Here is a 57671-nt window from a genome sequence, read left to right as displayed (position 1 = left end):
TACCATCCTTATACAAAATTTGTTCGTGGAAAACACCTAAATTCATATTAGATGCACCATTAGTTCTAAACTTTCCTAGTCCATTTAATGGTCGCATACACATTTTCTCTAAACAAATTGGGGCAGACTGAATATAGCGTCCTAATTCAGGAGCGTAATCCCTAAATTAGTTTAGATTTATCAAGTTGAACTTAGATAGCTATAGACTAGCTTCATCCTATTTCCATTTGTATAATTCTAATCAAAAGCCTCGGTTAGAGAGGCTTTAAATTAATAGCTAATTCCAATATTTATTAATAATTTTCGGTAAAATTATAAACCACTGAAAATATCCACCGATAAAGCAACAGATACTAATAACAAACACTTCTAAACCAAAACTGCTTTGATAATCTATAGTTGGTAAAGCTGTAACTAGATACAAAAAAAACGGACCTAATGAAAACTTAAAAGTCCAAGTAAAACTAGTATGAACACTCCTAACTCGTGAGTTTGGCTTACATATTGAACAGATTCTAAAACAGAAAGAATGACTAAAGTAAAACAGGTTATCCATACTAGTTTAAATATCTGGATCTTTTTTAGATTCATACTATTTCACCTGACATAATCTTAAACATTTATCCGCTAAACTATAACTGTAGTCGTGACAATCGGTACCATTTGGACATATCGATTTAAACTAAGCGTTAATGCAACTTTCGACACAACTATCATCTTTTCTAATTTCATCACATTTTTTTGAGTCATGGTTCTCAGCTTCCGTTGTTGCGCAACCTAAACTACCTTTACCAAAAGGCTAAGTGTTATCAAGAGCACTTGTAGGCGTATTACTTGAACAAAGCTAATTTTTACATAAGCCAATATGGATTTACTAAAGGTAAAGTTTTATTGGCATATCACTAAACTTATTCCATTCAAAGGGCGCGTGCAATTTTATGTTGTCATACGGTCGCTGTAACTCATTTTGCTATTAAATTAACATAACTAGCTGGTTTCATAATATTGCTAGGTCTATGAACAGTAATACTAAGGGTTACAAGTAATTGAATTGCTCACTTAGAACGGGGCTCAATGCAAGACAACGATAATGAATATCTTGTGAACAATCATAAGCGATATTCGATGAACGACACAAAGCAGCCTAATTTAGTGAGTGGTGGATTTCGGGATTTTATTAGCGATAAACATTAAGATATTTTTTATGGCAAAAACAAGTTAAGTATTTATATCTAATGGTAAATATCAATTGGTATCTAAAACAAAAAAAAGCAGCCCTGAATATCAAGACTGCTGATTGGTTAGTTCTAAATTGTTATAAAAGTTAAAGCGTTTCTTTAAATAGCTTATGAATACGGCGATATTCATCTAACCAGCTTGATGGTTGTACAAAACCATGCGGCTCAACTGGGAAGATAGCTGTTTCAAAGTTTTCTTTTTCTAGCTCAATTAAGCGCTGTACTAAGCGAACTGAATCTTGGAAGAATACGTTGTCATCAACCATAGGCGCGTTAATTAATAAACGACTCTTAAGGCGTTTTCAGCAAAGTAAATTGGTGAGCTCTTTTCATAGGCAATCGGGTCAACATCTGGGTGATTTAAGATGTTCGACGTATAAGGGCCATTGTAGTGAGCCCAATCAGTTACCGGACGAAGTGCAGCACCTGCTTTGAATAAGTCAGGTTGTGTGAATAGCGCCATAAACGTCATGAAACCACCGTAAGAGCCACCATAGGTGCCTACAGCTTGGGTATCAACGTTTGCGTTATCTGCCATCCAGCTTACGCCGTCTGCTAAATCTTGGATTTCAGGTGTACCCATTTGACGATAAATGGCTGTACGCCAATCACGGCCGTAACCTTTTGATGCACGGTAGTCCATGTCCATTACCACGAAGCCTTCTGAAGCCAGTAGTGAGTGGAACATAAACTCGCGGAAGTAACCAGACCAACCCATGTGTGAGTTTTGTAGGTAACCAGCACCGTGGTTAAAGATAACCGCTTTACGGTTTTTACCTGTTTCGCCTTCTTTATAATCAGCTGGGTAATATACTTTTGCGTAAATTGGCTGATCAGTGTGGCTTGAAGGCACAGCAACAATCTTAGGAGCGATTAGCTTTTTCGCTAAGAACTCATCAGATACTGTATGCGTTAACTGAGTTGCTTTGGTATTTGCTTTTGCATCAGCAACATAAAGCTCAGGCGGCGACATAATTTTTGAGTGAGTTAGCAATAGTTTGCTTTCATCTGGGCTTAACTGGTAATCAGTCATACCATCAAGGTTGGTTACTTGCTCAGATTCACCGTTTGCAGGGTTTACACGATAGATTTCGTAAAGACCTGGGTGCTCAACGTTCGCTTTGTAGTAAATCGCTGAGTTATCAGCTGTTAACGTTAAGTTAGAAACAACAAATTGGCCTTTAGTTAGCTGCGTTGCTTTACCGTTTAAAGGCTTTTTGTAAATGTGGCTGTAACCAGACTCTTCAGATAAATAGTAAAGTGTGTCTGAGTTGTTCAACCAACCAAAATCGTTGTATGCATAGTTAACCCATGCATCGTCATGCAGACGGTGCTGCGAAACAAGTTTATTGTTTTGTGTATCAACAGTGGCTAACCAACGGTCTTTGTTATCCCATGCTTCAAGCATAAGAGCCACTTGTGAACCATCTGTGTTCCATTGGATTGCACTTTGGTCCCAACCCCAATCCATCATTAAGTTGATGGCACGTGGTGCTTTTTCAGACTTGTAAGTTTTGCCATCACGAGCGTAGTTTTCTTTCTTAACTGCTGCAAGAACGTCTTCATCAAAACCAGGTAAGGTATCGAATGCAAGGGTTGTTTGCTCGCCTGATTTAAGGTCGATGTAAACAACATCTGAGCTGATTGGTTTTTCATCAGCAACACGACGGCGTACTTTTTCTGCTTTTACGCGTGCATCATCGGCAATGTAATTAGGCATGATATCGCCTTCATCGCGCCATGAACGGCTTTCTGTGGTTACTGCAACAAGTGCTTGGCCATTTGGTGAAAGCTGTACATCTGCTAAACGCTTACCTTTACCTAAATAAAATTGTGCATTAGCAATGCTGTCGTTTTGCTCGTTGATTTGTGCTTTACGCTCTTCACGATCTTTTTTGTTTTTGTGAGTCAGCGCAATGTAATCAATTAGTTTGTGCTGCTCTTTTGCGATGTAAGTGTCTGGCTCTTGTACACCTTTAGGTGCATCGTCTAGGTGTAAGTTAACTAATTCAACTTGACGACCCGTTGCTAAATCAACTTTATAAAATGCATTACCTTGGCGATATGCAAGGCTACCATCAGTTAAAAACTGTGGTTTTGATTGCTGTGCGCTATCGTGAGTGATTTGTGTAATTTGCCCAGTGCTTAGGTTTTTAACGAAGATATTACCTTCAAATGCATAAGCCTGTTGCTTCTTATCTGCAGAATAAACGGCATTTTTAGCGCCTACAGTGTGTAGTTTATTTAACGCTAATTGTGATGCAGATTGGCTATTTACCGCTTGAACGTATAAATCGCGTAACTCATTGCCTTGTTGCTTTTGTGCATAAACGATGCTGTTAGAATCACCATTCCAGAAAGCACGCTCAGGTTGACGGCCTAACCAATCAGGGTGAGCCATTGCTTGCTCTAACGTGATTTCAGCTGAACCTGTATCAGCAGGAGTAGCAACTACTGGTGCTACATTGGTAACTTGTTCTTCAGAAGGCGTTGAGGCGGTTGATTGACAACCTGCTAGCATGAAGCTAGATGCGACTGCGAGAGCCACTAACGTTTTATTAGCAGTGGTTTTGAATTTCATAGTGCTTCTTACGGGTTATTATAATTCGCCCTATTTAAGCAGAAGCACTGATGAAATAGCAATTTTTATAGGATAAACAGTCAAACTTTTCCGTTTAATAACAGCTTATTTTAAGCTGATATCAAGCCATACCATACGGTGATCAGATGATGCGTTACGATCTTTAATTAAACGGAACAGTTCAGAGTTTTTCTGTGGCCAAAAAACGCCACCACCGTTTATTTCAATACCATAATTTGAAGGTAAAACGTAATCAGCACGAGCCTGCCAATAAGCGGTATAGTTTTTAGCGTAATCTTCTTTATACGATTCTTTTGCACCTTTGCTTGTTGGCGTAAAAGAGGTATTCACTAATGGATTTTTTAAAATTTGGTCTGTGGTATTCGGGCGTGCCTTACCCCCTTCTGGCGCAGCATTTAAGTCACCAACAATAACAAAACGGCTTTTCGCTTTTAAGCCACCTTTTTGACCTTTATCATCGTAAATGTAGTTAGCATTGTTGATGTAATCTGCAACTAGGCGTACTTCATCGTGGTTACGCTTACCGTTACGGTCTTCGTCACCATCAAAAACAGGCGGCGTTGGGTGCGATGCAAGCAAATGAAACGTTTTGCCTTTTACATCTATTGGTAAATCCCAAAATGATTTAGAACTTAGGTGAATTGCTTGCCATTCCTCAGCAGAATACCAATCTTTACCTGTTTTAGGGTCGGTAGGCATTTGTGCATTTGGCATATCTTTGTATTTGAATGTTTGTAATGTACGCGCTTTATCTAAATCGATTGGGTAGCGCGACAATACTGCCATTGCATAATGCCCCTCAAAGAAGCCAAAGCCGTGTGCGTCGCCTTTGTAATGCCCCTTTACACCATCGTTATCTAGGTCGAACTCAGTAGGTAAACCAGTGTTAACAGGTGCAATAAAGTAATACGGGTAATCGATGGCAACTTGCTTATTTTGCGATACTTGCAGGTAGTTTTTACGAAATACGTTAATGCCTTTGTCGGCATCAATATAATCAAACTCATTGAGTAAAATTACATCAGGTCTTACGCGCTGAATAATTTCGGCAATGTTACGAATTTGCTGGTGGTTGCTGGCTAATGCTTTACTAAGAGCATCTTTATCTATTGCTTCGCCTTTTTTAGCATAGTTAGTGGCATCCATACTCACATTAAAGGTAGCAACACGTAAATCAGCAGCCGATACATTGTTAGCAAAAAGGCCTACAGCCATTGCTATTGAAGAAGTTAATATAGCGTTTTTCATGAAATAAATCCGTCTACTATAAGTAGTAAAATAATACTGCTGACAATGATCCATAAGATCATCGCCATGATAAAAGGTTTAATGCCTGCTTGTTTTAAGACTGAAATAGATAAACCACTACCAATCAAAAATAAGGTCATTACTAACACTTGTTTAGCACCCACATTGAGTGCATGCCACAGTGTTTGGTACTCAGGAAAGCTTGAATTAATCAGTGCCGCCGCTAAAAAGCCAAATATAAACAATGGGATACTGGCTTTTTCATCCGATTTCCAAAACACACCCGCAATGCTTGTATAAGGGATTATCCACATCGCTCTAGTTAGTTTAATGGTTGTGGCAATAGCAAGTGCTGATGCGCCATAAGCAGCAGAAGCCCCCACTACACTACTGGTGTCGTGAATAGCAAGTGCAGCCCATACACCGAATTGTTGCTCAGTCAAATTAAAGTAATGACCAATCATTGGGAATAACACTAAGCCAAGGGCGTTTAATAAAAACACCACAGCGAGTGATATAGCTACTTCGTGATCTTTGGCCTTTATAACCGGCGCCATTGCTGCAATGGCGCTACCACCACAAATGGCTGTACCAAAAGAAATAAGCACACCGGTGTTTTTATTTAACTTAAATAACTGAGATAAAATTTCACCAAGGCCAATAATAGCGGTAATACTAACAATAGTAAGCACAATAGAGCTGCGACCTACTTCTATTACTTGATTAAAATCAACAGCAAAGCCTAAGCCAATCACCGCCAACTTTAGCATCCATTTACTTATTTTTTGTGACTGCACTGCAAATGGGTTGCCTAAGATCATGGCAAATAAAGCACCGACGACAAGTGCCGTAGCAGAGCCAACAAATGGTAATGCTGATACTAAAAATAGTGCAATAAATAGAAACTGCTTTGGGCGTTCGGCTATCACAACGGTGCTCTGATAAGTTTATTGGTTAGCTTATGCACCACAGGTGCAACAAATATAACAGTAGGAAATGCCACGCAAAATGCAAAAGCCCATGCTTTAAGCCAAATGGTTGTAATGTTATCGATTAAACCAACGTTAAAAATGCTGATCACTAAAGACATAAATCCAGACATAAACAGCGCCATAAAGAACGCAAATACGACTGTTCTTAATCGAGGGTGTAACATAACGAACTAATATTAATATAAAAATATTAGTCTATAGCAAGATGACCCTGACGCAAGTGCTTTGAGACAAGAGGTACAAAATTAGCGAAGTTTGCGGGTAATTAAAAAGCCGAGATAAACTCGGCTTTTAAGAATTTAAACTGATTAGTTTAAAATAAGTTGAGTGCTGGTATCAGCTACTCCTGGGTAGTCTTGCTCTGGTAGAATTTCAGCCAGTGCCGCTAAACGTTCACCTAATTGGTGAAGGTTATCAGCCGATACATTGATATGACCCATCTTACGACCTGGTTTAGCCGTTTTACCATACCAGTGACTTGTAACGTCTTGCGTTGCCAGTACTGAGTGTGGGATTGAAGGCTGACCAAGTACGTTGATCATAGCAGTAGGACGAAGACACGCTGTACTACCTAATGGTAAACCTGCAACAGCGCGCATGTGGTTTTCGAACTGTGAGCAATGTGTACCCTGCTGTGTCCAGTGACCAGAGTTATGAACGCGTGGCGCAATTTCGTTAACTAATAACGTACCTTGTACGTCAAAAAACTCAATTGCTAATACACCCACATAGTCAAGCTCTTGCGCAAGCTTGTTAAAAGCAAGCTCTGCTTGTTCTTGAATTGCTGCTTTTTCTTTACCGGCAACTGAAAGCGTAAGTACACCATTGGTGTGTTGGTTTTCAGTCAATGGATAAATAACGGTGTTACCCGCTTTGTCGCGTGCACCAATGATAGATACTTCACGGTCAAATGGGATCATCTTTTCAGCGATAATAGAATGCGGCGCACTTTCAGTGCCTGATGCAATGAAATCTGCCATTTCTGACCAGATTTGGTCAATTTGATCATCAGACTTTAAGCGCCATTACTTTTTACCATCGTAACCCGCTTGGCAAGTTTTGATCACAAGCGGCTTGCCTAAACGCTCTACGGCAGCAACAAGGTGCTCTTTTTCTGTAATTAGCTGGTAAGGCGCGCATTCAACATCTGTTTTATCAAGTAATGCTTTTTCAAGTGCGCGATCGCCACCTGTTTTAATTGCCGCTTTACCCGGATAAAACTTATTGCTTTGACAACATAATGTAAGTACATCATCAGGAATGTGTTCAAACTCTGCTGTAATCGCGTCTGCGTTATCAATAGCTTGTTGTAATGTGCTGTTATGAACTTCACCAGTTAATGGATGAATGATTTTTTCACTACCCACATCGTAGGCAACAACATTTAAATCAAGCGGTGCACCCGCTAAGCTCATCATGCGAGCTAACTGACCTGCACCTAAAATTAGAATATTCATATTACTCTGCAGGATTAGGATTAGCTAAGATAGTGTCTGTTTGTTCTTTACGGAAAGCTTCAACTTTTGCGAAGATTTCAGGCTGTTGGCAACCTAAAATTTGTGCCGCTAAAAGGCCAGCATTTGCAGCGCCTGCTTCACCAATAGCAAGAGTACCTACCGCAACACCTTTAGGCATTTGGCAGATAGATAATAACGAATCTACACCATTAAGTGTTTTAGACTTAACTGGCACACCTAAAACTGGCAGTGATGTAAACGCCGCAGCCATACCTGGTAAGTGCGCAGCACCACCGGCACCAGCAATAATAATTTTAATGCCGCGATCTGCAGCCGAGCTTGCATAGTCAGCAAGTAATTGAGGGGTACGGTGAGCAGAAACAACTTTAGTTTCGTATTCAATGCCGAATTTTTCTAGCATTAACGCCGCATGTTCCATCGTTGGCCAGTCTGATTTGGAACCCATAATAATGCCAACAGTCATAAATACACCTCAGTTAAATAGTTTTCTAAAAAGCGGACTTTTGTCCTTATTTTGTGGCGGGTATTATATACCTAACTCACATCAAGATGCGAGTTTCAGTTGGAATTAAAAGCGATTTAGGCAAGGCATTGATTGCAAATAATAGTGGTTCTATTGTTAAAATCGATAACGCAGTATAAATCGCTTTTAAACCAACCCGTTGGGCGCTTCACAGGCACTCACTCTCATCGTTGTTACTTCTTAAAAGGGACTGCCATTTCTACAAAGTAACGCCTTGATATTAAGCACCTGTGAAACGCTGAATTCTGTATCTTGATGTGGTTTGGGTATATCCCTTAACTCACATCAAGATGCGACTCTAGAAGCACAAAAAAGCCATGACATGCATGGCTTTTAATCACTCATCAGCTAATTAAGCTTCTTTGCTTGCTAGGTACTCAGTGTATGTACCTTTAAAGTCGATAACTTTGCCGTCTTTGATTTCCCAAATACGGTTAGCTAGTGATGATACAAATTGTCTATCGTGAGATACGAACAATAATGTCCCTTCGTATGCTTCAAGTGCTAAGTTAAGCGCTTCGATAGATTCCATATCCATGTGGTTGGTTGGCTCATCCATTAATAAGATGTTTGGTTTATGCATCATAATTTTGCCAAACAGCATACGGCCTTGCTCACCGCCTGAAATCACTTTTACTGACTTTTTGATATCGTTTTGTGAAAACAGCATACGACCTAAGAAACTACGAACAACTTGCTCGTCGTCACCTTCTTGTTGCCATTGTTCCATCCACTGGAATAAGTTCATATCTTGTTCGAACTCGTCAGCATGGTCTTGCGCGTAGTAACCGATATTAGCGTTATCAGACCATTTAAATTCACCTTGCTTCGGTGCTAAACGACCAGCAAGGGTATTTAATAGTGTGGTTTTACCAACACCGTTCTCACCGATAATTGCAATGCGCTCGCCTACTTCAACTAGGCCTTCAAGGCTACTGAATAATGTTTCTTCAAAGCCTTGTGTTAAATTTGTTAGCTCTAAGGCATTACGGAATAATTGCTTTTCTTGCTCAAAACGAATAAACGGGCTTTGACGCGAAGATGCTTTAACTTCTTCAAGCTGAATTTTGTCAATTTGTTTAGCACGTGATGTGGCTTGTTTTGCTTTTGAAGCGTTCGCAGAGAAGCGCGATACGAACTGTTGAAGTTCGGCAATTTGGCTTTTCTTCTTGGCATTTTCGCTTAGTAGACGCTCACGAGCTTGCGTTGCAGCAAACATGTACTCATCGTAATTACCTGGGTAAATACGAAGCTCACCGTAATCGATGTCAGCCATGTGTGTACAAACTGAGTTTAAGAAGTGACGGTCATGCGAAATGATGATCATGGTACAGTCGCGTTGATTTAGTACGTCTTCTAACCACTTGATGGTGTAAATGTCCAAGTTATTGGTAGGCTCATCGAGTAGCATGATATCTGGATCAGAAAACAGCACTTGCGCAAGTAACACACGCAGTTTAAAGCCCGGTGCAATTTCTGACATAGGGCCGTAGTGTTGCTCTGTGCCAATACCTACACCAATTAATAACTCACCTGCTTTAGCTTCTGCTGAGTAACCATCCATTTCGGCAAACTCAGTTTCTAGGTCTGCTACACGCATACCGTCTTCTTCGCTCATCTCAGGTAAGCTGTAAATACGGTCACGCTCTTTTTTTACTTCCCACAGCTCTTTATGACCCATGATTACTGTGTCGATTACAGAAAACTCTTCGTAAGCAAACTGGTCTTGGTTTAGTTTAGCAATACGCTCGTTTGGATCTGTGCTGACATTGCCTGAAGATGGCTCTAGTTCACCACTTAGGATTTTCATGAAGGTTGATTTACCACAGCCATTCGCACCGATTAAACCGTAACGGTTACCATCGCCAAATTTTGCTGAAATATTTTCGAATAAAGGTTTAGCACCAAATTGCATGGTGATATTAGCTGTACTAATGATAGCGGTACCCTCCAGCGGGTAAAAAGTAAAACGAAACTGCGGGCAATTTTAAACTAAAGCCGCTTGGCACGCCATGAAAGATTAGTTAAATCAATTCCTCAATTTACAACTGAAATTGTTAGGTATACATTTAGTGAACACGCTCACTTTTATTAGTGAACGCGCTCACTTTTAAATTTAACTTTAAAAATTAAGATATTAGCTATGGGTAATTACGATAAGACACATCAGCATATTTTAAATGTTGCTTGGCAACTTTTTTCTAAACATGGATTCAATGAAACCTCTACACGGCAAATATCTTCTACTTGTGGTATTGCAATCGGTACTTTGTTTAAACATTTTGATAGTAAAATTGCGATTTTAGAAGCATGTCTTGATCTAAGGTTTCATGACGTATTAGAACTTGCCAAAGAAACCGACATTCACCGCCCTCCTCGTCTTAAAATCAATCATTATGCTCAATACTTTTATCAATTTTACTGTTTACATCACCGCTTTTATAAAGTGCTTTTTAGCCAACGCTTGTTCTGCAAAACCTTTCAACAACAACACATGGAACTAATTCAATCATTAGTATTTGCCGATCAACCCCAATTTAATAAAGTTAAAGCTGCTATATTACTCGACTGCTATTTTATGACCTTATTGTATGGATTGGGCGCTGAAACTCCGAATACAAAATTGATGCTGAGAACGCTGAGTCAGAAAGTGTCTATATTTTAAGCTCACTAACTCATTGATAATTCGATATTGTGAACCTAAAGTGAATAATTTTTCCTCAAACAAGGTTTGTTGCATGATAATTTTTCACTTTTGACCCAATTTTAGCTTTGATAATCTCCGACTCTTAACTAAATTATACCTATTAGGGACAATATTTAATCAAGGTACATTATGAAAAGAACACACGCTGCCTTTTTTGTTGCGGGCATGATAAGCATGCCTACAGCGAATGCCATCGAGATCTACAACGATCAAACCAATAGTGTCACTATAGGTGGCTTTATAGATGCAAGGGTTATTAATACACAAGGTGAAACAGAGGTAGTTAATGGTGCATCACGAATCAATTTAGATTTTAAGCGTCAATTAAAAAATGGCTGGCAAGCCTTGGCATTATTAGAATGGGGTGTAAACCCTGTTGGTAGTAGTGACATTATTTATAATAATCGCTTTGAATCGATTCAAGATGAGTTTTTATATAACCGACTTGGCTATGTTGGCCTTAAACATGAAGACTATGGTCAAATTACATTAGGCAAACAATGGGGTGCATGGTATGACGTTGTTTATAACACCAACTACAGTTTAGTGTGGGATGGTAACGCCGCGGGTGTTTATACCTACAATAAAGATGACGGTGCAGTAAATGGTACTGGTCGCGGTGATAAAGTACTACAGTATCGTAATACGTGGGGAAAATTTCATCTTGCCCTACAAGCGCAACTAAAATCAGATGACTTTTATACCTGCGACATTGCAGACATATCACGAAGTTCATGTGAACTGTTATTTAATCAAGGTAATGCCGCAGCTCAAAGAGTAGAGTTTAATTCAACCTATGGTGCGGCTATCACCTACAATGCAACAAATAATTTAAAATTTACTGCAGGGGTTAACCGAGGTGAATTTGATATTGTTTATGCAAACGGTCGCGATCAACTCGTTACAGATCTTATCTATGGTGTTGGTGTTACTTATGGTGATTTTTATAAACCAGGCTGGTATGCATCAGCAAATATAAATAAAAACGAAAACCACGACACCGACAACTTAGGACGCTTAATCAAAGATGCCGTTGGTTTAGAGTCAATTCTAAGTTATCGCTTTGATAGTGACATTCGTACTTTTGTTGCCTATAACGTATTTGATGCAGGTAGTGACTATGTTATTCAGCCTAATTTTAATGCCGACCCTGAAGATGTGTTTAAACGCCAATTTGCAGTTTTAGGTGTGCACTACTTTATGGCTGAGGATACCATTTTATATATCGAAGCTCGTAAGGATTTTAGTGACTTTTCAAGTAATGACGCAGAGCAAGAAGCACAGATGTCTCAAACCGAAGATGACGGTATAGCTATTGGATTTAATTATACTTTGTAGTTACCATAAACACTAAGCCCACTATTGTGGGCTTTAAACTCGCGATAAATCACTTACGTACATATTCAATACATTGAGTTACCATTCAAAGTCTCTTGTGGGATCTGTTGTATTGAATCCCAGTGCTCGACAATCTTGCCATTTTCATCAAACCGAAAGAAATCCATGGTGACATATTGATCATTACCAGGTCATATTTGGTGAGTATGAAGCGCAACAAGATTACCTTCTGCTATAGCACGAACAAAATCAATTTTCTTATCTGGATATTCATTATGCATTTTTTCAAAATAGGTAATGAATGAGGCTGTTCCATCACCAACTAAAGGATTATGTTGTATGTATATTTCGCCTACATACTTTTCAACCGCTAGAGATGGATTTCCTAGATAAGCGGTTTTGTAAAACTCAATAGCATTTCTCTTATTTAATTCTAAATCAACCGACATTTAGCACCTCTTCACAAATTTGTTGATTATGCTTGTATTTAAGAAATGTAAGACAAGCTAATTACACAGTGTACTAAAGGAAAAAAGCTCGCTTTTCTAAACAAGATATTTCTATCAGAGCTATTAAATATTTGCTAGACGAAAGAAAGTACGACTATCAAGCACTTAACATGAGAAAAAATGCATAGGTAGGACTGAAATAGCAGCATCATAGTGAGCGATCTATACTCTGCTATTAGATGTTTTCAGCATATTTCACCTTAAAAAAGATGCATAGCAAGCTTGATTCCAATTAGTACCCCAGCGCCTATAACGAGCGGGAGTAGGCTTTCTAAATAAAATGGAATATTTTCGAAATAAAACAACAGCGCCTTGAACAAGCATTATATACGCAGCAAGATTGAAAGAGCTGTATTGGGTCTTACAAGCTGAATGGATTGCGTTTCCAATCTGGCTTGTGCCATACCTTTGCTGATAGTGGATTAACAACTTGCATGCCAACAACAAATAAAAGAGCCAAAATGGTAAATACAAAAATAACACCTAAAGCACTCAAATTGATAGCCGGGTTAGCTTTCGGCTCAAGCGCTGTAAATAGACATGAGACTGCTACACAGGTTATTAAAGCAATACGAAGGAATTTCTATTTATTCATAAAATTGAAACTTAATGCTCAAATAACAAGCTATAAATAATAGACTAAACAAAGTGAAGAATGAACACAATGCATACTAAAATACGCCCTAGAGCACGGTCTATTTAGAGTTTTACTGCTAGCTTTTTATGAATATTTTTATAAGATTTGGTAAGTCTCTTAATATGATAATTTACTTTTTTCCAATCCCAAGAACTAGGATTGCCAAATTCAGGTAATGTATCTTCCCACTCCTTAGCTTCTTTTTCACAACGACAGTTTAAGCAAAACAAACAAAAATAGTCGCCTTCAATAAATACGTTAAAGTTAATAATGCCCCACCCATCGCTGGTATATCGGTATTTAGCACCATTACAATTATCTGCGTTGAGGTCGTGCTTTTCAATAAATACTTGGCCGCAAGAATCTCTATAATGTAATGATAAATTTATATCTTTGTGATGGTCTTCAGTTTTCTGAAGTCTATAAGTGACGTAATCTTTTATTTCATTTAAAGAGGAAAAATGTTTCAGGTCACTATCAAAATCTGAATACGCTTCATAAACTGAAACATCATATTCGAAGATATGATTAAAAAAATTATGAAGTTCTCTAATATGGATTCCTTTTTCCAGACTCATAGTAACTCCTGTAAAGCTTAAGAAGCGAAAATCTATTCTAAGGCATGTAACAGCCTAACTGACATCTACTTTAACTACTTTTCAACAGCATTTAATTATCAAATATATTTCTAGTTTCTTGCAAAGGATACATAGTAAAAAAGCTGATAACCAATATTTGTCTACATTAATTAGCTTGTTAGCATATCGTACACTAATCACTTTCAATACAGATATAGTTTGGCACTAATTTATCAGCAAGCCGATGCCAGCTAAATTCAATATTAAAGTTTTCAACTTTAAATTGATAATTCACTTCAACCCCATCGTCCCAATATTCAGTTTGGTTAGAGAACTTATGCGTAATATTTTCAGGTTTAAATTGTCGGTTCATAGCAACAACTTCTTAATTAACTAACAAATCGCCAGTATAAATTTCACCTCTAGAGTAAAATTCACTTAAACGTACAGATATACATTTGATAATTGAACCTTGAATATGATAACTAACACTTCCTTTTTCATGATTTTCAGCAGGTAAACTTGAACGGCTACCCAACACAAGATTAAAAACTTCAAATGAATCTAGGTTGATACACATAATACTATGTCCAAAAATATGCTTATAGCTAACTTATAGCGTGTTTATTTAAACATGACAGTTCACTTTTTGAATATTTCTTCCTACCAGAGTAATTAGCTAATTGCTAGGCAAATGAAAGATTTACAATAGAGGGTTCTAATTTCAGATAAAACCAAGTGTTGGATCATACTTTACTTTAGAACTTAGCCTATACGTTACATATGTTGTGATAAATAGGAGTTAGAAATAAAGTCAGCAGTTAAACTTTTAGCGAATCTAAAATGTATTAAGTATCAGTAATCAATTTAGCGTTTTAAGCACCTTCAAACTTTACTACACGCGAACGGCCATTCTCTTTGGCAATATAAAGTGCTTTATCAGCATTATTCAAAAGTTCATCAAGTGAAATGCCGTCTTTACCATACACAGCAACACCTGCGCTAAACGACATACCTATATTTGAGTTATCAGGTGTCATTAGCTTTATGGTCTTAGTTGTTTGAAGTAGTGTTTCTGTATTGGCAAAACAAACCGTGTCTTTATTGTTTATTTGGATAAGGCAAAACTCTTCACCGCCAAGTCTTGCAAAGTAACACGTATCATCAATGCTATGTTTTACATGCTTTGCAAAGGTGACTAATACTTGGTCGCCAAAATCATGGCCAAATGAATCATTAAAATGCTTAAAGTGATCAAGATCGATAATTGAAACAGTACAACTAAATTCTTTATGATTTGATTGTAACTGACTGAATTTTGCAAATAAGGCTCGCCTATTTGGCACATTTGTTAATTGGTCAGTATGAGCAAGTTCAAACATTTGCTTACTGTAGTCTTCTAAGAGAGTGTTTGTTCGGTTAAACAAAAACTGGTTTCTCTTAAGTTCGGTTATATCCTCACCTTCAACAATGACGTGCTCACCCACTACATTGGCAGTAAATCTAAAAATATGACGATATGAAGCATCATTAATTTCCACTTCAAGCTTATCTGTATCGTTTTTTAATAATTTTGAGCTAATTAATTGCGCTAAGTGTCTATTGACTGGGTTATTAGATGCATTTAGGTAATGCTGTGCAACAAGTTGAAATGAGTTGTTTTGAAATACTTCCTTGTGTTCATTAGCCGAAAAAACAACGACAGGTAACTGCAAATAATTTAAAACAGAATAATTTTTGTCGTTTTGTTCTGACCCTAATGACATACGATAAAGTCTCGTTTTGTTTCAAGCTTAGCTATGACTTGCTTCGCGTCGTCTTCTGATATTCCTTGTTCAGAAAATGTAAGCGACAAGATATTTATCATTTCTTGCCAATCTTTAAGATTAATACCTAAATTTTTATGGGCTTGTGCTAGCTGTTCATCACTGATGTAATCAGGTCCACCCATTAAAGATGAGATAAAACTTGTTTGATGATGAATTAACCTTTCCATGTTGGTATGTTTAAAATGAGCATTAAGGGTTTCTGACTTCAAAATATTGTCATAAAACTTTTCTATGACTTTATAAATTCGAGAAAAACCACCGTATTTGATAAACAAAGAAGATTCCACATCGAGTCCTGTATTATCGATAAATATTTAAGTAGCTAATAAGGCACCACAAAAGATGACAAGAAAGTCTGCAAGCTATTGATATTTAAATTATAGAAAGGAAAAGAGATTTTGCATTTTTGAATAAGCAAATAATGGGATTATTCTCATTTGTTGCACGTGAATATTAATACCCCCTCTTACACACCATATCTGTTGATTTAAAAATCTAAAATTCAAAGATATTTGCCGAAATTGAAATAAACCTCAAAACAGTATGATGTGTTCTTTTTATAGTTGATGGCTATTACAATGAATAATCACGTTCTACCTTATACCATTCCGCATAAGGATTAAATCAATTTAATCCATTCCCGATTGCACATTTTCTTCACTCGATCCGGGATTGAAATAAAGTGATTCCATGCCTTTGAAACTTCATCGACAATTTCGTCATAGCCCGAAAACACTCTATTGGATAAACAATGCTGTCGTATCCAGCTCCATACTTGCTCTATTGGATTTAGCTCTGGTGAATAAGGTGGGAGCTTTATCAGGGTTAGGTTTTTAAATTCTGCAGCTGTATCGTATGTGTGCCAGCCTGCGCCATCTATTATCACGACAGCGTGTCTTCCAACAGGTGTCGCGTGTGATATCTGGCGCATATGCTGCGTCATTGCTTCTTTATTTACGAATGGGCTAACTAACGCTTCTGTATGGCTTGTGGCTGGACATACCGCGCCAAATAAGTATCCATAGTCAAATTGCTGTTGTTTTACAATCCGTGGCCGAGTGCCTGTTTCAGCCCAAATGCGCGTAGTCGGATTTTGCTGGCCAAATCGTGCTTCGTCCTGAAACCATACGTCGATCCGATCAAGAGGAAGGTGTCCTGGTGTGTGAAGGATCGTTTCCAGCTGGAAGTTTTTTAAAAGCCTCTTGGCTCTGTAATGATTGTTTTGGGTGTTTAGAGCGGCTTGTGATCCAACTAAAGCCAAGTTGCTTTAGAATTTTATAGACATGATTTAAGTGGTAATGAACACCAAATTCAGTGTGAATGTAATGCACAATGTCTTCACCGGTAAGGCGGCCACCACGTAGTTCTGTGTTCGTGCGCTTTATAAATTCAGACAGTTGTTCAAGTTGCCGCTGTTGCAGCCTTGATGGACGTCCTTGAATAGGCTTATTGTCTAAACCATCAAGCCCATACTCTAGGTAACTAGAAACCCATTTATTCACACTACTTCTTGCAGTGTTTAGACGTTTTGCAATATCGGTTCGGCTATTACCCTCATAAAATAAAGACACTGCGAGCAATCGCATGCGTTTTCGTGCGTTTGGTTCTTTTCGAGAAAGCGCTAAAAGCTGTTCAGATATGTTTGAATTCAATGTTATTAGCCGGTGATTTTATATAGCCTATATTAGATCAGATATTTAAGCGGAATGGTATTAGCAATACGCGTTGTAAAGGCGCTGTACCATTTGTCTCTACCGAGCTGTTGGGCGTTTAAGTGCTCAACGTTTTGTTTCCAGGCTTTTATTGCATCTAAGCTTTGCCAATACGACACTGTAATTCCCAAACTATCACGAACAGACTCTATACCTAAATACCCAGGTTGTTGCTCTGCAAGTTCAACCATTCTATTTGCCACTTCTTCATAACCGGCGGTATCATCCGATAAGGTATTCGTAAAAATCACGGCGTAATAAGGGGGTTTTGGTGTATTCGCTATCATGGCTGTTACTTCCCCCTACTTGGTTCAAAACCATCATAACATGGAATTTTTTCGTCAAATGTATCCCAATTTGCTTTAGAGCTTACAAAGTTATGACTGATTGGGCGCTCGTTTATATCGCTATCTAATAAACCTAAGCGAATACGTAAGCGGCTTGGGTCATCTTTATTCTCGCTATAGATAGGCGAGCCACAACAGCTACAAAAATAACGAATTCTACCGGGTTTAAATTCAAACGCGCTTAGATGCTGCTTTCCTTCTGTGAGGTTAAAACCATCTCGTTGAATAAAGCCATTGGTTGCGTAGGCTGTGCCTGAGTTTTTTCGACATAAGGAGCAATGACAATGAATAATTGAGTCTATACCACCAGCAATAGTTACTTTTACTTCGCCGCATAAACAACTTCCTTGATACATAGTCCCTCTCAGGTTTAAAGATTAATAACCGCGATGCTTCCAAAATTCAGTGGCAGTGCCTTCGGCTTCCTTTAATAAGTTAAAGGATTTATCAGCAATTATATGGCCATTTAACTCAATAGTCATGCGCCAAATACCTACTTTATTGTCAACAGGTGCCCATATCGTATCACCTAAATAAAACTGCCAATCGTTTGTTTTAACGTACTGTTCGCCCTCAAACGGTGGCATGATCTCGCCATCTTCATCCGGAATATCTGGGTGGTAAACGCAAAATTTAATTTTTTGTCCTTTGGCCTTTTTAATGTTAACTATAAAGCCAAATTCAATATCTAACTGTGCAGGAACGTCTGTTGTAAACTCGGTGATTTGAGGCAGGTCTTTCTCTTTTGCATCCCAATGACTGTAAATGCCGTAACTTTCAATACTGGTAATTGGCTTTGCTTTTGCCATAGCTGCAAGCGCTCCTTTTTAAAAATGAGGCGCTATTTTATAGTAGCAACCCTAGCAGAACAAGATTGTACTATTATAGTAATTAGCTAACGTATTTTACCCAGTGAGTGTCATGTTGTTGAAAGCCACATTTAGTTAAAAGTTTAATACTTGCGCTATTATTAGGGTTAACTAAAGCTAACACACTGTTTAACGGAGCAGGTACAAAGGTCGTCAGTTTTTCAAATAGCATATCTAGTACCTTTTGCATTATTCCTTTGCCAAAGTATTGTGACGACAACTCAAACCCCAACATGCCCTGCCCGTCAATTATGTTAAATATGCCTACGCTGCCAATAACCTGCCCACTACTTCGTAAAACAATAACTAAACGAATGCCTTGTTGATTATAAAAACGTTCTATGTCGCCTTGAATAAAGTCGTACACGTCACCTTTCGTTATATCAGCGCCGTAATCATTAAACGATTGTACTTGCGGATCTTTTAAAATATCCCAAATTGCTTGGCAATCTTTATGACGAATGGGGCGTAAGTCAAAGGCTAAGTCATCGTGGCTAGACACGTTAATTTCTTCTTTTTGCTTTATGGGCTGGCATTATTGTCTTACTATAAACGCAATTTCAAGCAATTAGATTAAGTTCGATGAGTGAAGAATTTAAAGTAATTCAACCTACCACTACAGTTTACTGTAAAGAGCGCGGTGAAGGCTGGACCTTAACAGGGATCACAAGTATTGATGAACATACTTCTGTGATGTTTGATGGCGTAAGGTATACCTTACCGGACCGTGAAATTGTTGAGGTATTATTGCCACAACAACTCGAGCGAGAGAAAAACCAATAATAAAAAAAGCCAGCATCAAGCTGGCTTTTTCGTCTTTAAATTAACGTAATGCGTTAATACGCTCATCAAGTGGTGGGTGTGATGAGAATAACTCAGCAACACCTTTACCGCTTGCAATACCAAACGCCATCATTGAACCTTCTAGTTGTGATGGGTGGTTTTGTTTTAAACGCTCAAGGGCGCTACGCATTTTGTCTGCACCTACTAGTTTTGCTGCACCGGCATCCGCAGAGAATTCGCGTTTACGGCTATAGTAAGCAACAATCACACTTGCTAGAACACCAAATAACATTTGGAAAATCATATCGAACAAGAAGTAAGTCCAGCTACTACCACCCTCTTCTTCATCACTATTAAGGAAGTTATCAACAATACCTGCCAATACTTTCGCCATAAAGATAACAAAGGTATTCACTACACCTTGGATAAGTGTCAGCGTTACCATGTCACCATTTGCAATGTGTGACACCTCATGAGCCAATACCGCCTCAGCTTGATCTTGATTCATGTTATGTAATAAACCTGTGCTCACAGCCACCAGCGAGTTGTTCTTGCTTGGACGGTCGCAAATGCGTTCATTTCAGGGCTATCGTAAATAGCCACTTCTGGCATCGCGATACCTGCTTTTTTAGCTTGCGCTGCTACCGTCGAAACTAACCATTGTTCTGTTTCAGAACGAGGTTGTTCAATAACATGTGCACCGGTTGATTTTTTTGCCATCCATTTCGACATAAATAACGAAATAAACGAGCCACCAAAACCAAATACGGTCGAAATAACTAAAATGCCGCCTAGACTGCGATGGCTAATACCCAGTACGCTCATCACAATAGACAACACAATACCTAACACTAGCATTACCGCTAAGTTAGTCAGTAGAAACAAAAATACACGCTTCATAAAAACCTCAGAATAAACATACCAATTGTATTAACTAACGACATGGTTAAAAATCGTTAGTTAATAAAATTATCTGGGTGTTCTACCAACTCAGTTTAGGGCTTATGCAATTGGTTGCAAGGAACTAATTGCAACCAATTGTGACAGAGTATGTCAAAAGTAACAACTCAATTATTATGGGTTAATAGATAAAATTTCAAGTAAGGTTTTGTAAATTTTTAATTTAGGGGTGCCGTCTGTATACGGACTAATCGCTAAAAGCGGGAAAGGCAATGCTGATTTTAGTGTTTCTAAATTGGCCTCTTGTTCACGCATGTTTGGGTCTACATGATTTGCAATCCAACCCACACAATTTACACCGAGCGCTTTAAAGTGAGCAGCTGTCAATAGTGCGTGATTAAGGCAACCAAGCTTCATGCCTACTACTAGAACAACATCAAGGTTTTGTGATTTAACCCAATCGCAGAGTAAATCGGTTTCGTTGATAGGTAAACACCAACCGCCTGCACCTTCTGTAAGAATATAATCGGTATTGAGTGCTTTTACATTCGCATAAGCAGCATCGAGCTTGTCAAAGGTCAGTCTGTCACCTACTTGGGCAGCTGCAATATGCGGTGCAATGGGTGGCTCATAGGTAAAGGGGTTAACTATGTTATATTTAACCCCAATTGATGAGCTTTCCATTAAGGTTAATGCATCATCATTGACTAGCTGACCAAATGCTTCTTCGGCACCTGCTGCAATAGGTTTAAAACCAACCGCACGCTGTTTATGTTGCGCTAGTAAATTTAATAATAAACTGGTGACATGGGTTTTTCCGGCATCGGTGTCTGTACCCGTGATAAAAAATTCTTTCATTTTTGAGTTAATTCTATTTTTCTAGTTCTAAAAGGACAACTTGATAGCTCACTCTAGCATGCCCATCAACCAGAGGGTATGCCCTACAAACACTATTAAGTGCCTGCCTTGTTAATAACCCTTGGCGCTTTTGCCTAGTTTGCAATGATGTAGCACCAATCGCTTTTATCGAGCGCAGTGCTTCTAAGGGAGAGTTATAGGCATCTATGTAACATCTATCGGCTGCAAAATTCAGTTTAAACCCCGCCAATTTTGCATACTCAATAATGTGTCTAGCACTATGAAACTGATTAATATGGTTTTGCTCGTCTAAACAAGCAAAAGCCTGTTTGATCTCTTTGAGCGATCCATCTACCACGCAGCTTAAATAAACCTTACCGCCCGCTTTTAATGCAGAAAAAAGATTTTTAAATAGTGCCTCTAAGTCAGCAGACCATTGCATTGCAAAATTACTAAACACACAATCAAGGGCGTTTTGCTGTAATGGTAGGTTATCCATATCAGCACACACTTTTAAACAACGCGGGTTTTGCTCTGTGCTTAGCATGGAATGACTTAAATCCATTGCCAATACAGTATCAAAATGTGTTTTAAGCATTGCTGTGTTAACTAATGTCCAGCCCCTAAATCAAGGCAAGTACCCTGCTGATGTTTACTTGCCATCATTTTGAATAAATGCGCAGCCGCTTGTTTTTGTACATTAGCATGGCTCGCGTAATTTGCAGCCGCTTTAGAGAACTTAGTTTGCGTTGTTAGCTTATTACTGCGTTGAAAGCTTAAAGGCGCTTGAAGTTGAACACTCATAAACACTCCACTAGCGAATCAACCAGCTGTTTTATATCGTCAGCTTTATGTGCGCTACTTAGGGTTACCCTAAGTCGTGCCGTATTAAAAGGCACCGTGGGCGGTCTAATAGCGGTTAACCACACGCCTTTACCTTTAAGCTTATTAGCAACGGCAAGCGTGTGTTCTGCATCGCCCAATACCAAAGGCTGAATTGCCGTTGTTGATTCCATTAATGCCAAGTTATGCTCTTTGGCAAGCGCTCTAAAGTAGGCAATATTATCTGAAAGCTGAGCGCGTCTCTTATCCGCCTTTAATAACTTTTCGAGTCGCTCTAGAGTACAACTTGCCATCAGTGGTGACATTGCCGTTGAATAAATGTATTCGCGATTAAACTGCAGCATGTAATCAATTATTTGTTTTGATGCAAGCAGGCAAGCACCACTACTTGCTAGTGCCTTGCCAAAGGTGATGATCAGTAAATCAGGCTTGATTGCCTCACAACTTCCTAAACCTTGCTCGCCCAATACGCCAAAGCCATGGGCATCGTCAATCATCAGCCACGCGTTGTATTGTTTAGCGAGTTTACAGAGTGCTTCAATGGGGGCTTGATCGCCATCCATCGAAAATACCCCTTCGCTCACTATGAGCTTATGCTTGGCTTTTGACTTTTGTAACCGAGATTCTAAATGCTTAAGGTCGTTATGATTAAAGCGCACCATGGCAGCGGCAGAATGAAGTCCGCCATCAATTAAGCTGGCATGATTGAGCTTATCTTGAAATATTGCCGATGATTGCGCCACGGTTTTATCTTGAAACAATGCTTTTAATACGCTGCTATTAGCACTAAATCCGCTATTAAATAACATGGCGCTTTCATAGCCTAATAACTCGCATAAACGCTGCTCAAGCGTTTGCTGCGCTTGATTATAACCATTTACTAGCGCTGAACTGTGGCTACCTAGTTGCTGCGCTTGTATTTCAATAAAATCATCCGCAAAGCCAAGGTAGTCATTACTGGCAAAATTTAAATACTGTTTGCCTGCAACCTGTATAAAGCGCCCGCTTGATTGCTCAACAAGTTGACGCTTTCTCAGTAATGCATCAGCTTCTCGCTCAACAAGATGCTCGGCAATAAAATCAAAAGCCATTTAATTGCTACGCTTCGTAAAATAATTCAGATGTTGCTTTATCGGCAACCTTTGATGAAAGCGATGCTTCTACTGCTTCATCTGAGTAATCTTCACGTGTTTCTGGATTCATGCCTAATTTTTTAATCAGCATCATGTCAGCGTCTGCTTCAGGGTTTTCTGTAGTCAGTAGTTTATCACCGTAGAAAATTGAATTAGCACCAGCAAAGAAACACATAGATTGCATCTGTTCGTTCATCGCCGTACGACCCGCTGATAAACGAACATAGCTTTTCGGCATCATAATACGTGCAACTGCGATAGTACGAATAAACTCAAAATGATCTAAGTCTTCGACATCTTCAAGTGGCGTACCTTTCACTTTAACCAACATATTAATTGGTACACTTTCTGGCTGCTGCGGTAAATTTGCTAATTGCATTAATAAACCAAAACGGTCAGCAGCCTGCTCGCCCATACCCACAATACCGCCAGAGCACACTTTCATGCCGGCATCGCGCACATTATCAATGGTATTTAAACGGTCTTGGTAAGTACGTGTTGTAATGATCTGTTGGTAATACTCAGGTGATGTATCTAGGTTATGGTTGTAGTAATCAAGACCCGCGTTTTTTAATGCATGAGCTTTGTCATTATCTAACATGCCAAGGGTCATACAGGTCTCAAGCCCAAGCTCTTTCACTTCTTTGACCATTTTTTCGATGTATGGCATGTCACGTTCTTTCGGATCAGACCACGCAGCGCCCATACAAAAACGAGTTGCGCCTTTTTCTTTGGCAACACGCGCTTGCTCGACCACTTTTTCGACTTCCATTAAACGTTCACGCTCTAGATCAGTTTTATAATGACCTGACTGAGGGCAATATTTGCAATCTTCTGGGCAAGCACCAGTTTTAATCGATAATAAAGTAGAAATTTGTACTTCATTTGGATTGAAGTTTTCACGATGTACGCTAGCCGCTTTAAATAACAAATCATTGAACGGCATTTCAAATAATGCTTTTACTTCTTGGTGAGTCCAATCGTGACGGACAACTGCGTGCTCCATAATAGTCTCTTTTTTTAAATTATTGGGACGGTTAGATTGGCTTAGTCTACGACTTGACGTAACATTGTCAACGAATCGAAGTGATATAAAGTTTACATATGATTAATAAACAACCAATAGATTTAGATTTTGATCGTGAGCATATTTGGCACCCTTATACTTCTATGACTCGGCCCCTTCCCGTTTACCCAGTCAGTCATGCCAATGCAAATCGTATTTTCTTAGAAACAGGCGAAAGCCTAATAGATGGTATGGCCTCTTGGTGGAGTGCCATCCATGGTTACTGCCATCCTGTTTTAAATGAAGCAATCACCCAGCAAGTTAGCAAAATGAGTCATGTCATGTTTGGTGGCCTAACTCATGAGCCCGCTGTTGAGCTGTGTAAAAAGCTAGTCAGTATCACGCCTGAATCACTCGATAAGGTGTTCTTAGCCGACAGTGGTTCTGTGAGTGTTGAAGTTGCCATAAAAATGGCCTTGCAGTACTGGCTTAGCCAAGGTTACACCAGTAAACAAAAGTTAATGACGCCGCTTAAGGGCTACCATGGCGATACCTTTGCAGCGATGAGCGTTTGCGATCCGGTTAATTCAATGCACAGTATGTACTCAGGATTTTTACCTGAACATGTTTTTGTACCTGCGCCGAGTGCTAAATTTAATGGCGAGTTTAGCCCTGCTGAAGCTGATACGCTTGAAAGCTACTTTGCAGCTCACCACCACGATGTTGCGGCATTTATCATTGAACCCATAGTTCAAAATGCTGGGGGCATGAATTTTTACCACCCTGATTACTTAAAGCACCTACGCATTCTGTGTGATAAGTATGATGTTTTACTTATTTGTGATGAAATCGCCACAGGCTTTGGCCGCACCGGCACCTTGTTTGCTGTTGAGCACGCCAACATAGAGCCTGATATTTTATGTATTGGCAAAGCATTAACGGGCGGCATGATGACCCTATCAGCAACATTAACCACCAGCAACGTCGCTGTTGGCATTAGTGAAGGTGAAGCCGGCGTATTAATGCATGACCAACTTTTATGGGTAACCCGCTTGCCTGTGCTACAGCCTGTGCGAGTATTGATTTACTGCTCGAGCAACCTTGGCAAGAGCAAATTGAACACATAAATGATGTACTGACAGCGCAACTTGCAAAGTGTAAGCAGCTCGATGCAGTCACTGATGTGCGAACATTGGGGGCAATTGGTGTTGTAGAGCTTAATAGAAGTGTAGATGTAGCAAAGATTCAACGCTTTTTTATCGAGCAAGGTGTGTGGATACGCCCGTTTGGTAAGTTAATTTATTTGATGCCGCCTTACATAAGCGACGAACAAAGCTTAACTAAGTTATGCAATGCTATTTATGCAGCCATAGAACAGCAGGCGTATTGCTAAAAAGGAAGCTGATGCTTCCTTTTCTTTAAACTTTACCATTCAAACATATAAGCCATTTTACTTATCATGCGAAGCGGTACTTTATGTTCACAGCGCTTAGCGTAAAGATGCTGTAATGATTTATCTTTAATTTCACCAACGATCACTTCTTTTACTTGATAACCCAGTGCAGTAGCCGCTTGTGCGTAGGCGATAAATTCCCATTTTTTAATATTAGTGTTATCAACAATTACTAACGGAATTTCTTCTGCTAAGGCATTAATAAAGCGTGCAAGGTTTAGATTGTGATACTCAGGTAACTTGTACTTATCAAATTGATACTCACCTTCGCTATTGTAAAAATAATCATCTGTTGCGCACACGACATAATCACTTTCATTACCAGCTACCAACTCATCAGCAAGGCTTTGTGCGTAATATGATTTACCTGAGCCTGGTAAGCCGCGAAGAATAAAAACTTGTTTCATAGCACCTGTTATACAATTTAATTAAAGACTAAAGGACAGTAATTGTTAATAATGCCACAAAATAACCAATTAGCGCAGCGAGAATTTAAATAAACGCAAATTTTACGCAAAATATTGCTGCTATTTTACTCAATTGAAGAAAAACTACTAAAGAGTACGCCTCAATAGTTTTTTTATTTGATTTACGAGGGTAAGATAGTCGATTCAAGTGCAATGCACAGCATTATTATATTAGGCAACTTATATCATTGGAGTGAAGATGAGCCATTTAGCGATTTCAGAGCTATTAAAAGGCAAGGTTGCGGTAGACAGCCAAGTAACAGTAAAAGGCTGGATCCGTACACGCCGCGATTCAAAAGCAGGAATTTCATTTTTAGCCGTTCATGACGGTTCGTGTTTTGATCCTATTCAAGCGGTGGTACCTAATTCACTCAATAATTATGATGAAGTAACACGTTTAACTGCAGGTTGTTCTGTATCTGTAACCGGCGTTCTTGTGCCATCTGCAGGTCAAGGTCAGTCTTTCGAAATCCAAGCTAACTCTGTAGAAGTATTAGGTTGGGTTGAGAATCCAGACACCTACCCTATGTCTGCGAAGCGTCATAGCATTGAATATTTACGTGAGCACGCACACCTTCGCCCTCGTACTAACATCATGGGTGCAGTGACACGTGTACGTAACTGTTTAGCACAAGCGATTCACCGTTTTTATCACGAGCAAGGCTACTATTGGATCAGCACACCGATCATCACTGCTAGTGACTGTGAAGGCGCCGGTGAAATGTTCCGTGTGTCTACTTTAGATATGCAAAACTTACCACGTACTGATAAAGGCGACATTGATTACAGTGAAGATTTCTTCGGTAAAGAAGCATTCTTAACAGTATCTGGTCAATTAAATGGTGAGACATATGCCTCAGCAATGTCAAAAATCTATACCTTTGGCCCTACTTTCCGTGCTGAGAACTCAAACACATCTCGTCACTTAGCAGAGTTTTGGATGGTTGAACCTGAAGTTGCATTCGCAGATTTAGAAGATATCGCAAAACTTGCTGAAGACATGCTGAAATATGTTTTCAATGCAGTATTAACTGAGCGTCGTGACGATATGGAATTCTTTGAACAACGTGTTGAGAAAACAGCTATCTCACGCTTAGAAGAGTTCGTAACTAAAGATTTCGCACAAGTTGATTACACAGATGCTATCGAAATCTTAAAAGCGTGTGGCAAGAAATTCGAATACCCTGTTGAATGGGGTGTAGATTTACAATCTGAGCACGAACGTTACCTTGCTGAAGAGCACTTTAATGCGCCAGTAGTTATTAAAAACTACCCGCGTGATATTAAAGCCTTCTACATGCGTCAAAACGAAGACGGTAAAACAGTCGCTGCAATGGACGTAGTTGCACCAGGTATTGGTGAAATCATCGGTGGTTCTCAACGTGAAGAGCGTCTAGATGTATTAGATAAGCGTCTAGAAGAAATGGGCTTAAACAAAGAAGATTACAGCTGGTACCGCGACCTACGTAAATACGGCACTGTACCGCACTCAGGTTTTGGTCTAGGTTTTGAGCGTTTAGTTGCATATGTAACCGGTATGGGTAACGTACGTGACGTTATCGCCTTCCCTCGTACAAAAGGCAGCGCGACTTACTAATAAGCAACGCTATAAATTTAAAAGCCGCTTTCGAGCGGCTTTTTTAATGCTAACACACTATAATATATAAAAAATCTGGTAGAGATTTAGCAAACATATATAAATAGCCTATATTGAAAGTAGTCTAATAATTAAGAGCTCATTTTATTATGCACTTTCGCGCTATTCAGACCATTTTACTAGTAACCTCATCATTAATCGCATGCAAAGTCACGGCACTAGAAGAAGACTTAAACGCAAAGCCTATTTTTATTGCTGGTTCCACTTCTGTTTCTGCATTATTAATAGATCTTAAGAGCGAATTAAGTCAAGAATTTGGTAATAGCATACAAATAAGACCTATGGGTAGCGATAAAGGAATTATCGCAATTGCAGATAATGTCATCGATATTGGCACAAGCTCCCGATACCTCACCAAAGATGAACAGCAAAGATGGTCCTTTTTTACGGCAAATTGTTTTAGCACAAGATGCGATCACTTTTTTTGTAAATAAAAACCTCAATATCGATGAGTTATCAACTAGTACACTCAGTGCTATATATCAGGGTAAGCTCACTAAGTGGTCAGATGTTTCTCCGCATACTCCGAAACTTAGTAGTAAAAATGATGAGATTTTGCTTTTCAGCAAAGGCACAACGCACGGCAGTTTTGATGTGTTTTTAGAGTATTTACAGCTTGATTACATCAAAGAACCAGACAGTAATTTTATTCGCCTAAAAAATGCTGGAAATAGAGGCCTATTTTCTGAACAAAAAGTTGAATTATACGATCAATTTAATCAAGCGCTGGGAATTGTGCAACGAATACAAAATGCTATTGCTTATGATTCATATGGAGCAATAACAAAGCTTGAAAACGATAGAAGAATAAATAAAGTGAGTTTATTAGCAATTGATGGCGTTAGCCCGTCTATCGAAACAATTCAAAGTGGAGAATACGCTTTTGTTCGCCCATTGGTATTGATAGTTAATACACAATCACCGCGTTCAAAGAAAATAGGTGACAAATTAGCTGTATTTATAAAGTCAAAAAAGATACAACAAAAAATGCTCGATATTGGCTACCTTCCAGTAAAATAGCTTCGTAAATATAAAAAAAGCTGCGCACCTAAAAGGTGAACAGCTTTTAACAACCAGAATCGTTATGAATTACAGAGCGCTTTCAAGCTCTGGTAACACATCAAATAAATCAGCAACTAAACCATAGTCTGCGACTTGGAAAATTGGCGCATCAGGGTCTTTATTGATGGCAACAATCACTTTTGAGTCTTTCATACCCGCTAAGTGTTGAATCGCACCACTAATACCCACAGCAATATATAAATCTGGGGCAACAATTTTACCTGTTTGACCGACTTGCATATCGTTTGGTACAAAGCCCGCATCAACAGCAGCACGTGAAGCACCAATCGCTGCACCTAGTTTGTCGGCAATACCATTTAATAACGCAAAGTTTTCACCATTTTGCATACCACGACCACCTGAAATAACTACAGGTGCTGCAGTAAGTTCAGGGCGTTCTGATTCAGTTTGTTCTTCTGATACAAACTCACTCAGACCAACAGAACCTTTACCAGTAACACTCGTTACAGCTACTGGCGCTTGCTCTTGTGCAATATCAAAGCTACTTGCACGAACAGTAATAACCTTTTTGCTATCTAATGATTTAACTGTCGCAATTGCATTACCTGCATAAATAGGTCGCTTAAAGGTATCTGCATCAATAACGTCGATGATTTCAGAGATTTGCGCAACATCTAAAAGTGCAGCAACACGTGGCATAAAGTTTTTACCCGTTGTTGTTGCGCTTGCGACAATGTGTGAATAGTTATCTGCTAAAGATAAAACTAGATCAGCTAGGTTTTCTGCAAGTTGATTTGCATAAGCTGCATCATCGGCAATCAGTACATTGCTAACACCTGCAATTGACGCTGCTTGCTCGCTCATTGCAGCTAAGTTTTCGCCTGCAAGTAGTAAATCTACATCAAAGCCTAGTTTAACAGCAGCAGTAATCGTTTTATTGGTTTCAGGCTTTAGAACACCTTTATCGTGTTCGGCTATCACTAATGTTTTCATTTAGATCACCTTCGCTTCTGTTTTTAACTTTTCTACCAATGTTGCTACATCTTCTACGATGATGCCGCCACTGCGCTTTTCTGGCTCATTGACTTCTACCAGCTGCACGCGAGGCGCAAGGTCTACACCTAGGCTGTCAGCAGCAATTACATCAAGAGGCTTGCGTTTTGCCTTCATAATGTTTGGCAATGAAGCGTAGCGTGGCTCATTTAAACGTAAGTCTGTGGTTACGATAGCAGGTAGTTTAAGAGCAACTGTTTGTAAGCCACCGTCTACTTCACGCGTTACATTAACGGTACCCGCTTGAACATCGACTTTAGATGCAAAGGTGCCTTGGCCACGACCCGTTAAAGCTGCAAGCATTTGACCGGTTTGATTGTTGTCAGAGTCAATCGATTGCTTACCTAAAATAACCAGCTCAGGTGATTCTTGCTCTACAATTTTGCTCAGTAATTTAGCTACATGTAAAGATTCAAGCTTTTCTTCTGTTTCAATATGAATGGCTTTATCAGCACCGAGTGCTAAGGCCGTACGTAACTGCTCTTGAGATGATTTATTACCAATAGTCACAGCAACAACCTCAGTGGCCGTCCCTGCTTCTTTTAAACGAATAGCTTCTTCAATTGCAATTTCACAAAACGGGTTCATCGCCATTTTTACATTAGCTAGATCAACATCCGTTTTATCGGCTTTAACGCGTGCTTTGACGTTGTAGTCAATTACTCTTTTAATTGGAACGAGGACTTTCATCGTGACTCCATCAATTGTGTGTTCTCAAAGTTGACCTAAACGTCAACTTATTTATTTTATGAATTCAGACTACTTCCTGTTGACGTAAACGTCAACCTAAAATAACCTTAAAGTATTCACAGCCTGTAACGTTTCATTTGCAAGTATGAAATAAGGTTCTTTACAGCAGGTCCGTCACCGAGAAGAGGTTTATATGGTCGAACGCGAAACCATGGAATTTGATGTAGTCATCGTAGGCGCAGGCCCAGCAGGTTTATCAACTGCGATTAGATTGGCTCAACAAGCACAAGAAAAACAACAAGAATTAATGATCTGTGTGGTAGAAAAAGGCTCTGAGGTGGGCGCACACATTTTATCGGGTGCGGTTTTTGAAACCAAAGCACTGGATGAATTATTACCTGATTGGCAGTCATTAGGCGCTCCAGTTACCACTAAAGTAACGCAAGATGATATTTACTGGTTCAATAACAGTGAAAAAGCCACCAGCATCCCCCACTTTGCTAGCCCTAAAACATTCCATAACGAAGGCAATTATATTGTCTCTATGGGTAATGTATGTCGCTTTTTAGCAGAGCAAGCGGAAAACTTAGGGGTAGAAATATTCCCTGGCTTTAGTGCGCATTCTTTGATTATTGAAGACGAAACTGTGAAAGGCATTATCACTGGCGATATGGGCCTTGATAAAGACGGCAACGAAAAAGATGGTTACATGCCGGGTATGGAGCTTAGAGCTAAATATACAGTATTTGCTGAAGGTTGCCGCGGTCATTTAGGTAAAGAGCTAATCAAACACTTTGCCCTTGATAAAGATGCATCACCACAGCATTACGGTTTAGGATTCAAAGAAATTTGGCAAATCGACCCGAAAAAACACAAAGAAGGCACAGTAGTACATGGCACAGGCTGGCCGCTAACTGGTGATACCAGTGGTGGTGCATTTATGTATCACAGCGACAACAATCAGGTTGTGGTTGGCTTAATTGTCGATCTTAATTATTCAAACCCACATTTAAGCCCGTTTGATGAATTCCAACGCATGAAACATCACCCTGTCTTTAAAGATGTTTTAGAAGGCGGAGAACGTATAGCCTATGGTGCAAGAGCAATCGCCAAAGGTGGCCTGCGTTCATTACCGAAAATGCACTTCCCGGGTGGTTTACTTGTGGGTTGTGATGCCGGCACATTGAACTTTGCCAAGATTAAAGGTAACCACACAGCCATGAAATCGGGCATGGTTGCCGCTGATGTAATCGTTGCAGCCCTTAGCGACGGTAAAGAAAATGACGATTTAGTAGAATATAAATCAGCTTTTGAACAAAGCTGGGCGTACAAAGAGCTTTATCAATCACGTAACTTTGGCCCTGTTATGCACAAACTGGGTAAGTTCTTAGGCGGTGCTTATAACACAATCGATCAAAACCTATTTGGTGGCAGCTTACCGTTTAACTTTGAAGATAACATGCCAGATCATGCCACATTAGTTGCAGCTGATCAGGCCGAAAAAATCGATTACCCGAAAGCAGACGGCAAACTTAGCTTCGATAAACTTTCATCGGTGTTTTTATCAAATACCAATCATGAAGAATCGCAGCCATGCCATTTAAAGTTAAAAGATAACTCGATTCCTATTACAGTGAATTTACCTAAATTCGATGAACCAGCACAACGCTACTGCCCTGCGGGTGTTTACGAAGTACAAGAGGTTGAAGGTGAAAAAGAGTTTGTGATCAACTCACAAAATTGTGTGCACTGTAAAACCTGCGACATAAAAGATCCAAGTCAAAACATTACTTGGGTAACACCTGAAGGAGCAGGCGGGCCAAACTACCCTAATATGTAACGCACGTTACTCATTTAATTAAAATTTATCCTAAATTGCAGGGGCTTCGGCCCCTTTTTTAGGCTATGCTGAAAGTGTCGTGTTTTATAAAAGTGAGTAAAGTATGCCGTCTTCAAGTGTAACCTTTCGTTTTTTAGCTGAACCTACTGATGTCAATTTTGGCGGTAAGGTTCATGGTGGTGTGGTAATGAAGTGGATTGACCAAGCTGGTTACGCCTGTGCTGCAGGTTGGAGCGGTCATTACTGCGTAACTGTCTCAGTTGCGGGTGTAAAGTTTCAGCGCCCTATTCTGGTTGGCCAAATAGTCGAAGTGAAAGCCAGTATCGCCCACACGGGTAAAACCAGCATGCAAATCTTTATTCAAGTACGCTGTGGCGACCCTAAAACACAAAATCTAGTTGAAACCAATCATTGTGTTATAAGTTTTATTGCAATGGATGAAGCAGGCTACCCAATTGAAGTACCTTCATATACAGCTGTGACAGACGAAGAAAAGAAAATTGAAAACTATGCGATTAAAATGAAAGAGATCGCGATAGAAACAGAAACCCTATTACAAAAAGCATAAAACTAAATCGATTTAAAAACTGCACCTAGTAACTTCTACAGAGCACCCTGAAATTGTTACGACTGCCAAACTGAATGCCTGATTACAGTTTCAACAAACTGTTTAAAAAACCACTTAATGAAGCCTAAAAACAATACTTTAGGCTTTATTTTCAGCTTGGCATTGCCATTGCAATACTCCTTGTGAATGACGCGAAACATTCGTTTATTTATTTTATAAAGGAGCTATTAAATGATTAAAGCAATTTCACTTTCTGCACTTTCTTTAGCACTACTAGGTTTTAATAATGCTGCACATGCAGATATTACCGAAATGGATTCTCCGCGTATTTATACCGGTATCGGCTACGACCAATATTCTTTTGAGTTTGAAGACAGTGAAAATGACACTGACTTCGATGACGATTCACAAATGCTAAAAGGCTATATTGGTACTCAGTTTAACAAGTACTTAAGCCTTGAACTTGCTTATCAAAATTTTGATGAAGTAAGCGATATCGATTCTAAAGCTGAAATTGACGGTGTTTCACTAGCAGCACGCTTAGCAGCCCCAATTACAGATAGCTTTTCTGTTTATGCCAAAGGTGGTTGGCTAGAGTGGGATGCTGAAATTGAGCAAGACCTAGGCGAGCTTGGCAGCATCAGTGCTGACTCTGATGGCGGTGATGTATTTTATGGTGCAGGTGTAGAGTATGCTTTCACAACAAACATGCAAGTACGTTTAGAGTATGAGCGCTATAAATTAGAAGATGATATTGACCCAGATATGGACGTTGCGTCTGTATCATTCCAATACATGTTTTAATTTAGACTGCGTAGTCTAAATATTAAAAGGCAGTCTCGACTGCCTTTTTTGTGTTTGCATGTAATGCATGTAAAATGTCGGCAGATTTTCTTAACGACAATGCACAATGAGCGAATACCAATTAACTGCCGTCGGCCATATTCAATCTCCTTATAAACAAAAGTTTGCCATACCTCGCCAACCTCGTTTGGTTCCTGAAGCTAAAGCAAAGCTGGTATTCAGCAGCGATTTTAATCGTGAAGAGTTTGTACGCGGCCTCGATGAATTTAGCCATATTTGGCTGTTATTTAGATTTCATGAAACCGCAGATAAAGGTTACTCAGCAATGGTGAGACCCCCTCGCCTAGGCGGTAATGAACGTAAAGGTGTATTTGCAACACGTGCAACCTTTCGCCCAAATGCAATTGGCATGAGTGCCGTAAAATTAGAGGGTATCGAGTATAAAAATGGTCAGTTAAGCTTATTGCTTTCAGGAATCGATTTACTCGACGGCACACCTATTTTAGACATTAAGCCATATTTGCCCTACTCAGACGCAATGACCGATGCCACCGCAGGCTTTGCCGATACCCGACCAGAAACCGATATGAGCGTTGAGTTTAGTGAAGAAGCACTTGCGTTTATTGCAAAGCAAACTGAGCAACCTGAATTAAAAGCGTTTATAAGCAATGTATTAAAGCAAGATCCTCGCCCAGCTTATAAAAAGCAACGTGACTCAGAACAAAGCTACGGCATGACCTTATATGATTTTAATATTAGGTGGCATGTTCAGGACAATCATAATACAGTGACCAGCATTGAAAAATGCTAGTTTTTAGCATATAGCGCTTTAGTGTCAGTGCTTCCACTGGTAAACTTAGCGCCTTGTTATTACTCAAACGTCTTGAGTAAACGATAATAATTTTAACACTACTTGGAATAGAGATGCGTACCAGTCAATATATACTCGCAACACTTAAAGAAACTCCGTCTGATGCAGAAATTGTTTCTCATCAATTAATGCTACGAGCAGGCATGATCCGCCGCGTTGCGTCGGGTTTGTATACATGGTTGCCCTCTGGTCTACGCGTACTTAAAAAAGTAGAAAACATCGTACGTGAAGAAATGGATAAAGCAGGCGCTATCGAAATGTTAATGCCTATTATCCAACCAGCTGATCTTTGGGAAGAGTCTGGTCGTTGGGAGCAATTCGGCCCTGAATTACTGCGTATTAATGACCGTCACAACCGCCCATTTGCACTTGGCCCAACACACGAAGAAGTGATCACAGATTTTGTACGTAAAGAAGTGAGCTCTTATAAGCAATTACCGCTTACTCTTTACCAAGTACAAACAAAAGTTCGTGACGAAGTTCGCCCTCGTTTTGGTGTAATGCGTGCCCGTGAATTTACCATGAAAGATGCGTACTCTTTTCACTTAAGTGATGAGTGTTTAGAGAAAACATACCAAGTAATGCACAAAGCATACTGCAACATCTTCGAGCGCCTTGGTCTTGATTACCGCCCTGTTATCGCGGATACCGGCTCTATCGGTGGTAGCGTTTCACACGAGTTTCATGTACTTGCCGAATCAGGCGAAGATGCAATCGCATTTAGTGATGCAAGTGATTACGCTGCAAATATCGAAAAAGCAGAAGCACTGGCACCGACTGAAGAGCGCCCAGCAGCAAGTAAAGAGTTAAAAGCGTTCCCAACGCCTGATGCAAAATCAATTGCTGAGCTTAAAGAGCACTATGGTGTTAAACCTCATCGCGGCGTGAAAACATTAATCGTGTATGGCGCACCAGATGAAAACGAACAACGTGGTTTAGTTGCTCTTGTATTACGTGGCGACCATGAATTAAACGAGTTAAAAGCTGAGAAGCATCCACTTGTAGACTCACCGCTAGAAATGGCGAAAGAAGAAGACATCGTTGCTGCTATTGGCGCAAAACCAGGTTCATTAGGCCCTGTTGGTCTATCAATGCCAATTATTGTTGATCGCACAGCTAACGTTTTGGCTGACTTTGTAGCAGGTGCTAATAAAGATGGTGAACATTTCAGCGGTATCAACTGGGATCGCGATGTAGAAAACTACGAAGTGGCTGATATCCGTAATATCGTTGAAGGCGACCCAAGCCCATGTGGTCAAGGTTCACTGCAAATCAAACGTGGCATTGAAGTAGGTCATATTTTCCAACTTGGTACTAAATACTCAGAAGCAATGAAAGCTGGCGTATTAAGTGAAACAGGTAAAAACCAAGTAATGACAATGGGTTGTTACGGTATTGGTGTATCACGTATCGTAGCTGCCGCTATTGAGCAAAACAATGACCAATACGGTATTAAATGACGCAACCTATCGCACCATTTGATTTAGCGATTGTGCCAATGAACATGCACAAGTCTCATCGTATTCCTGATATTGCTGATAACCTTTACAAAGGCTTGAAAGATGCCGGTTTAGATGTGTTGTTTGATGACCGTAAAGAGCGCCCAGGTGTTATGTTTAACGATATGGAATTACTAGGTGTGCCTTTCACATTAGTAATTGGTGAGCGTAACCTTGATGAAAACAAGGTTGAGCTTAAAAACCGTCGTACTGGCGAAAAGCTAATGCTTGATTTAGATAGTGCCGCTTCTGAAATTGCCGCACTTGTTAAAGGCTAATTAAGTCTTCTCAACAAAATTTAAAAAACCGCTTCGGCGGTTTTTTTGTTTTATTAATTGTCATAGATGTTTCGCTAAAGCGTCTTTTAACTGTCATTGATTCTGCCTAGCATTTACTTTATTACACCATGAGTAAATGCCATGAATAACACCACTTGCAGTAGTAAAACCCACTATCCTGCCGTTTGGATTTCCGACGTTCACTTAGGTTATAAAGACTGCCAAGCGCAGTATTTACTAGATTTTTTAAATGCCATTGAATGCGATGTTCTGTATTTGGTCGGTGATATTGTTGATTTATGGTCAATGAAACGACAGTTTTTTTGGCATCCTAGTCATTATGATGTGCTTGCGCTTATTCAACAAAAAGCAAAAGATGGCACTCGAGTTATCTATATACCGGGTAACCACGACGAAACCTTTCGCCATTATGCCAATGATTCATTATTCGGTATCGAAGTACACAAGCAATATATCCATACCACAAAAGCCAAAAAACGGTTTTTACTGTTACATGGTGACGATTTTGACTCAGCAACGCGCTACAACAAATTAATCAGTATTGCGGGCGATGCAGGATACGATTTATTACTATTTTTAAATCGCTGGACTAATCGCATTCGGCGTTTATTTGGCGGTAATTATTGGTCATTGGCCTCCTGGATCAAAGCACGCGTGCATAAAGCACGTGAAGCTATTGATGCATTTGAAAAAGCGGCCATCCACGAAGCAAAAAAACAAGCCGTCGATGGCATCATTTGCGGGCACATTCATCACCCAGCTGTTAAAGTGGTTGATGGAATTTTATATTGCAATGATGGCGACTGGATTGAAAACTGCACTGCATTAGTAGAGAACAGCTCTGGGCGTATAGAGTTATTGCACTGGAGTGAAACTAAAAAAGTGATTCACTCGGCAGACATTAGCAAACTTACACCAAAGACTGCTTATGATAAAAACCAAGATGCAGCCTAGACCTAAACGTAAAAAGCCCCTACTCGGGGCTTAAATTTATTGTAATTTACTATCTAAATAGTACATCTTCTTTATTGAACCATTTAACACAAAACGCAAGTAATACACCTGCCACAATGACTGTCGCTAAGAAAATTAAACCCACGAGTGTGTAATCAACTGTACCTTTAATGATTTCTTTGATTGCCAGAGCTACATTTGTCACAGGAATAAATGCTGTTTTGCTCGTAAGCTCAACATTAGGCATTAAGGCAACCATAATTGGAAAAATTACACCCATGCTAAGTGGTGCCATGTAGTTTTGTGCTTCTTTAAAGGTTCGCGCATAGATAGAAATGGCTAACGCTAATGATGAGAATATTGCAGCTATAGGTAATAACAGCACAAAAATCAGCCCTAAATCTAATACAGTTAAAGAGCTAAATGCGTTTTTAACAACGGCTAAATCTACAAATGCAATGGCCACTGATATCCACACCCCCATACTGAGTACGGTAATGGTGGTTGTTGCAATAGAAGAAGCAAGTAAGGTTACAAACTTACCTAACACCAGCTGTGTACGGGTGATTGGTGTAAGTAGAAGGGTTTCGAGCGTACCGCGCTCTTTTTCACCAGCACCTAAATCAATCGCCGGATACGTTGCGCCCATCAATACCAGAGGAATAAGTAGATAAGGAATAAACCCACCAATTTTCTCACCCAGATTTTCACGTTTATCTGCAGTGTCGACCTTCACCACTTTAATAGGCTCGATAATAGCGGCTTGCTGCTGCTCTGAAACACCAAAACTTAATAGCTTTGTCGTGCGCAGTTTATCGCCATATTCTTTTGCCAGTTCTTTAACACGATCAAATAGGAAGTTGATTGCTTTTGCATCGTTATACACAACTTGCCATTCACTTTGCTTTGCATCATCTAACGTTTGCTTAGCGTCCGAAGGTAAATAGATACCCATGTCAATGGTGCCCGCTTTAACCGCTTTAGTAAGATCTTCTACTGTATTAAAGGTTTCATCACCTTTATATAAAGCAAAGCTTTTATGGTAAAACACCTTATCTGTAAACTCTTGCGCATAGTTACCATTGATAATGGCGTAAGTATGCACCTCTTGTTCTGCCTCTAACGCCGCTTGTGAACTAATAAATGCCATAACAGCAAATAATAATGGAAAGATAGCAACCGGTAATGCAACAACAAATATCAATGTTTTACGGTCACGTAACAGCTCTTTTAACTCCTTTTTAAATACTTCAAACATTACGGCTCTCCGTTAAAATATTCATAAACGCTTGGTTTAATTCTTCACTTTGACCTGCTTGTTTAAACCCATCTAAGGTGCCATCAAAGCAACTAATTCCTTGGTTTATCACCGCAACACGGTCACAAAGTAAGGCAACTTCATCTAAATGGTGCGTTGAGAAAATAACTGGCGTGCCCTGCTCTTTAAGGCCGCGAATAAAGTTAATGACGGTTTGCGTAGTCATAATATCTAAACCAGTTGTCGGCTCATCAAGAATAACCACATCAGGATGATGAACAACAGCACGGGCAATATTGGCTTTTTGCTTCATACCTGTTGAAAGGTTTTCGGCGCGTTTATCAATAAAGCTGTGCATATCAAGTAAGGTGAATAGCTCATCACAACGAGCGGCGACCGCTTTTTTACTCATGCCATGTAAACGGGCAAAGTATTCAACGTTTTCTTTAACTGTTAAACGCCCATATAAGCCAGTACTACCTGACAGAAATCCAATTGATTTGCGGCCAACTAATGGCTTTTTAACGATATCGTGACCAGAGATGGTAATGCTGCCTTCATCTGGTTTTAAGGCTGTTGAAATCATTCTAAGGGTGGTTGTTTTACCGGCACCATTTGGGCCGAGTAAACCGAGTACTTCACCTTTGTTACATTGAAAGCTGACGTCTCTTACAGAATGAAAAAACTCTTTATCTTCACGGGGGTCTACGTTATCCGTTTTATTTTTTTTATGATTCTTTTGTTAGCTTAAACTTCTTTTTAAGCCCTGCCACTTCAATCATGTGCGTTTCCTTCGTTTCGGTCTAAAGTAATCAGTGTTACTGTAAAATTCTGGATTTTCATTGTCAGTCCACCATCCCGGTACGCCTAACAAGGGTAAGGGTGATAAATTTTTATTATCACGCAAACAATCATCATGCTTAATCATCTCATAAAGACGTTGATCTAGATACGCATATTGCTCGGTTAAATCTTTACAAAATATGTCATCAGGAACAATTACAAATAATGCTTTCCCCGTTAAACCAATATAAGGCTGTGTGAGCATTTCGTAGTTAGCATGGCCAAACATAAATGGTCTAATGCTTTTACCCCACTGTTCACGCTGCTCTACAAAGACTTGCTGCCATTGGTGGTCGCGTAATTGCTGCTGCCAGCTTTGTTCAGTAATTGCCAGCACCACACCGCATTCATCAAATAAGGTCAGTGCGTTTCGGTGTTTACTACGCTCTTTTAGACCATGTAGTTTAATCTCTTCAATGTGCTGATGATTAATCAGCGCTTTGGTTTTTGGGAATAAACACCAAATAAAGCCACCAAAAAGGTCATGCCAATTTTGTTGTCTTGTTGGTACTTGCCCTGTTTCAAATATGATTTGCTCATAATAACGGGTTTCATCGGCAAACTTTTCATCTTCAACAAAGGTTATGGCTTTGCCCTGTGTAGTTTTCGCATTTAGATATTGATTAAACCACTGGCAAGATGGCCAATCTGAGAGTTTATCAATATTAAATAGCGTGGCTAGGTCACTAAAGGCACCCGTTGTAAGGTATTTCGTTGACCATTGCTCGGGAGCAGTAAATCGTTTCATTGCTTATTTTTTAACTTATTGATGTATTGTGGGTAGTTTACCGTAAAAACTGGTTCTCATTAATAGAACCTCATATACTAACGCCACCATAAAACAAAAAAAGAGCTATTATGAAACGCTATTTTCCAATGACAGTCCTTGCAAGTGCTATTCTTGCGGGCTGTGCTTCAACAAGTATCACATCAAGTGATGTCGAAAAAGCCTATCAAAGCATTAACTCAGAGCAACTAGCAGAGCACATTAAAGTGCTTGCCTCTGATGAGTTCGGTGGCCGTGCACCCTCATCGAAAGGTGAAGAGCTAACGCTTGCCTATTTAACCGACCAATTTAAAGCATTGGGTTTTGAGCCGGGTAACGGTGATAGCTTCTTACAAGAAGTACCGCTTGTTTCATTAGAAGCTGATTCAGACATGGTACTTACCATTGGCGGCAAAGATTACCAATACAAAAAAGATATGGTAATGGGTAGTAGCCGTATTAGTGCTAAGCAAAGCATTAAAGATTCTGAATTAGTATTCGTTGGTTACGGTGTTAATGCACCAGAGTACAACTGGAACGACTACGAAGGCCTAGATGTTAAAGGCAAAACCGTTGTTATGCTGGTAAACGATCCTGGTTTTGCGACGAAAAACCCTGATTTATTCACGGGCGATGCCATGACCTATTACGGTCGTTGGACATACAAATATGAAGAAGCAAGCCGTCAAGGTGCAGCAGGTGCGATTATCATCCACGAAACAGCACCGGCTTCTTACCCATGGTCAGTTGTTGAAAACTCTTGGAGCGGTGAGCAATTTGGTTTCCAAAAAGAAAATAACAACATGGACCGTGTTGCTGTCGAAGGCTGGGTAACAACTGATGTTGCTAAAGAGCTTTTCACAAAAGCAGGCTTAGATTTCGATACCATGAAAGCGAATGCGGCAAAAGGCGCTTACCATGTTGATATGGGCGACCTAACTGCAAGTGTTGAAGTAAATAACACAATTAAAAAATCAATTTCGTATAACTTTATCGCGACGTTACCGGGTAGCGAAAAGCCTGATGAGCACATCATTTATTCAGCTCACTGGGATCACCTTGGTACTGATAAAACCCGCAAAGGCGACCAAATTTATAATGGCGCCCACGATAATGCAACGGGTACTGCTGGCTTAATCGAAGTTGCTGAAGCATTCGCGACCCTACCTGAGCACCCTAGCCGTTCAATGACTTTCTTAGCCGTTACTGCTGAAGAACAAGGTTTACTTGGCTCGAAATATTATGCTGCAAATCCAATGATCCCAGCATCACAAACGGTTGCAAACATCAATATGGATAGCTTAAACCTATTAGGTAAAGTAAAAGACATCAGTGTTGTTGGTATTGGCAAATCTGAAATGGATAGCCTACTAGAAACAGCTGCAAAAGCGCAAGGCCGTACAGTATCTGGCGACCCTAAACCGTCTTCAGGTGGTTACTACCGCTCTGATCACTTTGCATTTGCAAACATGGGTGTACCAGCAATGTATGCCGGTGGTGGTAGTGAAGCCCTTGATGAAGAAACGGCAAATTACCGTAAGCGTATGAGCCTAGTGCTTCGTGGTTGTTATCATCAGCCTTGCGACCGTTACCGTGATGAATGGGATTTATCAGGTGCCGTTCAGGACCTTCAGTTATTCTATCAAGTAGGTTTTGATATCTCAGAACGAAAAGAATGGCCGACCTGGAATGCCACTTCTGAGTTCCAACGCAAATAGATGCAAGTGAGATTGATTTTCATTTAAAATCGTACTACAGTGTAACCTGATTAATTTTAAGGTTGCACTGTATGCTCTCACTAACACAAACGAGGTTTATTCCTAACAAAGCGAGGTGTTACATTACGGACAATAAACGCTTATTTTTACCCCTTTTATTACTAATTTCTTTGGCGGTACCTGCAAGCCGAGAATTCACCCTACAAGCGCTAAGTGATGCTTTTTTTCAAGTATCTGTATTTGTTGCAGCCACCTTATTAATCTATTACTACCTTATTGATAAACTTCCTCAGTTACAGCTGAGCTATCTACGCGCTAAATCAGGCATTCTAGAGGTGAGTTTTGCCTCAATTTTAGGTGCTTTACCTGGCTGTGGGGGTGCCATTATTGTGGTAACCCAATTTACTAAAAAGCAGGCTAGCTTTGGCTCTGTTGTTGCTGTCTTAACCGCAACCATGGGTGATGCCGCCTTTTTACTGTTAGCAACCCGTCCGCTTGATGGCTTATTAATGATGTTAATAGGTGTTGCTGTAGGCGTTATTAGTGGTCAATTAGTTAATACATTTCATAGCCCAGATAAATTTCAGCCTGATGAGGCTAGCGAATACAACGAGCAGCCACAATGCCAACCAAAAGCGTTAAAGTTTAGCCGACCAGTATGGAAATTTGCTTTAGTACCGAGCTTGATTGTTGCTTTTGTTATCGCCACCAATACCGACTTAAGTGTATTTGGCAGTGGTATTAATGAGGGCATTACTGTATTTGGCTCAATCATGGCACTATTCACCGTGGTTGTGTGGGCACTGTCTTCTAAAGGCAGCAGTTATAAGCAAGTAACCAGTGAAGAAGCACCTTGCACACCACCTTCAAAACTCACGAAAGTGTTAATGGACACGCACTTTGTTACGACGGGTTGTTGCCAGTTTTATGCTGTTTGAAATTCTCGTTAACCTAGTTGGTGTTGATTTAACAGCGTGGTTTTCTGAGTATGCTTATCTTGCACCGCTGGTGGCTGTGGCTATTGGCTTATTACCCGGCTGCGGGCCACAAATCGTCGTGATGACACTCTATATTCAAGGTATTATTCCATTTAGTGCGATGGCAGCCAATGCAATTTCAAATGACGGCGATGCCCTATTCCCAGCTATCGCATTAGCGCCAAAAGCGGCCTTAATCGCGACGGTGTATTCAACAATTCCAGCGCTGATACTCGGTTATGGGTTGTATTTTTACGGTAAATAGCAAATACAAAATTTACAATTAAAAAAACCAGCCGAGGCTGGTTTTTTAATGCTTACTGATTTAGCTCATCGCCATCATCATTTTTGCAGGGTCTTCTAAGTAAGACTTCCATAAGTTATTGAAGCGGGCAATTGTTCCGCCATCAATCACTCGGTGGTCACCAGACCAGCTTACTTGCATAATTGCTGCTGAAATCACATTACCTTGTGCATCAAAGCGAGGTAAATGCTGCAGTTTACCTAAAGCAACAATCGCTACCTCAGGTTTATTGATGATCGGGGTTGCAATTGTGCCGCCAATCGCACCGATGTTAGAAATGCTAATAGTGCCGCCTTTCAAATCATCCGGTGAAACACGACCATCACGTGCTGCTTCAGTTAAGCGGGTCACTTCGTTTGCAACATCTACGATACTCTTTGACTGGCATGATTTAATGTTTGGTACAAGCAAACCAATCTTAGAATCAACCGCCATACCGATGTTATGATCATCAAAGTAAGTTAGCTCGCTGCAATCATCATTTACTTGCGAGTTTAGTACTGGGAATTGCTTAATCGCTAACGACAGTGCTTTGATAAAGAACGGCATCATAGTGAGCTTAACACCCTGCTGCTTATACTGCTCTTTGAGCTCACTGCGCATTGCAATTAGTTTAGTGAGGTCAATTTCATCACAGAAAGTAAAGTGAGGAATTGTCGAAACTGAAGCAACCATTTGCTTAGCCATTGCCGCTTTAATGCCTTTAATAGGCTCTACGCGACTGCCACCAGAAGACACCACCGTTGATACAGGCTCTGCCGCTTTTGGCGAAGCTTGTTGTGATGCTGCTTGGCTTGGTGTTTCATTCAAGAAATCTTCGATATCTTGTTTATAAATACGGCCGTTTTTACCAGAGCCTGGTACTTGCGTTAAATCAACATCAAGTTCGCGGGCTTTACGACGCACAGCAGGTGAAGCAACCGCTTTCTTATTAAGTTGTTTAGTTTCACTTGCTGAAGCCGCAGGTTTCTGTGCTGGTTTAGTTGCTGCATTTGTTTGTGCTTTAACTACCGCAGAACTTACATCTGGCTCTGCACTTTGGCCGGCAATGCTCATTTGGAATAATGGGCTGTGAACCGCTGCAATATCACCCTTTTGATAATAAAGCTTTTCAACTTTACCTGTGTATTTAGCCGGAATTTGCACCAATGCTTTGTCTGTCATTACATCACACACAGCTTGGTCTTCTACAATTTCATCGCCTTCACTCACTAACCACTCAACGATTTCACACTCAACGATCCCTTCACCTATATCGGGTAAAATGAAATCTTCTAAGTGCTCAGCCGCCTCAGATGATGCTTCAGCTGCTACAGGAGCTTGAACTTCTTCACTTTGTGTTGGTGCTTCGCCATCAACATCCATTGCAAATAATGGTGCATGTACTTTCGCAATATCCCCTTTTGCATAATAGAGCTTACTGATCACACCATCATGAACAGCAGGAATTTGCACAAGCGCCTTGTCGGTCATAACATCACAAATAGGCTGGTCTTCTTTTACAGAATCGCCTTCTGCAACTAACCATTCAACAATTTCACACTCTACGATGCCTTCGCCGATATCTGGCAAGATAAAATCTTTAGACATACTGACTCCTAAAACTCTACTGATTGCTTGATCGCAGCAAGCACTTTAAGTGCATCCGGCACATATTCTTTTTCAAGTGCTAATGGGTATGGCGTATCTAAACCACACACGCGAGCAATTGGCGATTCAAGGTGTAAGAAACACTCTTGTTGAATTGTTGCAACGATTTCTGCACCAAAACCATTCGTGATTGGTGCCTCGTGGCTTACCACTAAACGACCTGTTTTAGTCACTGATTTAGCAATGGTCTCAACATCCCATGGTAAAATGGTACGTAAGTCGATCACTTCACAGCTAATACCTTGCTCTGCAGCTTTTTTAGCGGCGTCTTCGATGATTTCCATCTGAGCACCCCAAGCAAGTACAGTGACATCAGTGCCTTCTTGAACGATTTCAGCTTTACCGAGCTCGATGCTGTAATCTTCTTCTGGCACTTCACCTGTTGATGCACGGTACAAACGTTTCGGCTCAAAGAAAATAACAGGGTTATCATCTTTAATTGATGCACGAAGCAAACCTTTTGCTTGGTATGGGTTACGTGGCACAACTAACTTTAAACCAGGTGTGTGAGCAAAATAAGCTTCTGGTGATTGTGAGTGATATAAACCACCTGCAATACCACCACCGTATGGTGTACGGATTGTTAGATTGCCAACATTAAATTCATTACCACTACGGTAACGGAATTTAGCTGATTCATTCACGATTTGGTCAAATGCAGGGAAAATATAATCAGCAAATTGAATTTCAGCTAATGCAGGGGCACCGAACGCCGCTAAACCATTAGCAAAACCTAAAATACCTTGCTCAGTTAACGGAGTATTGAACACACGATGCTTACCATATTTTTCTTGTAAGCCAGATGTAGCACGGAATACACCACCAAAATAACCAACGTCTTCACCAAAAATACATGCATTTGGATGCTCTGCCATGGTGATATCAAGGGCAGAGTTAATTGCATGAAGCATGTTCATTTTAGCCATTACTTTAATCTCCCTGCAGTTGTTGGATAAGCATCAGGATGCTGCAAAATGTGCTCTTTTAGTTCTTCATATTGTTTTTGCAGTGATGGGATTGGCTTATCATACACATCAGAAATAAGGTCTTCTAATGATGGTTTTGCTACTTTTTCAGCGCGTTTAAGAGCCGCTAAAATTTCTTCACGAATTGTTTCTTTGTCTTTTGCGTCTTGCGCTTCGTCTAACCAACCTTGTTTTAATAACCACTTACGGAAACGCTCGATTGGACAGCCTTTATGTTTTGCTTCTTCATCTTTTGTACGGTAACCGCTTGGATCGTCACTGGTTGAGTGAGCGCCAAGACGATAGGCAATCGATTCAATTAAAACAGGTTCACCTTTAGTCGTTGCAATTTCACGGGCTTTTTTCGTTGCTGCATAAACAGCAAGTGCATCAGCACCATCAACACGAATTGTTGTAATGCCATAGCCAACACCACGTGATGCAATACCATCACCTTTAAATTGCTCATCAGCAGGTGTAGAAATCGCATAACCATTGTTACGAGCAAAGAAAATTACCGGTGCTTCATGAACTGCGGCCATATTTAAACCAGCATGGAAATCACCTTCAGACGCAGCGCCTTCACCAAAGTAACAAATAGTGATGTTATCAATAGTGCTGTTTAACTCACCGGTTTGGGCATCAATATGACGAACTTTTTGACCATATGCATAACCTGTTGCTTGCGGAATTTGTGTACCAAGCGGTGATGAAATAGTCATGTAGTTAAGTTCGCGTGAGCCATAGTGAATTGGCATTTGGCGACCTTTACCCAAATCTTTTTCATTTGAGAACATTTGATTCATGAATTGGTCAAGGCTAAAACCACGATAACGTAAAGCTGCTTGCTCACGGTATTGGGCCATGATCATATCGTTTTGATCAAGCGCTGCAGCTGATGCTGTTACAGCCGCTTCTTCGCCTAGACATTGCATATAAAAGCTAACACGGCCTTGACGCTGTGCTGCTTGCATACGCTCATCAAGTGCTCTAATAAAACGCATTGTTTCATATAGACGGATTGCCGTTGCTTTGTCGATATCAGGTGCGGTTGCACCTTCGTAGATGTCGCCTTCCTCATTAAGAATACTTAATGTAGGGATCGTTAATGCGTGACCATCAATAAATGACAGTTCATGATTAATGTTTAGCGATACGTTATTTGGATTACTCATAACCTACCTTCTTTCGTTGTCAGAAACCTACGCTACTGCCCTTAATTATATTTTTATCAGCATGAGCTGTAAGGATAAAGTTTGCGCAATATTCAATCTAATTAAATTAAACTGCCGTCACTTTACGTTAACGTAAGTTGTTATTCAACTAATCATAGACGAATAGATGACAAATGGCTAAAAACGCATGGAAAGTTAACTATACAACAAGATAAATTCTTTATAGTCATATAGTTAACTAAATTTAGATGGGTGTTAATGCAGAGATTTTAAATAAAGTTGCTATCAACTTGCATTGGAATAACGGTAAGCAAAGCACGCTGACCTAAGGCTACATCAGCGTTTGGGAAGATAATAGCTTCACCGTCTACTTCCGCTTCATATCTGGTCTGACCATCAGTTGCCATTAATTCGCCCTTTGCGAAACCGGTGAAATTTTCCACATCATCAGCAAATGGAAAACTAAAGTCTTCGCAAGTACGGTTTATTGTTCTATATACAGAAAACAACTCGAAATCTTCTGCATTGAATTCTTTATATTCAACAGATTTTTGACTAATTAATGCAATTAAGGTTTGTTTGGTTTTCTCAAATCGCGACATGTCGTTTTCGCCAAATGGTTTTACTTGGCCAAGTTCTACCGTAAATGAGTCAGCTCCATGTACAAACGACGAGTAGTAACTGAAGGTAGTTGCCGCTGATTTCATCATTAGTACCGTGTTTACGCCACAGCTAAGTAAAAATTGCAGTTGTGATTTTTTCCACGGTTTACCATGTAAGAAAGGATACACTGCGAACTTTTCATTTTTAGAGCCACGAATTGCTGTGTGAAGATCATAATGAAAACGCTCACTGTCCTGGTTGCCTCTAGCAAAGAAATCAGTAACAACGTCTTCAAGTAGCTTTGCACGAACTCGCTCAGGGTTTGAAGCAATGCCTTCTACAGTATGATGACCATTAAACAAACGGTTTAAGTTTTCATCTACAAAACGCTTACCGATATTAATAGATTTAGGATTACCATAAATAAACAGTACACGCTGCTGCAAGGTAAGTTGTTCTGTAATGATTGACTTGATTAAATGATCGCAGATTTCAATTGGCGCAGTTTCGTTACCATGTACCGCACTTGAAAGTACAATATCTTTGTTTATCTGCTTCGCAGGTTGAAACTCAATGATACCCGTGTCGTGAACAGTGACATCAGTACCGTTTTCAAGGGTAAATGCACAAGGTTCGAGTGAAAATTCATTGTTACGGGTCAGGGTTAAAAAGTCGCCAGTACTTTTTAATTGTTCGAGATATGAAGGCGTTGAATAGCTCATTGTTCTATCCTAAAAATGCGTGAGAGTAGAATACAAAAACGGCTGAGAAACTCAGCCGTTTTAATAGGTAAAAGAGGAATTAGCTAATTACTGAATCAACCAGCTTTTTCGCTTCTTTTTCTAATAATGCTAAATGTTCTTCACCTTTGAATGATTCAAGGTAAATTTTATAGATGTCTTCAGTGCCAGATGGGCGTGCAGCAAACCAACCGTTTTCAGTAACAACTTTTAAACCGCCGATAGCAGCGTTATTACCAGGAGCATGGGTTAGTTTTTGCGTAATGGCATCACCCGCTAAGGTACTTGCAGTTACATCATCCGCTGATAACGCTTTTAAACGTGATTTTTGTTCTGCATTAGCTGGCGCATCAATACGTTTATAAATAGGCGCACCGAACTCTTGCTCAAGTTCTTTATAAAGCTGTGATGGTGTTTTACCTGTTACAGCTAAAATCTCTGCAGCAAGTAGACCTAAGATGAAACCATCTTTATCAGTGTTCCAAACTGTACCATCAAAGCGTAAGAATGACGCCCCAGCACTTTCTTCACCACCGAAAGCAAGGGTACCTTTGCTTAGAACTTCAACAAACCATTTAAAGCCTACCGGTACTTCTTTTACTTCGCGGTTATTACGTGCAACGACTTTATCAATCATGCCGCTAGATACGAGCGTTTTACCAATTGCGACCTCTTTTGACCATTCACGGTTATTTAATAAGTAGTCAATTGCAACTGCTAAAAAGTGATTTGGATTCATTAAGCCGTCAGGTGTAACGATACCATGGCGGTCATAATCAGGGTCGTTACCAATACCGATATCATAGTCATCTTTTAATGCAATAAGGTTTGTCATTGCATAAGGTGATGAACAATCCATACGGATTTTGCCGTCTTTATCTAAAGGCATAAACGAAAATGTTGGGTCAACAGACTCATTTACGACCGCTAAGTCTAAATTATATTTTTCTGCAATGACTGGCCAAAAGTTGATACCAGAACCACCAAGTGGATCCACACCAATTTTGATTTTCGCATCGCTAATTGCTTTTAGATTAACGATATTAACTAAGTCATCAACATAAGGAGTAATTAAGTCTTGGTACTTAATAAAACCAGAACGTGATGCTTTAGCATATGGAAATAACTCTACTTCAACTAAGTCTTCTAAAAGTAATTGATTTGCTCTGTCTTCAATCCACTTAGTAACATCAGTATCTGCAGGGCCACCATTTGGCGGGTTATATTTAAAACCACCGTCTTCTGGCGGATTATGTGAAGGCGTTACCACAATACCATCAGCAAGTTCATTTGGGTTTTCTTTGTTATGGCAAACAACAGCATGACTAATTACCGGCGTTGGCGTGTAATCGTCATTTTCTTGTGCAATGACTTGCACTTCGTTTGCAACAAGTACTTCAATAGCAGAGTTAAAAGCCGCTTCACTCAATGCATGTGTATCTTTACCTAAGAAAAGTGGGCCAAAAATATTGTTTTCTTTACGGTAATCACAAATTGCTTGAGTGATCGCTAAAATATGCGATTCATTAAATTTTACATCGAAAGAACAACCACGATGGCCAGACGTACCAAAAGCAACACAATGTTCTGGGTTTTGTTCTAGGTCAGGTTCATTTAAGTAATAAGCCGAGATCAGTTTTGGTACATTCACTAAGCTTGATTGCGGTGCAGGTTTACCTGCATCTGGATGAATCGCCATATTATTTCCTTATGGATTATAAGTAATCACGAATTTTTTCTGCTTCATCTGCGCTGTAGCCTAAGCACAGTGCTACTTCGTGAAGCATCATTTTTTTTCTGGTTGTATTTGAATTTGTCATCACCCAATACTCAGTATCAGTGATATTTTTTGGATTCATGCTGCTACCGCTTTCCAGCAGTGCTTCTTTGCTTGTGGCAAAATAAACTCGATCACGGCCTTTAATTTCAAGCACGTTAGCAAAATCTTTTTTATGCGTTCTATATAAAGCAGCAAGTATAAATAAGAATCGACCAACAACACCTTTTTGCATTGCCAGCTCTTCTTTGTTTAATACATTAAACACATTACCTTTCACTTGTGTCGATGCTGTGACAGTTTCTGCAGCCTCTTCAACATTTTCGTTGCTAGGTTCAGGGCTTGATTCTTGTTCTGCTTGTTCTTGTACTTCAACAACTGGGGTTTCTTGTTCAGTTTTAGTAGTTGTTTCAACTGGGGCATTGGTGCCATCAGAGAGGTTTAATAAACGACGCAAAATGGTTGATGCACTTTCACCAATACTTTGCGTGTTGCTTGCAATGTATTGATATAACTCGTCGTCTATGTCGATTTTTTTCATGTTATTCCTGTCTTTACGGGTCACATTTTAAAAGTTCTCAATGATTATACCTAAGCTCGCAGCAATTCTCTATGTTTTGCATTTTGTAATTTCACTAGGCAAAATACTGCCATTAAAAATAGGAGTTGAAAATGCTATTAAACTACCAACAAATGGGTCAAGGTTCAGACGTTGTATTGATCCACGGTTTGTTTGGCTCACTTGAAAACCTCAATGTAATCGCAAAAGCATTAGCTGAAAATTATCGTGTAACGAATATCGATTTACGTAACCACGGTAAATCATTCCATAGCGATACCATGAATTATCATGCTATGGCTAAAGATGTCAGTGAGTTACTTGAACATCTAACTATTAGTAAAGCGCACATCATAGGTCATTCAATGGGTGGCAAAGTGGCCATGCAATTAGCACTTAATCACCCTTCACTTATCGATAAGCTTGTCGTGTTAGATATTTCTCCTGTTGCTAATAACCCTCGCCACAGTGCCATTTTTGCAGGCCTAAACGAAGTTGCACAGTCTAATATCACAGATAGAAAATCGGCTGATGAAATACTTGCCAAGCACATTGAGGAAATGGGCGTACGTCAATTTTTATTAAAAAGCTTTGCTAAAAATGATGAAGGTCACTATCAATGGCGCTTTAATTTAGCTGTTTTATACCAGCAATATGAAAATATTTTAGCGCAAGTTAGTGAAAATGATTCTTGTTTATGTGATACTTTGTTCATTAAAGGTAATGATTCTGACTACATTTTAGCAGAGCACCGCCCTGCTATTATGGCGTTGTTCCCTAATGCAAAAGCAAAAATTATTCATGGTGCTGGTCACTGGCTACATGCCCAAAAACCACTTGCTGTTAATAAAGCAATCAGCGATTTTTTAGCTCATTAATAGGGCTGATTAAATTCGCTGTTTTTGATCGTGCGCACTAAATTATTACAAATTTGTGTGGTATAGTACGCGCCGTTTAATTTAAAGGTTTATACGTTGATGGTCAGTCAGTTAATTAACGAATTTGATACCTTAGGGTTGTATTTTGGCTTAGCCGGTATTTTCTTTTTTATTGGAATGGCAATTCAAGACGTCCTTAAAAAAGGTGATGTACCACGATTTGGCCGATACATCGTTTGGTTAGTGCTATTTTTAGGCTGTTCTGGGTTTATAGCGAAAGGACTTATTCAAGCCTTCTGGCAAGGCGCAGGTGTGGGCTAGACATGGCAAAGTCAGAAACAGATAGAACAACACCCGATTTATTTGAATACGAAAAGCGTCCAGGTAGGCCGAAAACAAATCCCCTACCTCGCGATATGCAATTAAAAGTAAATAAACGTAATCAAATAAAACGAGATAAAGCACGTGGTTTAAAGCGTGTAGAATTTAAGGTTTCATCACAGTTATATCAAGCATTAAGCGATATGGCAGATGCGCAGAATATTAGCCGTAGCGCGTTGATTGAAACAATTTTACAAGAAAGATTGGCTATTGATAGATAGAAGGTTTTAAATCCATGTCAAGCGTAGGTATTTTTTTCGGAAGTGACACAGGCAATACTGAACACGTAGCTAAAATGATTCAAAAAGAATTAGGTAAAAAGCTTGTTGCTGTTCACGACATTGCAAAAAGTTCTAAAGAAGAGATTGCTGAATTCGATTTATTGTTATTCGGTATTCCAACTTGGTACTACGGTGAAGCTCAATGTGACTGGGATGATTTTTTCCCTGAATTAGAAGAAGTTGACTTCGAAGGTAAACTTGTTGCTATTTTCGGCTGCGGTGACCAAGAAGACTATGCAGAGTACTTCTTAGATGCAATGGGCATGATCAACGATATCGTTACTGAGCGTGGCGCAATCGTAGTGGTCATTGGTCAACTGAAGGCTACGACTTTGAAGCTTCAAAAGCACTCGTAGATGACAGCAACTTTGTTGGCCTTGGTATTGATGAAGACCGTCAACCAGAGCTTACTGAAAAGCGTGTTAAAGACTGGTGTGCTCAGGTTTATGACGAAATGTGTTTAGCGGAACTTGCTGATTAATAACAAGTACTACTCGCATTTACTAGCTGATGTAAAGATGCACAACCAGTTCATTTTTGTTTGAAAAATCGGCAAATAGACGAATTGTTCTTTGCACTTAGTAACTAGGCACGTTATTCTAATAGTTGCTAATGTGTCGTGTGCATCTTGATGATGCCTAGTATAACTAAATAAAATTGAGACAGATTGAATGACTGATCACAACTTGGAATTAAAAAAAGCAGGGTTAAAAGTAACCTTGCCACGTATTAAAATTTTAGAGATTCTACAATCTCCAGACAACCAACACATCAGCGCTGAAGATGTCTATAAAATTCTTTTAGACAAAGGCGAAGAGATTGGTCTTGCAACTGTCTACCGTGTTCTTAACCAATTTGATGATGCAGGTATTGTATCTCGCCACCACTTCGAAGGCGGCAAGTCAGTATTTGAATTATCAGGTAGCACTCACCATGACCACTTAGTGTGCCTAAAATGTGGTAAGGTAGTTGAGTTTGAAGACGACACTATTGAACGTCGTCAAGAAGAAATCGCAACAGAGAATGGTATTAAACTGACGAACCACTCTCTTTACCTATATGGTGAATGTGAAGACACTGCTGCGTGTAAAGAATACGCTGAATCAAATAGCTAATTAGCTATTTGATTCAGATATAAAAAAACCTGCTTAAAGCAGGTTTTTTTATATCTATTTGAAATCGATTAGATGATTTCTAATAGCTCAACGTCAAAGATTAACGTTGAGAAAGGAGCGATTGCTGCACCAGCACCGCGCTCACCGTAAGCAAGTTCGTGTGGTACGTATAAACGCCACTTAGAACCAGTACCCATCATTTGCACTGCTTCAGTCCAACCTTTGATTACACCGCCAACTGGGAATTCAGCTGGTTGACCACGCTCGTATGAGCTGTCAAATACTGTACCGTTGATTAGTGTACCGTGGTAGTGTGCACGGATTGTTGAATCTGCAGTTGGTTTTTCACCGTCGCCTGCAGTAAGTACTTCGTATTGAAGACCTGATTCAGTTACTGTTACTTCAGGACGTTTTGCATTTTCTTCTAAGAATGCAATACCTTCAGCTGCAAGAACTTTAGCTTCTTCTTCACGACGAGCTTGGATCTCAGCGTTGATTTTCTCAAAAGCTGCTTGAATTTCTGGGATTTCAACTTGGAAATCATTACCAGTGTATGCGTCTTTCATACCTTCAAATACAGAATTTAAGTTTAAACCTTCGAATGGATTCGCTTTTAATTGCTCACCCATTTGTAAACCAATACCGTAACTTGCTTTTTCAGCGTCTGTTGTAAAATTATCTGACATGTTTTAATTCACGTTTATTTAGTTAAAAGACGTGCTCATACTAACATAAAAAAACAACGAATATCGCCTAGTTTTACTGCGTTTGCTCAGTGTTTGCACTAATTCGCTGCTTTATTTTATCAATTACAAATGTCGCAACAGGTAATGTAGCGATCATCGAAGCAATAAAAAAGCCGCTCATTAAACCATCTTTGCCTAACATAATTAAAGGCACAGCAATAAGACCCACAGTAGAAATCACACATGCTGCAATAACAGGCCAATGCTTGTCGTATTTGCCAATAAGGTGCCCTACTAACACATTAAACCCAATACCATAAGCGATTGAAGATATTAGCCCGTAATCAGGCTGCGCATCATGGTCATAGCTACAAGTACATTGATCCCGCTGTGATAAAAATAAGAAAAGATACACCAAAGCAGAACATGTTTAACAATGCGCATTAGTGTAGAAGAAGACTCGCTTGCCGACATTACTTATCTCCAGATAGCAAAAAACCGCCCTAAAGGCGGTTTTTCTAAATAATGGTGGAGAGATAGGGATTTGAACCCTAGAGGGGCTACAAACCCCTGCCGGTTTTCAAGACCGGTGCATTCGACCACTCTGCCATCTCTCCGTACGGCGCGCATAATAGTGTTTACTGCGTTCGTTGTAAAGCCTTAAATGTAAAAAACTTTAAAAAAGTAATTTTAATAGTACTGCTTCGGACGCTTTGCGATTAAAGAGCAAACTAAACAAACAATTAAACTAACAATTGCAAAACCTGAGCCCTGCACTATTACGTCAATTTTATTGAGGTTATAACTCGGTACAATAACTAATGCGAAGGCGGGTAAGCAGGTGATCGTTAAAACGTAGCAACAAATTTTAAAAGCGCGGCCGAAATCGAAACGTTTAGTGCTTTGCATCCACCATGTCAATAGAAGTAATACCACTACAGCAGACAAGCCAAGGTAATGAGGTTGTTTTGTAGACATGGCAACAAAAAATGTGACAACAGCGCCAACTAAGCCCCAAATTGACCAAGCGAACCAATTTTCTTTTTCACGTAAAAATAAGTTTCCCATTGTTCTCGTCTTCTTTATCGTTATTTTTTTAAGACTTTCCATACGTTAACAAAAAATAACCGATTAAAAAACACACTGAAGAAGAATTATTTCGTTTTTTGCATCCGTGCGCTTCTTACAGCTAAGCTAAATCTAAAAAAACTAACATAAGTAAGCTTAATAGTGTCTGACTGCTTAACTGCAAAAAAGTTCCTACTATTTATAAATTCTCAAAAAACGTCTCTGGCTTGTGTCTGATAGGTTTTTTAATGTCTATTTCTGGCGTACCTAAATAGAGGTAACCAACAATCTCATCTTGTTCTTTACAACCGAGTGCCGCTTTAACAGCTGGGCTCTGTGCAAAATAACCTGTGCGCCAAATCCCCCCTAAACCTTGGGCGAATGCCGCTTGTTGCATTGCAAGTACAGCGCAGCCTGCACTTTGTACTTGTTCAATACGTGGCACTTTTGGGTTTTCAGTTACATCTGCAATGGCAATGATCATCATCGGAGATCGCAGCGGTAGTTCTTTAGCGCGCTCAATGGTTCTATCATCTTGGTTTTCAGCAACAGTGGCCTGATGATAGATATTGCCTAATTTATTACGTGCATCGCCTTCAACGACAATAAATCGCCAAGGAGCAATACAGCCATGATCAGGCACTTTAATGGCCGCTCGCTTAATAATTTCAAGTTGTTCTGCAGTAGGTCCAGGTGCGATAAGGCGAGGATCTGATTGTCGAGTTTGTAATAGCGTTAAAGCGTCCATGAATATTCCGTAAATGCTTAAGTACGACGCCCCTTAATAATCGGGGCAGAAAACCCAAGCTTATCATTTATCTTTATGAGCAAGAAAGCTATTCGATACTTTTCTAGTTAACCAATAATCTAAACTAACGTAACGACCACCCCCTGTAAAAAATAAACTCAATAACATAACAAAATATATGGCAGAAAACTCAATACCATTATTTAAGATCACAGGTTTTCCTTTCGCATAGAGGTACTCTGTATAACCATGCGTTTCTAGCAACTCACGCATTTTGGTTAATCTTTCGCTGGCTTCATCAGAATTAACTAGGCTAGCTTCACTACCAGGTATTTCAAGCCAATTGAGTACTCTCGCTGGGCTGGTGCTGGCATCGGTAGGTGTTACAGCAAACCAGCCATTACTGGCATGCACTGTTGTCGCTGCAACCAGCATGGTGATCATCAAAGGAATTGCGGTTAAACGAGTAAATAAACCCAATAATATAAAGATCCCCCTAAAAACTCAGTCCATGCAGCTAAAAAGGCCAATACAGAGGGCATGGGTAAACCTAAACCCCAGTCACTATTTCCAAACCATGCAACAATATCTTCAGATGCTAAAAAGTATTGATAAAAATGAGTAACATCACCGCTTAAAGCAAGCTTATTAAAGCCTGCAATGATCATCACTGGGGCTAAAATCAAGCGAATTAATAGATTCGGTAGTCCATCTAAAAAGTGCAGTTTCTTTAAGGTGTATTGGTAAAGGGGTATTAGGTGTGTGTTCAACATAGCGGTCTCGTGACTAAATAGATTAATCACACAGACCGCACGTTTTCTAGTTTTCTTTCAATTAAATTTTACGAGCGACTTGTAACGCTTCAAAAATAGCACGTTTAGCATCGATAGCAGCAGCTAGTTTTGCGCCACCAATAACGTGTACTTTCGCGTTTTCGGTTTGATTGTCGAACGTTTCAGTATTTGACACCTGACCAATACAAGCAATCACGGTATCAACATCGAGGATTTGCTCTTCACCTTTTACCGTTATCTTCAAACCTTGCTCATCAAAGCTTAGATATTGGCACTCAGCGATTTGTTTAACACCATGCTGTTTGGCAACTTGACGGTGGATCCAACCCGTTGTTTTACCCAGTTCACTACCAAAACGCCCTGCACTTCGCTTAAGCATGTAAAGTTGACGATTGTCTTTTTCAGGCGCAGCTTCGCACTCAATACCCCATTGAGTTTTGAATTGCTCAATTGTTTGGCCTTTGTGTTCACTTAAAAAGGCAACCATATCAAAACCGATACCACCGGCACCTAGAATCGCAATTTTCTCACCGAGTTCTACTTCACCACGAATTACTTCATCATAAGCGAATACACGTTTGCCATCACCGCATTCTATTTTGGCTTCGCGCGGACGTACGCCTGTTGCAAAAACAACATCATCGTATTGATTGAGCATATTGTCAGTAAATTCAGTACCGAGTTGTAAATCGACATTTAAACGCTTTAATTCATTAGTAAAGTAGTTAAGGGTATGGTTAAAGTCTTCTTTACCCGGCACTTGCATGGCTAAATTAAATTGGCCACCCATTTGTTCTTTACGTTCAATTAAAGTCACTTTGTGACCTTTCGCTGCTAAGTAACAACTTGCAGCAAGGCCAGCAGGGCCAGCACCCACAACCAGAACTAATCGAGAAGATGGAGCTTTTTCAAGGCTGTAATCTAACTCAAAAGCCGCTTGTGGGTTAACCAAACAGGTGGCACGTTTATTTTTAAACACATGGTCTAAACAGCCCTGATTACAACCAATACAAATATTGATTTGCTCAGACTTATTATTAACGTATTTATTGAAAAACTCTGGGTCTGCTAATAAAG

Annotated in this window: 51 protein-coding genes, 1 tRNA gene and 10 pseudogenes (1 of these 62 running past the window's edge); 19 read left to right on the top strand and 43 right to left on the bottom strand. The window is 39.8% G+C overall.

The annotated features are described in order from the left end of the window. The 8 genes and pseudogenes from ACRWSG_RS00310 to ACRWSG_RS00275 form a co-directional block, all read right to left on the bottom strand. Positions 1-97, bottom strand: the beginning of a protein-coding gene (locus ACRWSG_RS00310; protein WP_462165317.1) for a hypothetical protein. The gene continues 251 nt to the left of window position 1, outside the view; only the first 97 of its 348 coding nucleotides appear in the window; the start codon lies at positions 95-97; its stop codon lies beyond the left edge, outside the window. 1227 nt (positions 98-1324) lie between these two features. Beyond that, positions 1325-3819 (bottom strand): annotated as a pseudogene (locus ACRWSG_RS00305) (prolyl oligopeptidase family serine peptidase). A 105-nt stretch (positions 3820-3924) separates the two neighbouring features. Beyond that, entirely contained in the window at positions 3925-5088 is a 1164-nt protein-coding gene (locus ACRWSG_RS00300) for an endonuclease/exonuclease/phosphatase family protein (RefSeq protein WP_462165316.1), read from the bottom strand. Next, the gene (locus ACRWSG_RS00295; protein WP_462165315.1) at positions 5085-6017 is read right to left on the bottom strand and encodes a YeiH family protein; all 933 of its coding nucleotides are present in this window, start codon (positions 6015-6017) and stop codon (positions 5085-5087) included. The genes ACRWSG_RS00300 and ACRWSG_RS00295 overlap by 4 nt, the downstream gene beginning before the upstream one ends. Continuing rightward, positions 6014-6202, bottom strand: coding sequence for a DUF2798 domain-containing protein (locus ACRWSG_RS00290; protein WP_267874653.1), 189 nt, complete (start codon positions 6200-6202; stop codon positions 6014-6016). The genes ACRWSG_RS00295 and ACRWSG_RS00290 overlap by 4 nt, the downstream gene beginning before the upstream one ends. A gap of 186 nt (positions 6203-6388) precedes the next feature. After that, positions 6389-7537: pseudogene (locus ACRWSG_RS00285) on the bottom strand (5-(carboxyamino)imidazole ribonucleotide synthase). A 1-nt stretch (position 7538) separates the two neighbouring features. Then, a complete protein-coding gene (gene purE / locus ACRWSG_RS00280; protein ID WP_054553887.1) occupies positions 7539-8021 on the bottom strand; it encodes a 5-(carboxyamino)imidazole ribonucleotide mutase in 483 nt (160 codons plus the stop codon). Positions 8022-8433: 412 nt separating this feature from the next. After that, positions 8434-10020, bottom strand: coding sequence for an ABC-F family ATPase (locus ACRWSG_RS00275; protein ID WP_462166872.1), 1587 nt, complete (start codon positions 10018-10020; stop codon positions 8434-8436). A gap of 204 nt (positions 10021-10224) precedes the next feature. Here ACRWSG_RS00275 and ACRWSG_RS00270 point away from each other — a divergent pair, with 204 nt between their 5' ends. Further along, a complete protein-coding gene (locus ACRWSG_RS00270; protein WP_054553889.1) occupies positions 10225-10746 on the top strand; it encodes a TetR/AcrR family transcriptional regulator in 522 nt (173 codons plus the stop codon). A gap of 171 nt (positions 10747-10917) precedes the next feature. Continuing rightward, positions 10918-12126 carry a porin gene (locus ACRWSG_RS00265; RefSeq protein ID WP_462165314.1) on the top strand — a complete coding sequence of 403 codons (1209 nt, stop codon included), beginning with the start codon at positions 10918-10920 and terminating at the stop codon, positions 12124-12126. A gap of 191 nt (positions 12127-12317) precedes the next feature. Here the strand turns inward: ACRWSG_RS00265 and ACRWSG_RS00260 are convergent, their stop codons facing one another. The 10 genes from ACRWSG_RS00260 to ACRWSG_RS00215 all read right to left on the bottom strand — a co-directional run bounded on the left by ACRWSG_RS00260 (position 12318) and on the right by ACRWSG_RS00215 (position 19109). Beyond that, positions 12318-12575, bottom strand: coding sequence for a nuclear transport factor 2 family protein (locus ACRWSG_RS00260; protein ID WP_462165313.1), 258 nt, complete (start codon positions 12573-12575; stop codon positions 12318-12320). A gap of 759 nt (positions 12576-13334) precedes the next feature. Next, positions 13335-13850, bottom strand: coding sequence for a hypothetical protein (locus ACRWSG_RS00255; RefSeq protein ID WP_194441445.1), 516 nt, complete (start codon positions 13848-13850; stop codon positions 13335-13337). Positions 13851-14043: 193 nt separating this feature from the next. Next, complete coding sequence (locus ACRWSG_RS00250; protein ID WP_194441444.1) at positions 14044-14223, bottom strand: hypothetical protein; 180 nt, start codon at positions 14221-14223, stop codon at positions 14044-14046. 502 nt (positions 14224-14725) lie between these two features. Continuing rightward, positions 14726-15616, bottom strand: coding sequence for a GGDEF domain-containing protein (locus tag ACRWSG_RS00245; protein WP_462165312.1), 891 nt, complete (start codon positions 15614-15616; stop codon positions 14726-14728). Then, positions 15607-15966, bottom strand: a complete 360-nt coding sequence (locus ACRWSG_RS00240; protein WP_054553893.1) for a group I truncated hemoglobin — start codon at positions 15964-15966, stop codon at positions 15607-15609. Before ACRWSG_RS00240 ends, ACRWSG_RS00245 begins: the two co-directional genes overlap by 10 nt. A 332-nt stretch (positions 15967-16298) precedes the next feature. Beyond that, positions 16299-17265 (bottom strand): IS630 family transposase gene (locus ACRWSG_RS00235; RefSeq protein ID WP_462165311.1). Its coding sequence is split into 2 segments (ribosomal slippage): positions 16299-16865 and positions 16867-17265, totalling 966 coding nucleotides; the frame shifts between segments, so codons are not numbered across the junction. Between the two features lie 98 nt (positions 17266-17363). Next, positions 17364-17678, bottom strand: coding sequence for an antibiotic biosynthesis monooxygenase family protein (locus tag ACRWSG_RS00230; protein WP_462165310.1), 315 nt, complete (start codon positions 17676-17678; stop codon positions 17364-17366). Between the two features lie 5 nt (positions 17679-17683). Then, on the bottom strand, positions 17684-18094 hold the full coding sequence (locus ACRWSG_RS00225; protein ID WP_462165309.1) for a GFA family protein: 411 nt from the start codon (positions 18092-18094) through the stop codon (positions 17684-17686). Between the two features lie 21 nt (positions 18095-18115). Then, complete coding sequence (locus ACRWSG_RS00220; RefSeq protein WP_054553896.1) at positions 18116-18547, bottom strand: DUF3859 domain-containing protein; 432 nt, start codon at positions 18545-18547, stop codon at positions 18116-18118. Between the two features lie 82 nt (positions 18548-18629). Next, entirely contained in the window at positions 18630-19109 is a 480-nt protein-coding gene (locus ACRWSG_RS00215; protein WP_462165308.1) for a GNAT family N-acetyltransferase, read from the bottom strand. Between the two features lie 80 nt (positions 19110-19189). On the opposite strand from ACRWSG_RS00215, the gene ACRWSG_RS00210 reads away from it, so the two are divergent. Then, entirely contained in the window at positions 19190-19390 is a 201-nt protein-coding gene (locus ACRWSG_RS00210) for a hypothetical protein (protein ID WP_462165307.1), read from the top strand. A gap of 40 nt (positions 19391-19430) precedes the next feature. Here the strand turns inward: ACRWSG_RS00210 and htpX are convergent. The 6 genes and pseudogenes from htpX to bioB all read right to left on the bottom strand — a co-directional run bounded on the left by htpX (position 19431) and on the right by bioB (position 24130). After that, a pseudogene (htpX, locus tag ACRWSG_RS00205) lies at positions 19431-20290 on the bottom strand (protease HtpX). A 174-nt stretch (positions 20291-20464) separates the two neighbouring features. After that, positions 20465-21148 carry a dethiobiotin synthase gene (gene bioD / locus ACRWSG_RS00200; RefSeq protein WP_054553900.1) on the bottom strand — a complete coding sequence of 228 codons (684 nt, stop codon included), beginning with the start codon at positions 21146-21148 and terminating at the stop codon, positions 20465-20467. Positions 21149-21161: 13 nt separating this feature from the next. Then, positions 21162-21746 (bottom strand): methyltransferase domain-containing protein, encoded by a 585-nt coding sequence (locus ACRWSG_RS00195; protein ID WP_462165306.1) that lies wholly within the window; start codon positions 21744-21746, stop codon positions 21162-21164. An 11-nt stretch (positions 21747-21757) separates the two neighbouring features. After that, positions 21758-21952 carry a hypothetical protein gene (locus tag ACRWSG_RS00190; protein WP_462165305.1) on the bottom strand — a complete coding sequence of 65 codons (195 nt, stop codon included), beginning with the start codon at positions 21950-21952 and terminating at the stop codon, positions 21758-21760. Next, positions 21949-23082, bottom strand: coding sequence for an aminotransferase class I/II-fold pyridoxal phosphate-dependent enzyme (locus ACRWSG_RS00185; RefSeq protein WP_462165304.1), 1134 nt, complete (start codon positions 23080-23082; stop codon positions 21949-21951). Before ACRWSG_RS00185 ends, ACRWSG_RS00190 begins: the two co-directional genes overlap by 4 nt. A gap of 7 nt (positions 23083-23089) precedes the next feature. Next, entirely contained in the window at positions 23090-24130 is a 1041-nt protein-coding gene (gene bioB, locus ACRWSG_RS00180) for a biotin synthase BioB (protein ID WP_105180849.1), read from the bottom strand. A 98-nt stretch (positions 24131-24228) separates the two neighbouring features. On the opposite strand from bioB, the pseudogene bioA reads away from it, so the two are divergent. Next, positions 24229-25523, top strand: a pseudogene (gene bioA, locus ACRWSG_RS00175) (adenosylmethionine--8-amino-7-oxononanoate transaminase). Between the two features lie 32 nt (positions 25524-25555). Here bioA and ACRWSG_RS00170 read toward each other — a convergent pair. Next, complete coding sequence (locus tag ACRWSG_RS00170) at positions 25556-25990, bottom strand: ATP-binding protein (protein WP_054553905.1); 435 nt, start codon at positions 25988-25990, stop codon at positions 25556-25558. A gap of 259 nt (positions 25991-26249) precedes the next feature. Between ACRWSG_RS00170 and asnS the strand changes: the two genes are divergently transcribed. Together asnS and ACRWSG_RS00160 are read left to right on the top strand one after the other, a co-directional pair. Beyond that, the gene (gene asnS / locus ACRWSG_RS00165) at positions 26250-27647 is read left to right on the top strand and encodes an asparagine--tRNA ligase (RefSeq protein ID WP_187489573.1); all 1398 of its coding nucleotides are present in this window, start codon (positions 26250-26252) and stop codon (positions 27645-27647) included. A gap of 149 nt (positions 27648-27796) precedes the next feature. After that, positions 27797-28727 (top strand): annotated as a pseudogene (locus tag ACRWSG_RS00160) (PstS family phosphate ABC transporter substrate-binding protein). 69 nt (positions 28728-28796) lie between these two features. On the opposite strand, the gene ACRWSG_RS00155 reads toward ACRWSG_RS00160, so the two are convergent. Together ACRWSG_RS00155 and ACRWSG_RS00150 are read right to left on the bottom strand one after the other, a co-directional pair. Then, positions 28797-29723, bottom strand: coding sequence for an electron transfer flavoprotein subunit alpha/FixB family protein (locus ACRWSG_RS00155; protein WP_055021813.1), 927 nt, complete (start codon positions 29721-29723; stop codon positions 28797-28799). Beyond that, positions 29724-30473 (bottom strand): electron transfer flavoprotein subunit beta/FixA family protein, encoded by a 750-nt coding sequence (locus tag ACRWSG_RS00150; RefSeq protein WP_063705098.1) that lies wholly within the window; start codon positions 30471-30473, stop codon positions 29724-29726. Between the two features lie 193 nt (positions 30474-30666). On the opposite strand from ACRWSG_RS00150, the gene ACRWSG_RS00145 reads away from it, so the two are divergent. From ACRWSG_RS00145 to ACRWSG_RS00120, 6 genes and pseudogenes are all read left to right on the top strand, one after another. Then, positions 30667-32313, top strand: coding sequence for an electron transfer flavoprotein-ubiquinone oxidoreductase (locus ACRWSG_RS00145; protein WP_235376610.1), 1647 nt, complete (start codon positions 30667-30669; stop codon positions 32311-32313). A gap of 103 nt (positions 32314-32416) precedes the next feature. Beyond that, on the top strand, positions 32417-32881 hold the full coding sequence (locus ACRWSG_RS00140; RefSeq protein WP_054561436.1) for an acyl-CoA thioesterase: 465 nt from the start codon (positions 32417-32419) through the stop codon (positions 32879-32881). A gap of 231 nt (positions 32882-33112) precedes the next feature. Continuing rightward, positions 33113-33685, top strand: a complete 573-nt coding sequence (locus ACRWSG_RS00135; RefSeq protein WP_462165303.1) for an outer membrane beta-barrel protein — start codon at positions 33113-33115, stop codon at positions 33683-33685. Between the two features lie 106 nt (positions 33686-33791). Further along, the gene (gene tsaA, locus ACRWSG_RS00130; protein WP_054553913.1) at positions 33792-34496 is read left to right on the top strand and encodes a tRNA (N6-threonylcarbamoyladenosine(37)-N6)-methyltransferase TrmO; all 705 of its coding nucleotides are present in this window, start codon (positions 33792-33794) and stop codon (positions 34494-34496) included. 113 nt (positions 34497-34609) lie between these two features. Further along, positions 34610-36333 (top strand): annotated as a pseudogene (locus ACRWSG_RS00125) (proline--tRNA ligase). Positions 36334-36474: 141 nt separating this feature from the next. Further along, positions 36475-37308, top strand: coding sequence for a UDP-2,3-diacylglucosamine diphosphatase (locus ACRWSG_RS00120; protein ID WP_166340069.1), 834 nt, complete (start codon positions 36475-36477; stop codon positions 37306-37308). A 49-nt stretch (positions 37309-37357) separates the two neighbouring features. On the opposite strand, the gene ACRWSG_RS00115 is transcribed toward ACRWSG_RS00120, so the two are convergent. From ACRWSG_RS00115 to ACRWSG_RS00105, 3 genes and pseudogenes are all read right to left on the bottom strand, one after another. Further along, entirely contained in the window at positions 37358-38566 is a 1209-nt protein-coding gene (locus ACRWSG_RS00115) for an ABC transporter permease subunit (RefSeq protein WP_462165302.1), read from the bottom strand. Continuing rightward, positions 38559-39348, bottom strand: a pseudogene (locus ACRWSG_RS00110) (ABC transporter ATP-binding protein). The gene ACRWSG_RS00115 and the pseudogene ACRWSG_RS00110 overlap by 8 nt, the downstream one beginning before the upstream one ends. Continuing rightward, the gene (locus tag ACRWSG_RS00105) at positions 39345-40157 is read right to left on the bottom strand and encodes a DUF3025 domain-containing protein (protein ID WP_462165301.1); all 813 of its coding nucleotides are present in this window, start codon (positions 40155-40157) and stop codon (positions 39345-39347) included. Before ACRWSG_RS00105 ends, ACRWSG_RS00110 begins: the two are co-directional and overlap by 4 nt. 110 nt (positions 40158-40267) lie before the next feature. On the opposite strand from ACRWSG_RS00105, the gene ACRWSG_RS00100 reads away from it, so the two are divergent. After that, entirely contained in the window at positions 40268-41893 is a 1626-nt protein-coding gene (locus ACRWSG_RS00100; protein WP_462165300.1) for a M28 family peptidase, read from the top strand. A gap of 71 nt (positions 41894-41964) precedes the next feature. Then, positions 41965-43135: pseudogene (locus ACRWSG_RS00095) on the top strand (putative manganese transporter). Positions 43136-43195: 60 nt separating this feature from the next. Here the strand turns inward: ACRWSG_RS00095 and ACRWSG_RS00090 are convergent. From ACRWSG_RS00090 to seqA, 6 genes are all read right to left on the bottom strand, one after another. After that, positions 43196-44764, bottom strand: coding sequence for a dihydrolipoyllysine-residue acetyltransferase (locus ACRWSG_RS00090; protein WP_462165299.1), 1569 nt, complete (start codon positions 44762-44764; stop codon positions 43196-43198). A gap of 8 nt (positions 44765-44772) precedes the next feature. After that, a complete protein-coding gene (locus ACRWSG_RS00085) occupies positions 44773-45750 on the bottom strand; it encodes an alpha-ketoacid dehydrogenase subunit beta (protein ID WP_058584964.1) in 978 nt (325 codons plus the stop codon). Continuing rightward, positions 45750-46964 (bottom strand): thiamine pyrophosphate-dependent dehydrogenase E1 component subunit alpha, encoded by a 1215-nt coding sequence (locus ACRWSG_RS00080; protein WP_462165298.1) that lies wholly within the window; start codon positions 46962-46964, stop codon positions 45750-45752. Before ACRWSG_RS00080 ends, ACRWSG_RS00085 begins: the two co-directional genes overlap by 1 nt. A 269-nt stretch (positions 46965-47233) precedes the next feature. Continuing rightward, positions 47234-48289: a succinylglutamate desuccinylase gene (gene astE, locus ACRWSG_RS00075; protein ID WP_462165297.1), complete on the bottom strand. Its 1056-nt coding sequence runs from the start codon at positions 48287-48289 to the stop codon at positions 47234-47236. A gap of 79 nt (positions 48290-48368) precedes the next feature. Further along, positions 48369-50006 (bottom strand): phosphoglucomutase (alpha-D-glucose-1,6-bisphosphate-dependent), encoded by a 1638-nt coding sequence (pgm, locus tag ACRWSG_RS00070; protein WP_462165296.1) that lies wholly within the window; start codon positions 50004-50006, stop codon positions 48369-48371. A 16-nt stretch (positions 50007-50022) separates the two neighbouring features. Continuing rightward, positions 50023-50625 carry a replication initiation negative regulator SeqA gene (gene seqA, locus ACRWSG_RS00065; RefSeq protein ID WP_054553926.1) on the bottom strand — a complete coding sequence of 201 codons (603 nt, stop codon included), beginning with the start codon at positions 50623-50625 and terminating at the stop codon, positions 50023-50025. A gap of 131 nt (positions 50626-50756) precedes the next feature. On the opposite strand from seqA, the gene ACRWSG_RS00060 reads away from it, so the two are divergent. From ACRWSG_RS00060 to fur, 5 genes and pseudogenes are all read left to right on the top strand, one after another. Continuing rightward, positions 50757-51521 carry an alpha/beta fold hydrolase gene (locus ACRWSG_RS00060; protein WP_462165295.1) on the top strand — a complete coding sequence of 255 codons (765 nt, stop codon included), beginning with the start codon at positions 50757-50759 and terminating at the stop codon, positions 51519-51521. Between the two features lie 99 nt (positions 51522-51620). Next, positions 51621-51842 (top strand): DUF2788 domain-containing protein, encoded by a 222-nt coding sequence (locus tag ACRWSG_RS00055; protein WP_462165294.1) that lies wholly within the window; start codon positions 51621-51623, stop codon positions 51840-51842. Positions 51843-51844: 2 nt separating this feature from the next. Continuing rightward, positions 51845-52123, top strand: coding sequence for a LexA regulated protein (ybfE, locus tag ACRWSG_RS00050; RefSeq protein WP_004586673.1), 279 nt, complete (start codon positions 51845-51847; stop codon positions 52121-52123). 14 nt (positions 52124-52137) lie between these two features. Beyond that, positions 52138-52664 (top strand): annotated as a pseudogene (gene fldA, locus ACRWSG_RS00045) (flavodoxin FldA). Positions 52665-52854: 190 nt separating this feature from the next. Next, complete coding sequence (gene fur, locus ACRWSG_RS00040) at positions 52855-53298, top strand: ferric iron uptake transcriptional regulator (RefSeq protein WP_054561419.1); 444 nt, start codon at positions 52855-52857, stop codon at positions 53296-53298. A 68-nt stretch (positions 53299-53366) separates the two neighbouring features. On the opposite strand, the gene ACRWSG_RS00035 is transcribed toward fur, so the two are convergent. The 7 genes and pseudogenes from ACRWSG_RS00035 to ACRWSG_RS00005 all read right to left on the bottom strand — a co-directional run. Continuing rightward, positions 53367-53984 (bottom strand): FKBP-type peptidyl-prolyl cis-trans isomerase, encoded by a 618-nt coding sequence (locus tag ACRWSG_RS00035; protein WP_054561418.1) that lies wholly within the window; start codon positions 53982-53984, stop codon positions 53367-53369. Positions 53985-54057: 73 nt separating this feature from the next. Next, complete coding sequence (locus ACRWSG_RS00030; protein WP_462165293.1) at positions 54058-54402, bottom strand: hypothetical protein; 345 nt, start codon at positions 54400-54402, stop codon at positions 54058-54060. A gap of 108 nt (positions 54403-54510) precedes the next feature. After that, positions 54511-54601 (bottom strand) — tRNA-Ser (locus tag ACRWSG_RS00025). A 73-nt stretch (positions 54602-54674) separates the two neighbouring features. Further along, positions 54675-55052 (bottom strand): hypothetical protein, encoded by a 378-nt coding sequence (locus ACRWSG_RS00020; RefSeq protein ID WP_054553932.1) that lies wholly within the window; start codon positions 55050-55052, stop codon positions 54675-54677. Positions 55053-55251: 199 nt separating this feature from the next. Then, positions 55252-55800 (bottom strand): NAD(P)H nitroreductase, encoded by a 549-nt coding sequence (locus ACRWSG_RS00015; RefSeq protein WP_462165292.1) that lies wholly within the window; start codon positions 55798-55800, stop codon positions 55252-55254. 63 nt (positions 55801-55863) lie between these two features. After that, a pseudogene (locus tag ACRWSG_RS00010) lies at positions 55864-56573 on the bottom strand (HvfX family Cu-binding RiPP maturation protein). Positions 56574-56634: 61 nt separating this feature from the next. Next, the coding region (locus ACRWSG_RS00005) for an FAD-dependent oxidoreductase (RefSeq protein ID WP_462165291.1) at positions 56635-57671 on the bottom strand (1037 nt) is incomplete at its 5' end.

This window comes from Pseudoalteromonas sp. GB43, assembly GCF_054923805.1.
The sequence above is the reverse complement of the archived record's forward strand: the minus strand, read 5'-3'. Positions and strand labels throughout refer to the sequence as shown.

Excerpts from the sequence above, each read along its gene's own strand:
- ACRWSG_RS00300 (WP_462165316.1), bottom strand. The coding sequence starts at position 5,088 with ATGAAAAACGCTATATTAACTTCTTCAATAGCAATGGCTGTAGGCCTT.
- ACRWSG_RS00290 (WP_267874653.1), bottom strand. The coding sequence starts at position 6,202 with ATGGCGCTGTTTATGTCTGGATTTATGTCTTTAGTGATCAGCATTTTT.
- purE (WP_054553887.1), bottom strand. The coding sequence starts at position 8,021 with ATGACTGTTGGCATTATTATGGGTTCCAAATCAGACTGGCCAACGATG.
- ACRWSG_RS00270 (WP_054553889.1), top strand. The coding sequence starts at position 10,225 with ATGGGTAATTACGATAAGACACATCAGCATATTTTAAATGTTGCTTGG.
- ACRWSG_RS00265 (WP_462165314.1), top strand. The coding sequence starts at position 10,918 with ATGAAAAGAACACACGCTGCCTTTTTTGTTGCGGGCATGATAAGCATG.
- ACRWSG_RS00260 (WP_462165313.1), bottom strand. The coding sequence starts at position 12,575 with ATGTCGGTTGATTTAGAATTAAATAAGAGAAATGCTATTGAGTTTTAC.
- ACRWSG_RS00255 (WP_194441445.1), bottom strand. The coding sequence starts at position 13,850 with ATGAGTCTGGAAAAAGGAATCCATATTAGAGAACTTCATAATTTTTTT.
- ACRWSG_RS00250 (WP_194441444.1), bottom strand. The coding sequence starts at position 14,223 with ATGAACCGACAATTTAAACCTGAAAATATTACGCATAAGTTCTCTAAC.
- ACRWSG_RS00245 (WP_462165312.1), bottom strand. The coding sequence starts at position 15,616 with ATGTCATTAGGGTCAGAACAAAACGACAAAAATTATTCTGTTTTAAAT.
- ACRWSG_RS00230 (WP_462165310.1), bottom strand. The coding sequence starts at position 17,678 with ATGATAGCGAATACACCAAAACCCCCTTATTACGCCGTGATTTTTACG.
- ACRWSG_RS00225 (WP_462165309.1), bottom strand. The coding sequence starts at position 18,094 with ATGTATCAAGGAAGTTGTTTATGCGGCGAAGTAAAAGTAACTATTGCT.
- ACRWSG_RS00220 (WP_054553896.1), bottom strand. The coding sequence starts at position 18,547 with ATGGCAAAAGCAAAGCCAATTACCAGTATTGAAAGTTACGGCATTTAC.
- ACRWSG_RS00210 (WP_462165307.1), top strand. The coding sequence starts at position 19,190 with ATGAGTGAAGAATTTAAAGTAATTCAACCTACCACTACAGTTTACTGT.
- bioD (WP_054553900.1), bottom strand. The coding sequence starts at position 21,148 with ATGAAAGAATTTTTTATCACGGGTACAGACACCGATGCCGGAAAAACC.
- ACRWSG_RS00195 (WP_462165306.1), bottom strand. The coding sequence starts at position 21,746 with ATGCTTAAAACACATTTTGATACTGTATTGGCAATGGATTTAAGTCAT.
- ACRWSG_RS00190 (WP_462165305.1), bottom strand. The coding sequence starts at position 21,952 with ATGAGTGTTCAACTTCAAGCGCCTTTAAGCTTTCAACGCAGTAATAAG.
- ACRWSG_RS00185 (WP_462165304.1), bottom strand. The coding sequence starts at position 23,082 with ATGGCTTTTGATTTTATTGCCGAGCATCTTGTTGAGCGAGAAGCTGAT.
- bioB (WP_105180849.1), bottom strand. The coding sequence starts at position 24,130 with ATGGAGCACGCAGTTGTCCGTCACGATTGGACTCACCAAGAAGTAAAA.
- ACRWSG_RS00170 (WP_054553905.1), bottom strand. The coding sequence starts at position 25,990 with ATGAAACAAGTTTTTATTCTTCGCGGCTTACCAGGCTCAGGTAAATCA.
- asnS (WP_187489573.1), top strand. The coding sequence starts at position 26,250 with ATGAGCCATTTAGCGATTTCAGAGCTATTAAAAGGCAAGGTTGCGGTA.
- ACRWSG_RS00155 (WP_055021813.1), bottom strand. The coding sequence starts at position 29,723 with ATGAAAACATTAGTGATAGCCGAACACGATAAAGGTGTTCTAAAGCCT.
- ACRWSG_RS00150 (WP_063705098.1), bottom strand. The coding sequence starts at position 30,473 with ATGAAAGTCCTCGTTCCAATTAAAAGAGTAATTGACTACAACGTCAAA.
- ACRWSG_RS00145 (WP_235376610.1), top strand. The coding sequence starts at position 30,667 with ATGGTCGAACGCGAAACCATGGAATTTGATGTAGTCATCGTAGGCGCA.
- ACRWSG_RS00140 (WP_054561436.1), top strand. The coding sequence starts at position 32,417 with ATGCCGTCTTCAAGTGTAACCTTTCGTTTTTTAGCTGAACCTACTGAT.
- ACRWSG_RS00135 (WP_462165303.1), top strand. The coding sequence starts at position 33,113 with ATGATTAAAGCAATTTCACTTTCTGCACTTTCTTTAGCACTACTAGGT.
- tsaA (WP_054553913.1), top strand. The coding sequence starts at position 33,792 with ATGAGCGAATACCAATTAACTGCCGTCGGCCATATTCAATCTCCTTAT.
- ACRWSG_RS00120 (WP_166340069.1), top strand. The coding sequence starts at position 36,475 with ATGAATAACACCACTTGCAGTAGTAAAACCCACTATCCTGCCGTTTGG.
- ACRWSG_RS00115 (WP_462165302.1), bottom strand. The coding sequence starts at position 38,566 with ATGTTTGAAGTATTTAAAAAGGAGTTAAAAGAGCTGTTACGTGACCGT.
- ACRWSG_RS00105 (WP_462165301.1), bottom strand. The coding sequence starts at position 40,157 with ATGAAACGATTTACTGCTCCCGAGCAATGGTCAACGAAATACCTTACA.
- ACRWSG_RS00100 (WP_462165300.1), top strand. The coding sequence starts at position 40,268 with ATGAAACGCTATTTTCCAATGACAGTCCTTGCAAGTGCTATTCTTGCG.
- ACRWSG_RS00090 (WP_462165299.1), bottom strand. The coding sequence starts at position 44,764 with ATGTCTAAAGATTTTATCTTGCCAGATATCGGCGAAGGCATCGTAGAG.
- ACRWSG_RS00085 (WP_058584964.1), bottom strand. The coding sequence starts at position 45,750 with ATGGCTAAAATGAACATGCTTCATGCAATTAACTCTGCCCTTGATATC.
- ACRWSG_RS00080 (WP_462165298.1), bottom strand. The coding sequence starts at position 46,964 with ATGAGTAATCCAAATAACGTATCGCTAAACATTAATCATGAACTGTCA.
- astE (WP_462165297.1), bottom strand. The coding sequence starts at position 48,289 with ATGAGCTATTCAACGCCTTCATATCTCGAACAATTAAAAAGTACTGGC.
- pgm (WP_462165296.1), bottom strand. The coding sequence starts at position 50,006 with ATGGCGATTCATCCAGATGCAGGTAAACCTGCACCGCAATCAAGCTTA.
- seqA (WP_054553926.1), bottom strand. The coding sequence starts at position 50,625 with ATGAAAAAAATCGACATAGACGACGAGTTATATCAATACATTGCAAGC.
- ACRWSG_RS00060 (WP_462165295.1), top strand. The coding sequence starts at position 50,757 with ATGCTATTAAACTACCAACAAATGGGTCAAGGTTCAGACGTTGTATTG.
- ACRWSG_RS00055 (WP_462165294.1), top strand. The coding sequence starts at position 51,621 with ATGGTCAGTCAGTTAATTAACGAATTTGATACCTTAGGGTTGTATTTT.
- ybfE (WP_004586673.1), top strand. The coding sequence starts at position 51,845 with ATGGCAAAGTCAGAAACAGATAGAACAACACCCGATTTATTTGAATAC.
- fur (WP_054561419.1), top strand. The coding sequence starts at position 52,855 with ATGACTGATCACAACTTGGAATTAAAAAAAGCAGGGTTAAAAGTAACC.
- ACRWSG_RS00035 (WP_054561418.1), bottom strand. The coding sequence starts at position 53,984 with ATGTCAGATAATTTTACAACAGACGCTGAAAAAGCAAGTTACGGTATT.
- ACRWSG_RS00020 (WP_054553932.1), bottom strand. The coding sequence starts at position 55,052 with ATGGGAAACTTATTTTTACGTGAAAAAGAAAATTGGTTCGCTTGGTCA.
- ACRWSG_RS00015 (WP_462165292.1), bottom strand. The coding sequence starts at position 55,800 with ATGGACGCTTTAACGCTATTACAAACTCGACAATCAGATCCTCGCCTT.